At 62.6% G+C, this 52,850-nt stretch carries 46 protein-coding genes, 2 tRNA genes and 1 pseudogene; 33 read left to right on the forward strand and 16 right to left on the reverse strand.

The genetic code is table 11. From position 1 onward, the window contains the following. Positions 1–23 precede the first annotated feature (23 nt). Positions 24–1,487, reverse strand: coding sequence for an AhpA/YtjB family protein (locus APH27_RS19250; RefSeq protein WP_060485657.1), 1,464 nt, complete (start codon positions 1,485–1,487; stop codon positions 24–26). A 135-nt stretch (positions 1,488–1,622) separates the two neighbouring features. On the opposite strand from APH27_RS19250, the gene serB reads away from it, so the two are divergent. Further along, positions 1,623–2,837: a phosphoserine phosphatase SerB gene (gene serB / locus APH27_RS19255; RefSeq protein ID WP_027920732.1), complete on the forward strand. Its 1,215-nt coding sequence runs from the start codon at positions 1,623–1,625 to the stop codon at positions 2,835–2,837. Positions 2,838–2,890: 53 nt separating this feature from the next. On the opposite strand, the gene asd is transcribed toward serB, so the two are convergent. Genes asd through APH27_RS19270 form a run of 3 tightly spaced genes read right to left on the reverse strand, consistent with a single transcriptional unit; the run spans position 2,891 to position 6,158 of the window. Beyond that, positions 2,891–3,754, reverse strand: a complete 864-nt coding sequence (asd, locus tag APH27_RS19260) for an archaetidylserine decarboxylase (protein WP_027920733.1) — start codon at positions 3,752–3,754, stop codon at positions 2,891–2,893. After that, entirely contained in the window at positions 3,751–4,578 is an 828-nt protein-coding gene (locus tag APH27_RS19265; protein ID WP_027920734.1) for a rhodanese-like domain-containing protein, read from the reverse strand. The genes asd and APH27_RS19265 overlap by 4 nt, the downstream gene beginning before the upstream one ends. A gap of 44 nt (positions 4,579–4,622) precedes the next feature. Continuing rightward, positions 4,623–6,158: an HDOD domain-containing protein gene (locus tag APH27_RS19270; protein WP_060485658.1), complete on the reverse strand. Its 1,536-nt coding sequence runs from the start codon at positions 6,156–6,158 to the stop codon at positions 4,623–4,625. A gap of 130 nt (positions 6,159–6,288) precedes the next feature. Between APH27_RS19270 and motA the strand changes: the two genes are divergently transcribed. Both motA and motB read left to right on the forward strand, forming a co-directional pair. Continuing rightward, the gene (gene motA, locus APH27_RS19275; protein ID WP_027920736.1) at positions 6,289–7,140 is read left to right on the forward strand and encodes a flagellar motor stator protein MotA; all 852 of its coding nucleotides are present in this window, start codon (positions 6,289–6,291) and stop codon (positions 7,138–7,140) included. A gap of 3 nt (positions 7,141–7,143) precedes the next feature. Then, positions 7,144–8,178 carry a flagellar motor protein MotB gene (gene motB, locus APH27_RS19280; protein ID WP_060485659.1) on the forward strand — a complete coding sequence of 345 codons (1,035 nt, stop codon included), beginning with the start codon at positions 7,144–7,146 and terminating at the stop codon, positions 8,176–8,178. A 110-nt stretch (positions 8,179–8,288) separates the two neighbouring features. Here the strand turns inward: motB and APH27_RS19285 are convergent, their stop codons facing one another. Beyond that, positions 8,289–8,768 carry a molecular chaperone Tir gene (locus APH27_RS19285; RefSeq protein WP_027920738.1) on the reverse strand — a complete coding sequence of 160 codons (480 nt, stop codon included), beginning with the start codon at positions 8,766–8,768 and terminating at the stop codon, positions 8,289–8,291. A 113-nt stretch (positions 8,769–8,881) separates the two neighbouring features. Next, the gene (gene rsgA, locus APH27_RS19290; RefSeq protein WP_027920739.1) at positions 8,882–9,913 is read right to left on the reverse strand and encodes a small ribosomal subunit biogenesis GTPase RsgA; all 1,032 of its coding nucleotides are present in this window, start codon (positions 9,911–9,913) and stop codon (positions 8,882–8,884) included. A gap of 141 nt (positions 9,914–10,054) precedes the next feature. Here rsgA and orn point away from each other — a divergent pair, with 141 nt between their 5' ends. Further along, the gene (gene orn, locus APH27_RS19295; RefSeq protein ID WP_027920740.1) at positions 10,055–10,597 is read left to right on the forward strand and encodes an oligoribonuclease; all 543 of its coding nucleotides are present in this window, start codon (positions 10,055–10,057) and stop codon (positions 10,595–10,597) included. A gap of 90 nt (positions 10,598–10,687) precedes the next feature. Continuing rightward, complete coding sequence (locus tag APH27_RS19300) at positions 10,688–11,299, forward strand: trimeric intracellular cation channel family protein (RefSeq protein WP_027920741.1); 612 nt, start codon at positions 10,688–10,690, stop codon at positions 11,297–11,299. Positions 11,300–11,437: 138 nt separating this feature from the next. On the opposite strand, the gene queG is transcribed toward APH27_RS19300, so the two are convergent. After that, positions 11,438–12,502, reverse strand: a complete 1,065-nt coding sequence (gene queG / locus APH27_RS19305) for a tRNA epoxyqueuosine(34) reductase QueG (RefSeq protein WP_060485660.1) — start codon at positions 12,500–12,502, stop codon at positions 11,438–11,440. A 64-nt stretch (positions 12,503–12,566) separates the two neighbouring features. Here queG and APH27_RS19310 point away from each other — a divergent pair, with 64 nt between their 5' ends. From APH27_RS19310 to APH27_RS27235, 13 genes and pseudogenes are all read left to right on the forward strand, one after another. Beyond that, entirely contained in the window at positions 12,567–13,427 is an 861-nt protein-coding gene (locus APH27_RS19310; protein ID WP_027920743.1) for an NAD(P)H-hydrate dehydratase, read from the forward strand. Between the two features lie 2 nt (positions 13,428–13,429). Beyond that, on the forward strand, positions 13,430–13,888 hold the full coding sequence (gene tsaE, locus APH27_RS19315; RefSeq protein ID WP_371260275.1) for a tRNA (adenosine(37)-N6)-threonylcarbamoyltransferase complex ATPase subunit type 1 TsaE: 459 nt from the start codon (positions 13,430–13,432) through the stop codon (positions 13,886–13,888). Positions 13,889–13,899: 11 nt separating this feature from the next. Then, on the forward strand, positions 13,900–15,330 hold the full coding sequence (locus tag APH27_RS19320; protein ID WP_027920745.1) for an N-acetylmuramoyl-L-alanine amidase: 1,431 nt from the start codon (positions 13,900–13,902) through the stop codon (positions 15,328–15,330). Next, on the forward strand, positions 15,327–17,225 hold the full coding sequence (mutL, locus tag APH27_RS19325) for a DNA mismatch repair endonuclease MutL (protein WP_060485661.1): 1,899 nt from the start codon (positions 15,327–15,329) through the stop codon (positions 17,223–17,225). The genes APH27_RS19320 and mutL overlap by 4 nt, the downstream gene beginning before the upstream one ends. A gap of 1 nt (position 17,226) precedes the next feature. Beyond that, the gene (gene miaA, locus APH27_RS19330; protein WP_060485662.1) at positions 17,227–18,198 is read left to right on the forward strand and encodes a tRNA (adenosine(37)-N6)-dimethylallyltransferase MiaA; all 972 of its coding nucleotides are present in this window, start codon (positions 17,227–17,229) and stop codon (positions 18,196–18,198) included. A 94-nt stretch (positions 18,199–18,292) separates the two neighbouring features. Next, entirely contained in the window at positions 18,293–18,553 is a 261-nt protein-coding gene (hfq, locus tag APH27_RS19335; RefSeq protein WP_027920748.1) for an RNA chaperone Hfq, read from the forward strand. 12 nt (positions 18,554–18,565) lie between these two features. Continuing rightward, positions 18,566–19,867, forward strand: coding sequence for a ribosome rescue GTPase HflX (hflX, locus tag APH27_RS19340; RefSeq protein ID WP_060485663.1), 1,302 nt, complete (start codon positions 18,566–18,568; stop codon positions 19,865–19,867). 96 nt (positions 19,868–19,963) lie between these two features. Then, a complete protein-coding gene (hflK, locus tag APH27_RS19345; protein WP_027920750.1) occupies positions 19,964–21,142 on the forward strand; it encodes an FtsH protease activity modulator HflK in 1,179 nt (392 codons plus the stop codon). Next, on the forward strand, positions 21,142–22,011 hold the full coding sequence (hflC, locus tag APH27_RS19350; RefSeq protein WP_027920751.1) for a protease modulator HflC: 870 nt from the start codon (positions 21,142–21,144) through the stop codon (positions 22,009–22,011). Before hflK ends, hflC begins: the two co-directional genes overlap by 1 nt. Positions 22,012–22,312: 301 nt before the next feature. After that, the gene (locus APH27_RS19355) at positions 22,313–23,500 is read left to right on the forward strand and encodes an ATP phosphoribosyltransferase regulatory subunit (protein ID WP_027920752.1); all 1,188 of its coding nucleotides are present in this window, start codon (positions 22,313–22,315) and stop codon (positions 23,498–23,500) included. A gap of 56 nt (positions 23,501–23,556) precedes the next feature. After that, positions 23,557–24,849, forward strand: coding sequence for an adenylosuccinate synthase (locus APH27_RS19360; protein ID WP_003249542.1), 1,293 nt, complete (start codon positions 23,557–23,559; stop codon positions 24,847–24,849). 1,003 nt (positions 24,850–25,852) lie between these two features. Further along, a pseudogene (locus APH27_RS27230) lies at positions 25,853–26,065 on the forward strand (methyl-accepting chemotaxis protein); the annotation flags it as partial. A gap of 201 nt (positions 26,066–26,266) precedes the next feature. Beyond that, positions 26,267–26,971 carry a methyl-accepting chemotaxis protein gene (locus APH27_RS27235; RefSeq protein WP_371260276.1) on the forward strand — a complete coding sequence of 235 codons (705 nt, stop codon included), beginning with the start codon at positions 26,267–26,269 and terminating at the stop codon, positions 26,969–26,971. Between the two features lie 146 nt (positions 26,972–27,117). Here APH27_RS27235 and APH27_RS19370 read toward each other — a convergent pair whose 3' ends face one another. The 4 genes from APH27_RS19370 to APH27_RS19385 form a co-directional block, all read right to left on the reverse strand. Further along, complete coding sequence (locus tag APH27_RS19370) at positions 27,118–28,683, reverse strand: iron ABC transporter permease (protein ID WP_060485664.1); 1,566 nt, start codon at positions 28,681–28,683, stop codon at positions 27,118–27,120. After that, positions 28,683–29,696, reverse strand: a complete 1,014-nt coding sequence (locus tag APH27_RS19375) for an extracellular solute-binding protein (RefSeq protein ID WP_027920755.1) — start codon at positions 29,694–29,696, stop codon at positions 28,683–28,685. Before APH27_RS19375 ends, APH27_RS19370 begins: the two co-directional genes overlap by 1 nt. Positions 29,697–29,974: 278 nt before the next feature. Beyond that, a tRNA-Leu gene (locus tag APH27_RS19380) sits at positions 29,975–30,061 on the reverse strand. An 88-nt stretch (positions 30,062–30,149) separates the two neighbouring features. Then, positions 30,150–30,236 (reverse strand) — tRNA-Leu (locus APH27_RS19385). Positions 30,237–30,508: 272 nt separating this feature from the next. On the opposite strand from APH27_RS19385, the gene rnr reads away from it, so the two are divergent. The 7 genes from rnr (at position 30,509) to dnaB (ending at position 37,710) form a co-directional block, all read left to right on the forward strand. Then, positions 30,509–33,103: a ribonuclease R gene (gene rnr, locus APH27_RS19390; RefSeq protein WP_060485665.1), complete on the forward strand. Its 2,595-nt coding sequence runs from the start codon at positions 30,509–30,511 to the stop codon at positions 33,101–33,103. Next, the gene (rlmB, locus tag APH27_RS19395; protein ID WP_027920757.1) at positions 33,100–33,846 is read left to right on the forward strand and encodes a 23S rRNA (guanosine(2251)-2'-O)-methyltransferase RlmB; all 747 of its coding nucleotides are present in this window, start codon (positions 33,100–33,102) and stop codon (positions 33,844–33,846) included. The genes rnr and rlmB overlap by 4 nt, the downstream gene beginning before the upstream one ends. Before the next feature lie 306 nt (positions 33,847–34,152). Continuing rightward, a complete protein-coding gene (rpsF, locus tag APH27_RS19400) occupies positions 34,153–34,578 on the forward strand; it encodes a 30S ribosomal protein S6 (RefSeq protein ID WP_013974420.1) in 426 nt (141 codons plus the stop codon). Positions 34,579–34,606: 28 nt separating this feature from the next. Beyond that, positions 34,607–34,837, forward strand: a complete 231-nt coding sequence (rpsR, locus tag APH27_RS19405; protein ID WP_003249563.1) for a 30S ribosomal protein S18 — start codon at positions 34,607–34,609, stop codon at positions 34,835–34,837. 33 nt (positions 34,838–34,870) lie between these two features. Further along, positions 34,871–35,734: a hypothetical protein gene (locus APH27_RS19410; RefSeq protein ID WP_060485666.1), complete on the forward strand. Its 864-nt coding sequence runs from the start codon at positions 34,871–34,873 to the stop codon at positions 35,732–35,734. A gap of 20 nt (positions 35,735–35,754) precedes the next feature. Further along, positions 35,755–36,201: a 50S ribosomal protein L9 gene (gene rplI / locus APH27_RS19415; protein ID WP_008101037.1), complete on the forward strand. Its 447-nt coding sequence runs from the start codon at positions 35,755–35,757 to the stop codon at positions 36,199–36,201. 111 nt (positions 36,202–36,312) lie between these two features. Beyond that, the gene (gene dnaB / locus APH27_RS19420; protein ID WP_060485667.1) at positions 36,313–37,710 is read left to right on the forward strand and encodes a replicative DNA helicase; all 1,398 of its coding nucleotides are present in this window, start codon (positions 36,313–36,315) and stop codon (positions 37,708–37,710) included. A gap of 60 nt (positions 37,711–37,770) precedes the next feature. Here the strand turns inward: dnaB and APH27_RS19425 are convergent, their stop codons facing one another. Continuing rightward, entirely contained in the window at positions 37,771–38,646 is an 876-nt protein-coding gene (locus tag APH27_RS19425) for an RHS repeat-associated core domain-containing protein (RefSeq protein ID WP_060485668.1), read from the reverse strand. A 219-nt stretch (positions 38,647–38,865) separates the two neighbouring features. On the opposite strand from APH27_RS19425, the gene APH27_RS19430 reads away from it, so the two are divergent. After that, positions 38,866–41,169, forward strand: coding sequence for a YgiQ family radical SAM protein (locus APH27_RS19430; RefSeq protein ID WP_027920760.1), 2,304 nt, complete (start codon positions 38,866–38,868; stop codon positions 41,167–41,169). A 44-nt stretch (positions 41,170–41,213) separates the two neighbouring features. Here APH27_RS19430 and APH27_RS19435 read toward each other — a convergent pair whose 3' ends face one another. Beyond that, positions 41,214–41,801 (reverse strand): TIGR00730 family Rossman fold protein, encoded by a 588-nt coding sequence (locus APH27_RS19435; RefSeq protein WP_060485669.1) that lies wholly within the window; start codon positions 41,799–41,801, stop codon positions 41,214–41,216. A gap of 348 nt (positions 41,802–42,149) precedes the next feature. Between APH27_RS19435 and azu the strand changes: the two genes are divergently transcribed. Continuing rightward, complete coding sequence (azu, locus tag APH27_RS19440) at positions 42,150–42,596, forward strand: azurin (RefSeq protein WP_060485670.1); 447 nt, start codon at positions 42,150–42,152, stop codon at positions 42,594–42,596. Positions 42,597–42,639: 43 nt separating this feature from the next. Here the strand turns inward: azu and nadE are convergent, their stop codons facing one another. Then, on the reverse strand, positions 42,640–43,467 hold the full coding sequence (gene nadE, locus APH27_RS19445) for an ammonia-dependent NAD(+) synthetase (protein ID WP_027920763.1): 828 nt from the start codon (positions 43,465–43,467) through the stop codon (positions 42,640–42,642). Positions 43,468–43,470: 3 nt separating this feature from the next. Beyond that, positions 43,471–44,676, reverse strand: a complete 1,206-nt coding sequence (gene pncB / locus APH27_RS19450) for a nicotinate phosphoribosyltransferase (protein ID WP_060485671.1) — start codon at positions 44,674–44,676, stop codon at positions 43,471–43,473. A 469-nt stretch (positions 44,677–45,145) separates the two neighbouring features. Here pncB and APH27_RS19455 point away from each other — a divergent pair, with 469 nt between their 5' ends. From APH27_RS19455 to APH27_RS19480, 6 genes are all read left to right on the forward strand, one after another. Next, on the forward strand, positions 45,146–46,282 hold the full coding sequence (locus APH27_RS19455) for a branched-chain amino acid ABC transporter substrate-binding protein (protein WP_027920765.1): 1,137 nt from the start codon (positions 45,146–45,148) through the stop codon (positions 46,280–46,282). 154 nt (positions 46,283–46,436) lie between these two features. After that, on the forward strand, positions 46,437–47,351 hold the full coding sequence (locus tag APH27_RS19460; protein WP_027920766.1) for a branched-chain amino acid ABC transporter permease: 915 nt from the start codon (positions 46,437–46,439) through the stop codon (positions 47,349–47,351). Positions 47,352–47,353: 2 nt separating this feature from the next. After that, the gene (gene livM, locus APH27_RS19465) at positions 47,354–48,655 is read left to right on the forward strand and encodes a high-affinity branched-chain amino acid ABC transporter permease LivM (protein ID WP_027920767.1); all 1,302 of its coding nucleotides are present in this window, start codon (positions 47,354–47,356) and stop codon (positions 48,653–48,655) included. Next, entirely contained in the window at positions 48,652–49,527 is an 876-nt protein-coding gene (locus APH27_RS19470; RefSeq protein ID WP_027920768.1) for an ATP-binding cassette domain-containing protein, read from the forward strand. The genes livM and APH27_RS19470 overlap by 4 nt, the downstream gene beginning before the upstream one ends. Beyond that, on the forward strand, positions 49,524–50,240 hold the full coding sequence (locus tag APH27_RS19475) for an ABC transporter ATP-binding protein (RefSeq protein ID WP_027920769.1): 717 nt from the start codon (positions 49,524–49,526) through the stop codon (positions 50,238–50,240). The genes APH27_RS19470 and APH27_RS19475 overlap by 4 nt, the downstream gene beginning before the upstream one ends. Before the next feature lie 596 nt (positions 50,241–50,836). Continuing rightward, positions 50,837–51,604 (forward strand): SDR family oxidoreductase, encoded by a 768-nt coding sequence (locus APH27_RS19480; RefSeq protein WP_027920770.1) that lies wholly within the window; start codon positions 50,837–50,839, stop codon positions 51,602–51,604. 57 nt (positions 51,605–51,661) lie between these two features. Here APH27_RS19480 and APH27_RS19485 read toward each other — a convergent pair whose 3' ends face one another. Next, positions 51,662–52,759, reverse strand: a complete 1,098-nt coding sequence (locus APH27_RS19485) for an AGE family epimerase/isomerase (RefSeq protein ID WP_060485672.1) — start codon at positions 52,757–52,759, stop codon at positions 51,662–51,664. Positions 52,760–52,850: the final 91 nt, after the last annotated feature.

Consider the following 52,850-nt stretch of genomic DNA (forward strand, 5'->3'; position numbering starts at 1 on the left):
AGAGCGGCCCCAAGGATCTCAAATCAAGCCCGGCGCTCGTGCATCCGTGCCAACTGGCGCTCCAGCATCGACGGGTAAGGCTCCATCAACCGCTCCACGCAGCAGGCGCCTTCTGGGCTGGCAATCGGGCGAATGCGAGCACGTTGACGAATCAGCGCGTCATCGCTGATCTGCCGCTCCACCAGCAACAGGTTGCGGCTGTGCTGCGACAGTGCCAGGGCATCCTGGGCCTTCTCGGTCATCAGCAGGTCAACCTGCTCCAACCCTTGCAGATCGTCGGCCAGGGCCAGGCCCAGCTGCAGTTGCAGGGTGATGCCGCTGTCGGCCACTTCGATCTGCAGGGCATGGCCCAGCGCACGCAGCAGCTCGCCGCAGCAGATCGCGTTGGTCAGGTAATCCTCGCCGCAGTCGCGGCTGTGGAACAGCACCAGGGTGCTGCCATCGTTGAGCGTGTGGATGTCGCCTTCATACAGCGATGCAGCCTGCTCCAGGCAGCCACGGTAGCGCTCCAGCAGCTCGGTCAGGCGCGTGCGCGGCAGGCGACGCAGCTGCTCTTGGGAGCCCAGTTGAACGGCTAGCACGGCGGTGTTTTGTGGCTCGTCGGATTCGACCACGGCAGGTTTGGGCGCCGGTTGCTCCTCGTCATCCAGTAGCCCGGCGAAGGCTTCGTCGTCATCCTCGTCTGCCTGGACAATGGCCCTGGCGCGCTGGGCTGGCTTGGCAGGGGCTTCGCCGTGCGGCGCGTCGAACTCGTCTTCGAACGCTTCCTCCTCCGGTTCCGGCTCGGGCGGAGGTGGCGGCGCCAGGCGGGCGTGCAGCTGGCGGGCGATGTCGCCGATTTCGTCCTGACGGTCGATGGCCGGGGTGTAAGGGTGCGGGTCACGCAGCCATACCCGCAGTTGCAGCAACGGCAGGGTGATGTGGCGGCCTTGACGCAGGCTCAGGCTCAGCGCCAGGGCCAGCAGGATGGCGGCGAGGATGCCCATGCTCTGCAGGCTGATCAGCATCGGCTGTTGGAACTGGCTCATGTCCAGGCTGATGCGCAGCTGGCCGGCGGTCACATCCTGGAACGTGATCTTGGTCTGGTACAGACCTTCGGCTTCACCCAGCAGGCTGTTGCGTGGGCGCTGGCCGGCCTCGGCGAGGATGCGGTTGTCCACGCTGTAGATGGCCGCATGGGCCACCAGCGGGTTCTTAACCAGGTTACCCAGCAGCACGTTGAGGCTGAGGATGTCATTTGACACCAGCAGCTCGGTTGCCGAGGTGGCGGTCTGGGTAGTCAGGCTCTGGCCGAGGGCGTCAGCCTGCTCGTGCATGGCCTGCTTGAACTGCAGGCCCATCACGCAGGCGTAGATCACCAGCGCCAGTGCCACCAGGAAAATGTTGGTGGTGGCGATGCGCAGTGCCAAGGGCACGCGACGTTGGCGCAGGGCTCGGAAGATCATGATGAAGAAGTTGTCGGTTTTGACGGGCGTGGGCCGGTTCACAGAGCTCGGCTCTTAATGGCATAAAAGTGTTGGGCAGTATAGCGAGCAGTGTTTTGTCGGCAAAGTAGAGTTGGCGCCCGATGGTCATGGAAAATCGGTAGAATGCGCATTTTTCATCGAAGTCGGAGCCAGGTTGTGCGCGAAATCGTTCTGATCAACATCACCGGTGAGGACCGTCCCGGTCTTACCGCCGCCATTACCGGCGTCCTGCTCCAGGGCGGTGTGAACATCCTCGACATCGGCCTGGCGGTGATGCACGGCACCCTGTCGTTCGGCATTCTGGTCGATATCCCCGACAACGAAGTGGCCACCAGTCTGCTGCAGAGCGTGCAGTCCAAGGCCCACGAACTGAACCTGCAAGCGCGGTACACGCCGATCTCCGAGGCCGACTATCAGCACTGGGCCGATGCCCAGGGCGAAGCGCGGCATATCGCGACCGTGCTCAGCCGCAAGATCACCCCCGAGCAACTGCAACGCGTCAGCGCAGTCATCAGCCAGTACGGCCTGACCATCGAGCGCATCGAGCGCCTGTCGGCACGGGTTGCGTTGGGTGCTCCGAGCGAGAAGGGCAAAGCAGCGCTGGAAATCTCCGTGCGCGGCGTGCCGAGCGACGCCCAGGCATTGCGTGCCGACTTCTTCGCGCTGGCTGAAGAGCTGAACATCGACATCGCGTTCCAGAAGGATGACCTGTTCCGCCGCAACCGCCGCCTGGCGGTATTCGACATGGACTCGACGCTGATCGAGGCTGAAGTCATCGACGAACTGGCCAAGGCGGCCGGTGTGGGCGAACAGGTTGCCGCGATCACCGAGCGCGCCATGCGTGGCGAGCTGGATTTCCGCGCCAGTTTCAAGGAGCGCATGGCGCTGCTCAAGGGCCTGGATGTCGGAGTGCTCGACGAGATTGGTGCTTCCCTGCGCCTGACTGAAGGTGCCGAAAATCTGTTCGCCGAGCTCAAGCGCCTGGGCTACAAGACGGCGATCCTGTCCGGTGGCTTCTCCTACTTCGCCAAGCAGGTGCAGGCGCGCCTGGGCATTGATTACGTATTCGCCAATGAACTGGAAGTGGTCGATGGCAAGGTGACCGGCGTGGCCGTGGAGCCGATTGTCGATGCCCAGCGCAAGGCTGACCTGCTGCAGCAACTGGCCAATGAAGAAGGCCTGCAGCTGGACCAGACCATCGCCGTGGGCGATGGCGCCAACGACCTGCCGATGCTGTCGCTGGCCGGCCTTGGTGTGGCTTTCCGCGCCAAGCCGCTGGTGCGCCAGTCGGCCAAGCAGGCGATTTCCACCCTGGGGCTGGATGGCGTGCTGTACCTGCTGGGCCTGCGCGACCGCGACGCCCGAGGCTGATACGCCGGACAAAAAAAGGCCCTGCACACGCAGGGCCTTTTTTTCGTCCAGGGTCAAGCCTGGGCAGGATTAGCCAGCAATTCACCCATGCGCACAGCCGAAGCTGCGCCCAGGTTTTCGGCCCATTTCACCTGCTCTGGCCCGAACAGCACGATCGCGGTCGAGCCCAATTTGAAGCGGCCCAGCTCGGCGCCTTTCTCCAGGTGAATCGGCGCACGGCTGCTTTCGTCGTAGCGGAATGTCTTCAGCTCGCGCTTTGGCGGCGTGACGAGGCCGGCCCACACGGTCTCGATCGACGCGACGATCATGGCGCCGACCAGCACCACGGCCATTGGCCCGCGCTCGGTATCGAACAGGCACACCACACGTTCGTTGCGCGCGAACAGCTCCGGCACGTTCTCGGCGGTGGTCTGGTTGACCGAGAACAGACGGCCAGGCACATAGACCATCTCGCGCAGGGTACCGGCCAGCGGCATGTGCACGCGGTGGTAATCCTTCGGCGACAGGTAGATGGTGGCGAACTCGCCACCCATGAACGGCGCAGCCAGCGCAGGGTCTCCGCCAAGCAGTTCGAGGGCACTGTAGCTGTGGCCCTTGGCCTGAAAGATACGACCGTGCTCGATCGGGCCCAGCTGGCTGACGGCACCGTCGGCCGGGCAGAGGACCGCGCCCGGGGTTTCGTCCAGCGGGCGGGCGCCTGGTTTCAGGGCGCGGGTGAAGAAAGCGTTGAAGTGCTCGTAGGCGGTGAGGTCTTCGACCAGCGCTTCGCTCATGTTCACCTGGTAACGCTTGGCGAACCAGGCGGTGAAGGCGTTTTTGAACCAGCGTGCACGGCACTCGGCGACACAGCCAGCCAGGCGCGACAGCAAGTGGTGCGGCAGCAGGTGCTGACTGAGGATGAACAGACGGGATTTCATTGCGTTGATTGTCCTTGAACTTCGACAGGCGTGTCCGGGTGGTTGCCCCATTCGCTCCACGAACCGGCATAAGCCTTGATGCGTGGGTAGCCGAGGGCTTTTGCCACCAGGTAGGTGAAACCGGAGCGACGGTGGGTTTGGCAGTGGGTGATCACTTCCTTGTCCGGGGTGATGCCCAGTTGCTGGAGTGCTTCAGCGATGTCTGCGCGGATGCGCAGGTGGTCGTTGAGGTCCATGCCAGCAGTCCACTCGAAATTGATGGCGCCGGGAATGTGCCCAGCCTTGGCGGCCAAGACCTTCTCACCGTTGAATTCCTGCGGGCCGCGGGCGTCCCAGATCACCAGGTCATCGGCGCCCAGGCGGCTTTGCAGGTATTCGCGGGTGGCGGTCGGTTCGCCGTGCAGTTGCAGGTGCACGGGCGTGTTGCCAGGGGCTGGCACGTCGGTGGAGAGCTTGTCCGGCGACCAGGCCTGGATGCCGCCGTTGAGGTAGTGGTAGCGGCTATGGCCGATGACATCGAGCAGCCAGATGAAGCGGCCGGCCCAGCCGCCGCCTTCATCGTCGTACACCACATAGACTGCGTCGTCGCGGTGGCCGAGCTCGCTGAACAGTTTTTCCAGGTCGGCCAGGGGCGGCAGCAGGCCGGGTGCCGGAGGCAGGCCAAGCTGGGTGCGCTTGCCCTCGACGAAGCGGGCGCCGGGGATATGCCCGCTGACATAGCGGTTGGCGCTGCTCAGGTCGACCAGGATCAGCTGGGGTGAATCCAGGCGCGGCAGCAGGTCTGCGGCTTCGATCACCAAAGGCAGGCCGGAAAAGTCGGTCATCCACGTTCTCCAGTGTGGAAAGAGGGGCGATTGTAGCGCATGGCTCAGGCGCCGCGGTTGGCAAACACCGCCAGCGCGCGCTCGATACATTGCGAAGTCTTGCCGAAGGCCTGCACGCTGACATCCGCCAGCGGCTTGCCGCCCTGGTCGGCCACGGCCAGCATCAGCACCTGGTCACTGACTGCCAACGAACGCAGCAGCACGTGTTCGCTGCGGAACAAGGCCCGCAGCGGCGCGGGTAGCAATGCCGAGAACTGGGCGTGATTGTCAGGCGTCAGGCGCAACTGCCCGGCCTTGCTCACGAGCTTTTGCAGCAGTTTGTTCTGTGCGACTGGCAAAGCCATGGCTGCGGCCTCCTTGGGCAGGCCGGCGGTTTGCTGCACGCGCAGATAGTCGCTGGCACGGTCCAGTGTCAGCAGCATTATGCGCTGCATACCGCACGCGAGCATGGCGTCGCGCGCCTGGGTCGCCAGGTGTACCGCGTTGGTGAACGGGCTTGGCTGGGCCAGCAACTCCTGGCACAGCTTGCGCCAGCGACCGAGGTCCTCGCTGGAGGGGGGCGGTGGCGTCAGCATGTCCGGGTGCGGGCGGCGCTGGTGCCAAGGCCAGATCAGCGCTTCGGCCGGGTGGAACAGCGCATGCCTGGCGTGACGCCGGGCGCTGGCGGCAGCCTGTTGGTGCACCTGCTGTTGTACGTCTTCCAGTGAAGTTTGCAGATACAGTGCGGTCAGCTGCTGCCAGCGTAACAAATGCGGGTTGTCCCAACCGACCTGGGCTGCCAGGGCCAGGTTGTTGGCCAGTAGTACGGTGTTGGCCGGCTCGTTGAACCAGCGGCGCAAGCCGGGTGCCTCGTCCAGGCGATGTTGCTGGCTGAGCAGGTCTTCTTCGCGGGCGATGCTCAGCACCATGGCCAGTTGGTCGCGCTCTTCGAGCAGCAGGCGATAGCCTTGGGTCACCCATTTGGGCAAGCGCCAGTGTTCGGCCATGGCCTGGCACAGGGCGAAGATACGCACACCGAACAATTCCTGCTCTACGTCGGCTGCGATCTCGCCTTTGTGGATAACCCGCAGCTCCCAGGCGTCCAACAGCTTGGGGTGGGCCAGGGCCAGCGGCCACAGAGGGGAGAGGAACAACAGGCTGCCCCAGTGGATCTCCTGCCACAGGCGCGCCAGACGGCTGGCGAACAGGCCGCTGGCCTGTTGCGCGGCGTGCTGGCTGATCAACAGAAATTGGCGCAGCACCGGCGGAATGTCGTCTTCCGGCAGGGCCGGCAGGCGCATCAGCAGTTCCTTGCTGCGTGCCAGGCCCAGGCGGTTGAGGGCGACCTCCAGGCTTTCGGCGGGCTCGGCCTGGCTGGCGTTGGCGGAGTGATTGGCCTCGCGCATCACCGACAGCACCAGGGCGGGGCTGTCTTGCATCAGTTCGGCGATGTCGCGCAACGAGCGGCGATTGTCGTTGATGGCGCTCATGACCCGGTCGTAACTCTGCTTCGGTACCGGTACACGGACACCGTCGAGCAGCTTGACCCAGGCTTCTACCGTACGCGGATTCTGAGTGGGCACCTTGGATTCCATTGGCATTTTGACATCAGTCCGAACTGGCTTTTCGCTGTTAGTGGCTATAGTCTGGCGCAGTTCTGCCGATAAGTAGAAGAAGAGTTTTAAAGCTCCCGTCCCTCACCCTGACCACGACAGCAAGTGCTTTGAACCTATGGCTAAAATTATCGGCATCATCGTCGTATTCGCGAGCGTGCTCGGCGGATATGTACTCTCCCACGGCAAGATCGCGGCGCTGATCCAGCCGTTCGAAGTGCTGATCATCGGCGGTGCGGCCTTTGGCGCCTTCATGCAGGCCAACCCTGGTTACATGACCATGCATGTAATCAAGAAGTCGATGAAGATGTTCGGCTCGCGCTTCTCCCATGCTTTCTATCTGGAAGTGCTGGGCCTGGTGTATGAAATCCTCAACAAGAGCCGTCGCGAAGGCATGATGGCGATCGAGAGCGATATCGAAGACGCCGCAGCCAGTCCGATCTTCGCCAAGTACCCGGCAGTACTGGGGGACGAGCGCATGACCGCATTCATTTGCGACTACTTGCGCATCATGTCCACCGGCAACATGGCCCCGCACGAGCTGGAAGGCTTGTTCGACATGGAACTGCTGAGCATGAAGGAAGAGCTCGAACACCCGTCGCACGCGGTCACCGGTATCGCCGACGGCATGCCGGGTTTCGGTATCGTGGCGGCAGTACTGGGTATCGTGGTGACCATGGCATCGCTGGGCGAAGGCGACCAGGCGGCCATCGGCATGCACGTAGGTGCGGCGCTGGTCGGTACCTTCTTCGGTATTCTCGCTGCCTATGGCTTCTTCGGCCCACTGGCCAAGTGCCTTGAGCACGATGCCAAGGAAGAGCTCAACCTCTATGAGTCGATCAAGGCCTCGCTGGTAGCCTCGGCCTCCGGCATGCCGCCGTCGCTGGCCGTGGAATTCGGGCGCAAGGTGCTGTATCCGAAGCATCGCCCGAGCTTCGCCGAGCTGGAACAAGCAGTTCGCGGTCGCTGAGTCATGGAGAACAATCAGCCGATAATCATCAAGCGCGTCAAGCGCTTCGGTGGCGGGCACCATGGCGGCGCCTGGAAGATCGCCTTCGCCGACTTCGCCACGGCGATGATGGCGTTCTTCCTGGTGTTGTGGCTGTTGTCTACCGCCACGCCCGAGCAGAAGATCGCCATTGCCGGCTACTTCAAGGACCCGATCGGTTTTTCCGAGAGTGGCACGCCTTACGTGATCGACCTGGGCGGCTCGCCAGAGATGGCGCCGGACAAGACCATCAACCCGGAAGTAAAGTCCGAGCCTACGCCTGACACCAGCATTCAACTGGACAAGGACCAGGTCGAGACCATGGCCGAACAGGTCGAGCGCGAGCGCCTCGAGTTGCTGTTGCAGGAACTGCAGAACAAGGTTGAGGAAAACCCGCAACTGCAGAAGTTCAAGGACCAGATTCTCTTCGAGATTACCCAGGATGGCCTGCGGATCCAGATCATGGATGCCGAGAACCGGCCAATGTTCGACATCGGCAGCGCGCGCCTTCAGCCGTATTTCGAAGACATCCTGCTGGCCATGGCCGACACCATCAAGGCGGTGCCGAACAAGATCAGCATCAGTGGCCACACCGATGCCAAGCCGTATTCCGGCACTGGCGACTACGGTAACTGGGAGCTTTCGGCCAACCGCGCCAACGCCGCACGTCGTGCATTGGTGGCCGGTGGCTACCCGGATGACCAAGTGGCACGGGTGGTAGGGTATGCCTCGTCGTCGCTGTTCGACCGCAAGAACCCGTTCAACCCGGTCAACCGCCGTATCGACATCATCGTCCTGACCAAGAAGGCGCAGCGCAACATCGAGGGTGAGCAGGGCACGCCCGAGGCGCCAACCCCGCCGGCTGCGCCAGGTGGTGCAGCGCCTGGTGCGGCGGCTCCGGCAGCGCCGGCAGCAGGTGATGCAGCTGCCCAGGCGCCGATGCAGCCGCGGGAACTGCGCCAGAAGCTGAATATCTTCGAGGATGGGACCTTGAAGATGGACGAGCAGAAGGATCAGTAACGGTCGGGGCCGCTTTGCGGCCCTGCGCGGGCAAGCCGCTCCCACACATGAATCGCATGCTTGTGGGGGCGGGTTTGCCCGCGAAGGGCTGCAGAGCAGCCCCAGAAGACTCAAAATCCCCGCCTGATCTTGGCCTTGAGATCGGCATGAAAGAAATCCGCATTATCCCGGTCGACACTCGACCCATGCTCCGCTGGCAGAATCATCGCTCGCTGGAACGTGTACTCATCGTGATAGGCCCGCACGAACAGGTCGATATGCTTCCGTTCGCGCATCATTGGCCACCTGCCAAGGTGCTCGGGTGGCTCGCCACACCTTGTATGGTAGAAACTCACCCGTCGATTGGCTGCCACCGCCGCCTCCAGTAGCCGGGCAGTCCACCCGTCATCGCATGTTTCTGCGGGTAGCAGGCCGATCCAGTGGGTTGCATCGTTTATCTGCTGGCAGGCGCTACCATGCGCGTCTTCGCGAGTGTGCCCGCCGGTGCCAAGCTCCACCAGCTGTGCGGTGATGCCCTCAAGCAGCAAGCGTTCATTGAGGATGAAGGCGTCAAGCCGATCTTCGTGGCAGTAACTGATAAAAACCGGCATCGCGGTTGCCCTCCCTGATAGAAGACATGACCTTCAGGGAAAGCGAGGGGTAGGGCAATAGATGGCGGAAAAACCGGAGGCGTCCTACGCGCTCCGGTAATATTTCCTACAACTCAGTAGCTGTCTTCCGGCAGGCTGGCAATGATCGAGCGGTAGCTGTTCATCCGCTGCGGCTTGATGCGGCCGTCTTCAAGGGCCTTGAGCAGTGCGCAACCGGGTTCGCGGTCATGCTTGCAGTCGCGGAAGCGGCAGGTGCCGAACAGGTCGCGGAACTCGATGAAGCCATCTTCCACGTCGTCTCGGCTGACGTGGCCCAGGCCAAATTCGCGGATGCCCGGTGAGTCGATCAGGTCGCCGCCGTTGGGGAAGTGATACAAGCGCGCCGTGGTGGTGGTGTGCTGGCCCTGGCCAGACCACTCGGACAGGTCTCCAACGCGGGTGCCGGCATCCGGCAGCAGGCTGTTTACCAGCGAAGACTTGCCCACACCCGACTGGCCGACGAACACGCTGATGTGCCCGTCGAGCATCTGCTGCAGGCGTTGCATGCCGTCGCCGTGGTGCGCGGAAACCTCGAGCAGCGGGTAACCCAGCTCGCGGTAGACCTCGAGCAGCGCATGCAGGCCCGGGCCGTTTTCTGCGTCGATCAGGTCGGCCTTGTTCAGCAGCAGCAGCGGGCGGATACCGGCATGCTCGGCAGCCACCAGGTAACGGTCGATCAGGTTCGGGTGTGGCTCCGGCGCCGGGGCGAAGACGATCACGATCAGGTCGACGTTAGCCGCGACCGGCTTGAGCTGGCCATGGTTGTTCGGCCGGCACAGTTCGGTGCTGCGTGGCATCTGGGCGACAATCACGCCAATGCCCTGGTTGCCTGCGCGCCAGACTACACGGTCACCCGTAACCAGCGCCGGCAGGTTGGCCCGCAAGTGGCAGCGGAATACCTGGCCGGCGACTTCACCGTCCTGGGCTTCTACCTCGACCTGCACGCCGAAGTGGGCAATGACCAGGCCCAGTTGCTCCGGCCCCAGGTCGCCGCCCTCCAGCTCTTGCAGCACGTGCTGCTCGCGTTTGGCGGCGCGAGCGGCGCGTTCGTTCTGGATTTTTTCGATACGCCAGTTCTGGCGACGATTGAGCTGGCGTTTGGCCATGGACCTTCCAAGGTGGGGCAAGTTGAAAACGGCAGGCAGTTTAGCACGCCAGGGCACGGACCATTCTGGTTACCTTTGCGCCGCGCATGCGCAGGCTGACGTCGCTAGGCTAATATGACGGCCTATACGAGGAGCCCCTTCATGCAGAACCCACAGAACCTGATCTGGATCGATCTGGAAATGACCGGACTGGACCCGGACCACGACGTCATCATCGAGATGGCCACTATCGTCACCGACAGCGAGCTGAACACCTTGGCCGAAGGCCCGGTGATCGCCATCCACCACAGTGACGAAGTGCTGGCGCGCATGGACGAGTGGAACACCCGCACCCATGGCGCCTCGGGCCTGACCCAGCGCGTGCGCGACAGCAAGGTCAGCATGGCCGAAGCCGAAGCGCAGACCATCGCCTTCCTCGAGCAATGGGTGCCGAAAGGCAAGTCGCCGATCTGCGGTAACAGCATCTGCCAGGATCGTCGTTTTCTCTACCGCCACATGCGCGGCCTGGAAAACTACTTCCACTATCGCAACCTCGATGTCTCCACCGTGAAGGAGCTTGCCGCGCGCTGGGCGCCGGATGTGCGTGACAGCTTCAAGAAGGGCAACACCCACCTGGCGCTCGATGATATCCGTGAGTCGATCGCCGAACTGCGTCACTACCGCGAGCATTTCATCAAGGTATGAGCCGAAGGGCGCAGATAATGTGCTTGCGCCCTCTTTTGGTGCCTGCGGCAGCTGGTTAGACTGCGCGCCTTTCTCGCACGGACCCGCGCCATGTTGTTGATGCTCTACCTGATCGCCATCACCGCCGAGGCCATGACCGGTGCCCTGTCCGCCGGCCGCCGCGGCATGGACTGGTTTGGCGTGGTGCTGATCGCCTGCGTGACCGCCCTGGGTGGCGGTTCGGTGCGCGACGTGCTGCTCGGGCACTACCCGCTGACCTGGGTGAAACATCCGGAATACCTGGTGTTGACCAGCCTCGCTGCGCTGCTGACGATCTTCATCGCGCCGATGATGCGGCGTTTGCGCTCGCTGTTCCTGGTGCTGGATGCGTTGGGCCTGGTGGCCTTTACCCTGATCGGCTGCATGACCGCGCTGGAGATGGGGCAAGGCATGCTGGTGGCATCGATCAGTGGCGTGATCACCGGGGTGTTTGGCGGGATCCTGCGGGATATCTTCTGCAACGACATCCCGCTGGTGTTTCGTCGCGAGCTCTATGCCAGCGTGTCGTTCGCGGCGGCGTGGTTCTACCTGGGCTGCGTGTACTTCAAGCTCCCGGCGGAGCAGGCGATGCTGCTGACCTTGTTCGGTGGCTTCCTGGTGCGCTTGCTGGCGATCCGTTTCCATTGGGAAATGCCCAAGTTCCACTACAACGACCAGCAGTAACCTGAATGCAATCCTTGTGGGAGCGGCTTTAGCCGCGAACACCGGCGCAGCCGGTGCCATGCACCGCGTTGTCTGCTTCGCGGGTAAACCCGCTCCCACAGGGATCGCGACGGTTTTGAAAGCAGAGTAAGGCGGTGCCTAGTGGATGCCGTGCCGGCCCAGCGCCCACTCCACATGTTCGCGTACCAGCTCCGACTCATCTTCCCGGCGAGCCTTCAGCGCCTCGATCACCGGGATCGTAGAAGGCGCATTTCCCAACCCCACCGCCAGGTTGCGCAAAAATCGCTCATACCCCGCACGACGCAGCGGCCCACCCTCGGTCTTGCGCAGGAACGTGCGCTCGTCCCACAGGAACATTTCAGCCAGCTCGGCATTTTCCAGCCCGTGCCGCGGCTGGAAGTCCTGCTCCTTGCTGTGATTGGCAAAGCGGTTCCATGGGCAGACGATCTGGCAGTCATCGCAGCCAAATACTCGATTGCCCATCATGGAACGCAATTCGACCGGAATAGGCCCGCGCAACTCGATGGTCAGGTAGGAGATGCAGCGCCGCGCATCCAGCACGTATGGCCCGACAAAAGCTTTGGTCGGGCAGATGTCCAGGCACGCCTGGCAGCGCCCGCAGTGTTCGCTGGTATGCGCCTCGTCCACCGGCAGCGGCAAGTCGACGAACAGTTCGGCTAGGAAGAAATAGCTGCCGGCCTTGCGGTTGAGCAGCAGGGTATTCTTGCCGATCCAGCCCAGCCCGGCCTGTTCGGCAAGGGCCTTCTCCAGTACCGGGGCGCTGTCGACGAAGGCGCGGTAGCCGAACGGGCCGATCGCTTCCTGGATACGGTCCGCGAGGAACTGCACGCGCTTGCGCACCAGCTTGTGGTAGTCACGCCCCAGGGCATAACGCGACACGTAGGCTTTTTCCGGCTGGGCCAGGCGTTGCGCCATCTGAGTATCGCTGGGCAGGTAGTCCATGCGCAGCGACACCACGCGTACCGTGCCGGGGATCAGTTGGTCAGGGTGGGCGCGCTTGCTGCCGTGGGCGCCGAGGTACTCCATTTCGCCCTGGTAGCCGGCGTCGAGCCAGCGTTGCAGGTGCTGTTCGTGTTCGCCAAGGTCGACACCGGCGATGCCGACATGGGCAAAACCGAGTTCTTGGCCCCAAGTCTTGATGGATTGGGCCAGTTGGGCGAGGTCAGGCGTACAGACGGACATGGATGGGCAGGCAATACGGGCTCAGGTGCGTATAATTCTGCCAGACATTGGAGCCTTTGACCCCATGCCGCAGACCAAACACCCTAGCAATGCCCCGCAATTGCTCAGCAGCGTGACCGTCGCACGCCTGCCGACACGTCATGCGCATGCCCATAAAGGCGACTTCGGCCATGTGCTGGTCGTCGGTGGCGACCTGGGCACCGGTGGCGCCGTACTGCTCAGTGCCGAAGCCGCGCTGCGGTGTGGCGCTGGGCTGGTCAGCGTAGCGACACGCCCGGAGCACGTCGTGGCCGGGCTGGCGCGCATGCCGGAAAGCATGTGCCTGGGCGTTGATTCGGCCAACCAGTTGGTCGGCGTGCTCGAGCGAGCCACGGTGCTGGTGGTGGGCCCAGGCCTGGGCCAGGCGGCCTGGGGCCGCAGCCTGTTGTCGGCGGTGGCCAACGCCGAGCGGCCACAGGTATGGGACGCCGATGCTTTGAACCTGCTGGCCCGTACGCCGCTGGCACTGCCCAGCGGTAGCATTCTCACCCCACACCCGGGGGAGGCAGCGCGGTTGCTGGGCATTTCCACCGAAGCGGTGCAGGCTGACCGCCCCGGGGCGGCGCGTAAGCTGGCCCGCCGGTATGCCAGCGTCTGCGTGCTCAAGGGGGCCGGTACCCTGGTGGCGAACCCCTCCGGGCAGCTGGCGCTGTGTGAGCGGGGCCACCCGGCGATGGCCGGTGCCGGCTTGGGTGACGTGCTGACGGGTGTGCTGGCAGCCCTGTTGGCCCAGGGGCTGGATGCCTGGGGCGCGGCTGGATTGGGGGTGTGGCTGCATGCCTGCGCAGGCGAGCGTCTGGGCGTCAAAGGTAGAGGCCTGGCAGCCAGTGATCTGGCGCCGGTCATTCGTGAGTTGTTGGAGGAGCATTCTGCGTGTCTGGCTTAACCCTGTTTCTGGCCGATGAAGCGGCCACGGTCGATTTCGGCGCCAAACTGGCCGAGGTGACCGGCGGTCGTGGCGTGATTTTTCTGGAAGGCGACCTGGGGGCGGGCAAGACCACGCTCTCACGTGGCTTGATCCGTGGCCTGGGCCATACTGGTGCAGTGAAAAGTCCGACTTTCACCGTGGTAGAACCCTACGAAATCGGTGAAGTACGCGCCTTCCATTTCGACCTTTATCGCCTGGTCGACCCGGAAGAACTGGAGTTCATGGGTATTCGTGACTATTTCGAGGGCGATCCGCTGTGCCTGTTCGAATGGCCACAAAAGGGTGCGGGCGTTTTGCCAAAGCCCGACCTGACCATTACCATAAGCCCCCAAGCGGGCGGCCGCTCGCTTGACCTTACGCCGCAGGGGGCTCGCGGCGAGGCCTGGTGCACTGCACTGGCCGAACACTATAAACAGTAAGTGGGGTAGGTATGCGCATACGCGCACTGGTCGCTGTGGTTGGATTGCTGCTGACAGCGGTGACCGTTGACGCTCTGGCCGTCACTCAAGTCAAGAGCGTGCGCCTGTGGCGTGCGCCGGACAACACGCGGCTGGTCTTCGATCTGTCTGGCCCCGTGCAGCATAGCGTCTTCACCCTGAGCGCACCCGATCGCCTTGTGATCGACATCAATGGTGCGACATTGGCCGCGCCGCTGAGCGTGTCGACCGCGAATACACCGATCAGTAGTGTGCGCTCGGCGCAACGTACCCCAACCGACCTGCGTGTGGTCGTCGACCTGAAAAAGTCGGTCACGCCCAAGAGCTTTACCCTGGCGCCGAATGCCCAGTATGGCAACCGCCTGGTGGTCGACTTGTACGACCAGGAAGCCGACGCCATCGCCGCCACGGCGCCGACCCCGCCGCCAACGCCGGTGCAAACCCCGGCGACCACGCCCGCCGTACCAGTGACCCCGGCCCAGCCTGCGATCAAGCTGCCGCCGGTGCCTAGCGGCAAGCGCGATATCGTGGTCGCCATCGATGCAGGCCATGGCGGTGAAGACCCGGGCGCTTCCGGCTCGCGCGGCCAGCACGAGAAAGACATCGTGCTGCAGATCGCCAAGGAGTTGCAGCGCCAGATCAATACCGAGAAGGGTTATCGTGCCGAACTGACCCGTACCGGTGACTACTTCATCCCGTTGCGCAAGCGCACCGAGATCGCCCGCAAGAAGGGCGCCGACCTGTTCATCTCGATCCACGCCGACGCCGCACCGTCGCGCGCCGCATTCGGCGCCTCGGTGTTCGCCCTGTCCGACCGTGGTGCCACGTCCGAGACTGCGCGCTGGCTGGCCGACACGGAAAACCGTTCCGACCTGATCGGTGGTGCCGGTAACGTCAGCCTCGACGACAAGGACCGCATGCTCGCGGGCGTGCTGCTCGACCTGTCGATGACTGCCACGCTGAGCTCCAGCCTGAACGTCGGGCAGAAGGTGCTTGGCAACATGGGCCGCGTGACGTCGCTGCACAAGCAGCGGGTGGAGCAGGCAGGCTTCATGGTGCTGAAATCGCCGGATATCCCGTCGATCCTCGTTGAAACAGGGTTTATCTCGAACAACAACGAAGCGGCCAAACTGGCCACTGCCAGCCATCAGCAGGCGTTGGCGCGCTCGATCCATACCGGCGTACGCCAGTACTTCCAGCAGAACCCGCCGCCTGGCACCTACGTTGCCTGGCTGCGTGACAGTGGCAAGATCGCCCAGGGCCCGCGTGAGCACACCGTGCGCCCGGGCGAAACCCTGGCGATGCTCGCCGTGCGCTATCAAGTCAGCGTGACCAGCCTGCGCAGCGCCAACAGCCTCAAGACCGATGAGCTGAAGGTCGGTCAGCACCTCGATATCCCTGCTACCACGCTGGCTGCGCAATGAGTGGTGGTTCGCGCATCCAGCTGCTCAGCCCGCGGCTGGCTAACCAGATTGCCGCGGGTGAGGTGGTCGAGCGCCCGGCGTCGGTGGCCAAGGAACTGTTGGAAAACAGCCTGGACTCCGGTGCTCGGCGCATCGATGTGGAAGTCGAGCAGGGTGGTGTGAAGCTGCTGCGGGTGCGTGACGATGGCAGCGGCATTTCCGCCGACGACCTGCCGCTGGCCCTGGCTCGTCACGCCACCAGCAAGATTCGCGAGCTGGAAGACCTTGAAGGCGTACTGAGCCTGGGCTTCCGTGGTGAGGCCCTGGCATCGATCAGCTCGGTGGCGCGCCTGACCCTGACCTCACGTACCGCCAGTGCCGGTGAAGCCTGGCAGGTAGAGACCGAAGGCCGTGACATGACCCCGCGTGTGCAACCCGCGGCGCATCCGGTCGGTACCTCGGTGGAAGTGCGCGACCTGTTCTTCAATACCCCGGCCCGGCGCAAGTTCCTCAAGGCCGAAAAGACCGAATTCGATCACCTGCAGGAAGTCATCCGTCGTCTGGCGCTGGCCCGCTTCGATGTCGGCTTCCACCTGCGCCACAACGGCAAGAGCATCCTCAGCCTGCATGAGGCGCATGACGAAACAGCCCGTGCGCGGCGGGTCGGCGCCATCTGCGGCCCGGGCTTCATGGAGCAGGCGCTGCCGATCGATGTCGAGCGCAATGGCCTGCGCCTGTGGGGCTGGGTCGGTCTGCCGACGTTCTCGCGCAGCCAGGCCGATTTGCAGTACTTCTTCGTCAATGGCCGTGCGGTGCGCGACAAGCTGGTTGCCCATGCCGTGCGCCAGGCCTATCGCGACGTGCTGTTCAATGGCCGGCACCCGACCTTCGTGCTGTTCCTCGAGCTCGAGCCGAACGGTGTCGACGTCAACGTGCACCCGACCAAGCACGAAGTGCGCTTCCGCGAAGGCCGCTCGGTGCACGACTTCCTCTATGGCACGCTGCACCGTGCCTTGGCTGACGTGCGCCCGGAAGACCAGCTGGCAGCGCCTGCCGCCGTGCCTGAGGTGGCGCGCCCGACTGGCCTTGAGGTCGGCGAGTTCGGCCCTCAGGGCGAAATGCGCCTGGCCTCGCCGGTGCTCGAACAGCCGCAGGCCCCGCAGCCTTCCATTTCCAATGGCGGCAGTGGCGCCGGTTACCAGTACCAGTACACACCGCGGCCGTCGCAGCCGTTGCCGGCCGCCGAGTCCCAGGCGGTCTACCGCGAGTTCTACAAGCCGTTGAGCGAGGGCGCGCCAGTCGCATCGGCACTGCCGGAAACCCAAGGCGATATCCCGCCGTTGGGTTATGCCCTGGCCCAGCTCAAGGGCATCTACATCCTCGCCGAGAATGCCGTGGGCCTAGTGCTGGTAGACATGCACGCGGCCCACGAGCGCATCATGTACGAGCGCCTCAAGGTGGCCATGGCCAGCGAAGGCCTCAGCGGCCAGCCGCTGCTGGTGCCGGAAACCCTGGCGCTGAGCCAGCGTGAGGCCGATTGTGCCGAAGAGCACAGCCAGTGGTTCCAGCGCCTGGGCTTCGAACTGCAGCGTCTGGGCCCTGAAACATTGGCGATTCGCCAGATTCCGGCACTGCTCAAGCAGGCCGAGGCCAATCGCCTGGTCCAGGACGTGCTCGCCGACCTGATGGAATACGGCACCAGCGACCGTATCCAGGCGCACCTCAACGAACTGCTCGGCACCATGGCCTGCCACGGCGCCGTGCGCGCCAACCGGCGCCTGGCCATCCCCGAGATGAACGCCCTGCTGCGCGACATGGAAAACACCGAGCGCAGCGGCCAGTGCAACCATGGTCGCCCGACCTGGACCCAGATGGGCCTGGACGATCTGGACAAACTTTTCCTGCGCGGTCGATGACATGAGCGGCAAGCCCCCTGCGATATTCCTCATGGGCCCGACGGCGGCCGGCAAGACCGACCTCGCCATCGAGCTGACCAAGGTCCTGCCTTGCGAGCTGATCAGCGTCGACTCGGCGCTGGTCTACCGCGGCCTGGACATTGGTTCGGCCAAGCCTTCCAAAGAGATTCTGGCGGCCTATCCGCACCGGCTGATCGACATTCGCGACCCGGCCGAGAGCTATTCGGCTGCGCAGTTTCGCGCTGACGCCCTGGAGGCGATGGCCGAAATCACCGCGCGCGGCAAGATTCCGCTGCTGGTCGGCGGCACCATGCTCTATTACAAGGCGCTGATCGAAGGCCTGGCGGACATGCCGGCAGCCGATGCCGCGGTGCGCGCAGAGCTCGAGGCCCAGGCCCAGGCGCTGGGCCTTGCCGAATTGCATCGGCAACTGGCGGAAGTGGACCCTGAGTCGGCAGCGCGCATTCACCCAAATGACCCGCAGCGGCTGATCAGGGCGCTGGAGGTGTATCGGGTGAGTGGCCAGAGCATGACAGCTCATCGCCAGCGTCAATTCGCGGAAAGTAGCGGCGCAGACGCAGGCGCGGGCGGGCATTTGCCCTATACTGTCGCGAGTTTGGCAATTGCGCCTGCGGATCGTCACATTTTGCATAAGCGAATTGCGCTACGATTTTCGCAGATGCTGGAACAGGGCTTCGTCGACGAGGTCCGATCGCTGCGAGCCAGAAGTGACTTGCACGCCGCACTGCCGTCTATACGGGCAGTGGGGTATCGGCAGGTCTGGGACTACCTCGACGGCAAGCTGACTGAGAATGAGATGCGAGAACGCGGTATCATTGCCACTCGACAGCTGGCCAAGCGGCAGTTCACCTGGTTGCGTGGCTGGCCTGATGTGCACTGGCTCGACAGCCTGGCCTGCGACAATCTGTCCCGCACCTTGAAATACCTTGGGGCCGTCTCCATATTGAGCTGAGTCCCTGCTGATAGCCGTCTATTCTTGCGAAGGGGCGGCCTGACTTATCAATTTTTCTGATTTTCTATTATTTATCCTTACAGGAGTGCGGCATATGTCAAAAGGGCATTCGCTACAAGACCCTTACTTGAACCAACTGAGAAAAGAAAAGGTCCCGGTATCGATCTATCTGGTCAACGGGATCAAGCTGCAGGGCTCGATCGAATCCTTCGACCAGTTCGTGGTACTGCTGAAGAACACCGTCAGCCAGATGGTCTACAAGCACGCTATCTCGACCGTGGTTCCTGCCCGTCCGGTTCGCCTGCCAAGCCCGTCCGATTCCGAACACGGCGACAGCGAGCCAGGCAACGCCTGATAGGAGCCTGCATTGTTCTTTGAGCGCCACGGTGGTGGTGAGCGGGCGCTGCTCGTTCACTTGGAAGGTCAGAACCCTGAGGCGCGCGAAGACCCGCAGGAGTTTCAGGAACTGGCCCTGTCGGCCGGAGCCGACATCGTCTCGTTGGCCACGGTAGCCAGGCATCAGCCTACGGCCAAATACCTGATTGGCAGCGGCAAGGTCGAGGAATTGCGCGACCTGGTCAAAGCCGAACAGGTAGACCTGGTGATTTTCAATCACACCCTCACGCCCAGTCAGGAGCGCAACCTCGAGCGAGTTTTCGAGTGTCGCGTGCTTGACCGTACCGGGCTGATCCTCGATATCTTCGCCCAGCGGGCGCGTACCCATGAAGGCAAGCTGCAGGTGGAACTGGCCCAGCTCGACCACATGAGCACGCGGCTGGTGCGCGGCTGGACCCACCTTGAGCGGCAGAAGGGTGGTATCGGCCTGCGTGGCCCGGGTGAGACCCAGTTGGAAACCGACCGCCGTCTGTTGCGGGTACGTATTCGCCAGATCAAGGGGCGCCTGGAAAAGGTACGCAGCCAGCGTGAGCAGGCTCGTCGTGGCCGCAAGCGGGCGGATATCCCTTCGGTGTCGCTGGTCGGCTATACCAACGCCGGCAAGTCCACACTGTTCAATGCGCTGACCGAATCCGAGGTGTACGCAGCTGACCAGCTGTTCGCCACGCTCGACCCGACCTTGCGCCGGCTCGAACTGGCCGACCTGGGGCCGATCGTGCTGGCCGACACCGTGGGCTTCATTCGCCACCTGCCGCACAAGCTGGTCGAGGCATTTCGGGCTACGCTCGAAGAATCGAGCAACTCGGACCTGCTGCTGCATGTGATTGACGCCCATGAGCCAGAGCGCATGGAGCAGATCGAGCAAGTGCTGGCCGTGTTGGGTGAGATCGGTGCCGAAGGCTTGCCGATCCTCGAGGTCTATAACAAACTCGACCTGCTTGAAGATGTCGAGCCGCAGATTCAGCGCGATGCCGATGGCAAGCCGCAGCGAGTCTGGGTATCGGCCCGAGATGGACGTGGCCTGGAGCTGGTCGGCCAGGCGATTGCCGAGTTGCTGGGGGATGATCTGTTTGTCGGTACCCTGTGTCTGGAGCAGCGTTTTGCCCGCTTGCGCGCGCAATTCTTTGCCCTGGGTGCCGTGCAGAGTGAAGAGCATGACGAAGAAGGGCGCAGCCTGCTGAGTGTTCGGCTGCCCAGGGTCGAGTTGAATCGCCTGGTCAGTCGTGAAGGCACGGAGCCGCAAGTGTTTGTCGAGCAACACACTTTGCAATAAATGCTCGGTGAGGTCGCCGGGCAGCAGTGGCAGGCATTCTGTAGCATTGGACGGCGCGCCGTGGGCGCGTCTTTGCTTTATCAGATGGAGAGCGCTATGGCTTGGAACGAGCCGGGTGGCAACTCGAACAATCAGGATCCCTGGGGCGGCCGTCGCGGTGGCGGCGGTGGTGGCGACAAGAAGGGTCCACCGGATCTGGACGAGGCCTTCCGCAAGCTGCAGGACAGCCTGAACGGCATGTTCGGCAGTGGCAAAAAACGTGGCGGCGGTGACCGCAATGTCGGCAAAGGTGGTGGCTTCGGCCTGCTGGGCATCGGCCTGGCGGTGCTCGCCGCAATCTGGCTGTACAGCGCCGTGTACGTGGTCGACGAGCAGGAGCAGGCCGTGGTGCTTCGCTTCGGCAAGTACTATGAGACGGTCGGTCCCGGCCTGAACATCTACTTCCCGCCAATCGATCGCAAGTACATGGAAAACGTCACGCGCGAGCGTGCCTACACCAAGCAGGGGCAGATGCTCACCGAGGACGAGAACATCGTCGAGGTGCCGCTTACCGTCCAGTACAAGATCAGCAACCTGCAGGACTTCGTGCTCAACGTCGACCAGCCTGAGGTCAGCCTGCAGCATGCGACCGACAGCGCCCTGCGCCATGTGGTGGGTTCCACCTCGATGGACCAGGTGCTGACCGAAGGTCGTGAGCAGATGGCCGTGGATATCCGCGAACGCCTGCAGCGCTTCCTCGACAACTACCGTACCGGTATCACCGTCACCCAGGTCAACGTACAGAGCGCGGCAGCCCCGCGTGAAGTGCAGGAAGCCTTCGACGACGTGATCCGTGCCCGCGAAGACGAGCAGCGTGCCCGCAACCAGGCTGAGTCCTACGCCAATGGCGTGGTGCCGGAAGCCCGTGGTCAGGCCCAGCGCATCATCGAGGACGCCAACGGTTACCGCGACGAAGTCATCGCCCGTGCCAAGGGTGAGGCCGACCGCTTCACCAAACTGGTTGGCGAGTACCGCAAGGCGCCTGACGTCACCCGTCAACGCCTGTACCTGGAGACCATGCAAGAGGTCTACAGCAATTCGAGCAAGGTTCTGGTCACGGCTAAAGATGGGCAGAACAACCTGCTCTACCTGCCGCTGGACAAGATGGTCGAAGGCAGCCGCAACGCGGCCGCGCCAAGCACCAGCGTCAGCCCGTCGGTCAACGATGCGGCCTCGCGTGCGGCGCAGGACCTGCAACAGCAACAGCAGCCGCTGCGTACTAGGGAGAGCCGCTGATGAGCAACCGATCGCTGATCGCCCTGATCGCCGCCGTGGTTCTGGCCATCGTGGCCTGGAACAGCTTCTACATCGTGTCCCAGACCGAGCGTGCGGTATTGCTGCGCTTCGGTAAGGTGGTCCAGGCGGATGTCCAGCCGGGCCTGCACGTGAAGATTCCGTACGTGAACCAGGTACGCAAGTTTGACGCACGCCTGATGACCCTCGACGCCCCGACCCAGCGGTTCCTGACCCTGGAGAAGAAGGCGGTGATGGTCGACGCCTACGCCAAGTGGCGCGTCAAGGATGCCGAGCGCTTCTACACCGCCACTTCCGGCATGAAGCAGATCGCCGACGAGCGTCTGTCACGTCGTCTGGAAAGCGGCCTGCGTGACCAGTTCGGTAAACGTACCCTGCACGAGGTGGTTTCCGGTGAACGTGACGCGCTGATGGCTGACATCACCGCATCGCTGAACCGCATGGCCAGCAAGGAGCTGGGTATCGAGGTCATCGACGTGCGCGTCAAGGCCATCGACCTGCCGAAGGAAGTCAACCGCAGTGTGTTCGACCGCATGAGCACCGAGCGTGAGCGTGAAGCCCGCGAGCACCGCGCCAAAGGTAACGAGTTGGCCGAAGGTATTCGCGCCGATGCCGACCGTCAGCGCCGTGTGCTGCTGGCCGAGGCCTACCGCGAAGCGGAAGAGACCCGCGGTGATGGCGACGCCCAGTCGGCTGCCATCTACGCCAAGGCCTACAGCCAGGACGCCGATTTCTATGCGTTCTACCGTAGCCTGCAGGCGTACCGCGAGAGCTTCTCGAGCAAGAGCGACGTGCTGGTCCTGGACGCGAAGAACGAATTCTTCCGCTTCCTGGACAAGAGCAAGCCGTGATGCTCAGGCCCTGACTTCCATGCAGGAGCGCCCCGCCTGGCAGCTAAAATACCAGGCGGGGTGCATCCTGAATGAAAAGGGGTGTATGATGAGGCAGCCGGGAAATTTCCCGGCTTTTTTGCGTCTGCAAGGTTGATTGGCAAAGCGCCAGTTGACGGTTTGGTCAGCTCGCAAGGCAATTCGAGGGTATCGGGTACGGTGGCTGCGCTGGGATCAGTGCTGCCCGCTGCTGTGCGCGATACCGGCTTTACTGACGGCTCGCCTGCAGGCAAGCCGCCCGGACCAGAGGGGAAATGGCGTAATGGCAACGGTAGACCGCTGGCTGCTGCCAGATGGCATCGAGGAAGTACTGCCACCTGAGGCTGCGCGTATCGAGATCGCGCGCCGTCAGGTGTTGGACCTGTTCCAGAGTTGGGGCTATGAGCTGGTCGTCACCCCGCATATCGAGTACCTGGAGTCGCTGCTCACCGGCGCCGGCCAGGACCTGGATCAGCGCACCTTCAAGGTGGTCGACCCGCAGTCGGGCCGCCTGATGGGCTTCCGCGCCGACTTCACCCCGCAGGTGGCGCGCATCGACGCCCACACCCTGCGCCGCGAAGGCCCGAGCCGCCTGTGCTACGCCGGCAGCGTGCTGCACGCTCAGCCGCGTGCCCTGTCCACCTCGCGCAGCCCGATTCAGCTGGGTGCCGAGCTGTACGGCGACGCCAGCCCGACCAGCGATGTCGAAGTCATCAGCCTGATGCTCGCCACGCTGCAACTGGCCGATGTTGCCGATGTGCACATGGACCTCGGCCACGTCGGTATCTACCGCGGCCTGGCCCGTGCCGCCGGCCTGTCCGGCGCGGTCGAACAGCAGCTGTTCGACGCCCTGCAGCGCAAGTCGGTCGATGAAGTGCAGGCACTGACCGCCGACCTGCCCAAGGACTTGGGCAACATGCTGCGCGCCCTGGTCGAACTGTGCGGTGGCCGCGAAGTGCTGGCTGAAGCCCGTGTGCGCCTGGGCCGTGCCCCGGCCAGCGTATTGGCGGCGCTCGACGACCTGCTGGCGATCGCTGATCGCCTGGCGTCGCGCTACCCGGACCTGCCGCTGTATTTCGACCTGGGCGAGCTGCGCGGCTACAACTATCACACCGGCGTGGTGTTCGCCGTGTTCGTCCCGGGCGAGGGTCAATCGATCGCTCAGGGCGGCCGCTATGACGATATCGGCGCCGATTTTGGCCGGGCGCGTCCGGCCACCGGTTTCTCCACGGATTTGAAGACCCTGGTCACACTGGGGCGAGCGGAGGTCGTATTGCCAACTGGCGGCATCTGGATGCCGGACAGTGGCGACGCGGCCCTCTGGCAGCAGGTCTGCCAGTTGCGCAGCGAGGGCCAGCGTGTGGTCCAGGCTCTGCCTGGCCAACCGTTGAGTGCTGCTCTCGAGGCGGATTGTGATCGGCAATTGATTCAGCAAGACGGGCGCTGGCAGGTTCTGCCGCTGGCCCAGTGAGTTTCTGCGTCGGCAACAGGCCGGCAACCAAGTTTGCGTGAATGAGGACCAATGTAATGGGTAAGAATGTCGTCGTCCTGGGCACCCAGTGGGGTGATGAGGGCAAAGGCAAGATCGTCGATCTGCTGACCGAACATGCTGCCGCCGTAGTGCGCTACCAAGGTGGCCACAACGCGGGCCACACCCTGGTGATCAACGGTGAAAAAACCGTTCTGCACCTGATTCCCTCGGGCATCCTGCGTGAAGGCGTACAGTGCCTGATCGGCAACGGCGTGGTCGTTGCCCCGGACGCCCTGATGCGTGAAATCACCAAGCTGGAAGAGAAAGGCGTACCGGTGCGTGAGCGCCTGCGTATCTCCCCGGCTGCACCGCTGATCCTGTCGTACCACGTGGCCCTGGACCAGGCCCGTGAAAAAGCCCGTGGCGAAGCCAAGATCGGCACCACCGGCCGCGGCATCGGCCCAGCCTACGAAGACAAGGTCGCACGCCGCGGCCTGCGCGTTGGCGACCTGTTCCACCGCGAGCGTTTCGCCGCTAAGCTCGGTGAGCTGCTGGACTACCACAACTTCCAGCTGGTGAACTACTACAAAGAGCCGGCCATCGACTTCCAGCAGACCCTGGACGAGTGCATGGCCTACGCTGAACAGCTCAAGCCGATGATGCTCGACGTCACCGCAGAGCTGCACAACCTGCGCCGCGCCGGCAAGGACATCATGTTCGAAGGCGCTCAGGGCTCGCTGCTGGACATCGACCACGGTACTTACCCGTACGTCACCAGCTCCAACACCACCGCTGGCGGTATCTCCACCGGTTCCGGCGTTGGCCCGATGTACCTGGACTACATCCTGGGTATCACCAAGGCCTACACCACTCGCGTTGGTTCCGGTCCGTTCCCGACCGAACTGTTCGACGAGACGGGCGCCACCCTGGCCAAGCGTGGCCACGAGTTCGGTTCGACCACTGGCCGTGCCCGTCGTTGCGGCTGGTTCGATGCCGTCATCCTGCGTCGTGCCATCGACGTCAACAGCATCTCGGGCATCTGCCTGACCAAGCTGGACGTGCTGGACGGCCTGGAAACCATCAACATCTGCGTTGGCTACAAGAACGAGAACGGTGCCGTCATCGACGCACCTTCCGATGCCGACAGCTACATCGGCCTGGAGCCGGTGTACGAAGAGATGCCAGGCTGGAGCGAGTCGACCCTGGGCGTGAAAACCCTGGAAGAGCTGCCGCAAGCTGCGCGTGACTACATCAAGCGCATCGAAGAGCTGGTAGGCGCGCCGATCGATATCATTTCGACCGGCCCGGACCGCAACGAGACCATCGTTCTGCGTCATCCGTTCGCCTGATCTGCCCTCCAGGCTGATCTGACGCCGCGGTCCTGTAAAGGATCGCGGCGTTTTCATTTGTGGTGCAGGGCTGGCGACTTGCTAGACCTTGGCACATTTCCCTGCTGTGTACGGCACAACCCTTGCTGTAAGAAGATTCTGTAGATGCCATCAAAATAGTGGCGCCAGAAAACACGAGGGTTACACCGTGTCTGCCATCCTTTCATTGTTACGAAGCCGCCTCTTGCGGCCTGTGTTTGTTGCCCTTGGTATCGCCCTTTTGGTGCAAGTGCTGGTTGCCGTTGCGCTGACCCGCAGCACCGTGACAGCCCTGGAGGCCGACCTGGGCGAGCGCCTTGGCAAAGACAGCCGCCAGCTCGCTGGCGAGCTGGAGCAGGCCGGGCAGGACGTGCGCGGGGGCCTCGAAAGCCTTTCCAGCAGCACCCGCCAGCGCCTGAGCGCAGGCCTTTCCACGCGGCTTCAGGACGAACAGCAGCAGCTGCGCGCAACCTTGGAGAAAAACCTCAAGGACTCGGCCAACGACATGGCCGAACTGCTGGCCTCGGTCGCCCCGCGGGCGATCTGGGATAATGATGTGCCGATGCTTTCCGACTTCGCCCGCCGCGCCCAGCGCAACCCCAACGTGCTGTTCGTGATCTACGACGACGCCCAGGGCCAGCACCTGACCCGCTACCTGAATCGGCAGAACCCGATCAACCAGGCGCTTATCGAGAAGGGCCAGGGCGAGCGTGCACTGGACAAAGTACTCGAGGCTGCACGCCGCGATCCGTCGGTGTATTTCGTCGAAGCCTCGATCAACCCCAACGGTGCCGAGATCGGCAAAGTCCTGATGGGTGTTTCCACTGCCGGCGTTGACCAGGAACTCAAGGCGCTGGACCAGCGTTTCAATGCCCTGATCGCCAGTGGTGAGCAACTGGTCGGCGATAGCCTGGGCGCTGCCGCGGCCGACAGTGGCAAGGCCCTGCGCGAGCGCCTGGAAACCGCGCAGGCCAGCGCCACTGCAATGCAGGCCAACACCGCGCAGACCGTGCGTGATGCGGCTGCCGAACTACGCTGGCGCATCGGCCTGGGGCTGGTGGTGGTTGGCTTGGGCGTGCTGCTGGTGGTGGCCTTGGTGTTAGGTCGCCGGGTACTGAGCAAGCTGCGCCTGTTGATCGCTGCGCTCAATGATCTGGCTGCCGGCGAAGGCGACCTGACCAAGCGCGTGACCCTCGACAGCCGCGACGAGATCGGCGACATGGCTTCAGCGGTAAACCGCTTCGTCGACAAGCTGCAGCCCATCGTCCGCGAGGCGGGCGAGGTGGCCCAGCGTACCGGTGTCGAGATCGGCGCAATGGCCCAGCGCAACGCCGGGGCCGATGCCGCGGCGGCGATGCAGCGTGACGAAGTGGCCGCCAGCCTGCGCGACCTGTCGAGCATGGCTGACGAAGCCCAGGCTGAAAGCCATGCCATGCAGGCGGCCTTGCAGCAGGTGGTGGACATTCGCCAGGCGACCGATGAGAACAGCCGTTCCTCGACGCAGTTGGCGAGCCTGATCGAAAACCTTGCCGGGCAGGTTGAGACGGGCTCTCAGGTGATCGAGCGCCTGGCCAAGCAGAGCGAGCAAATTGAAGTGGTGCTCACGGTCATCCATGGCATCGCCGAGCAGACCAACCTGCTTGCTCTGAACGCAGCAATTGAAGCTGCGCGCGCGGGCGAGACGGGGCGCGGGTTTGCAGTCGTGGCCGATGAGGTACGGGCGCTGGCGAGCAAGACGCAGAGCTCTACGGGCGATATTCAAGCGCACATAGCCGCCCTCCAGAAAGGTGCCAAGGAGGCGGTTGCGACCATCGGCCAGGCCGGGCTCAAGGCCAGCGAAGGGCTGCTGGTGCTGCGTGACAATGAGCGTCGCCAGCAATCGGTGCAGGCTGCAGTGGAGCAGGTGCATGCGGCCATCGGCCTGGCGACCCGGGCTGCCGAGCAGCAAGCCCACGGCGCACAAGCAGTGCGTGGGCGTGTGGAAAACATCCATGCCCAGGCCGAGCGCTCGGCCGAGGTAGTGATGCAAACCACTGCCAGCAGCAAGGTGCTGGATGATCTGGCAGCGCAGCTGCGCGCCAGCCTGGGGCAGTTCAGGGCTTGAAACCTGCACGGTCCCTTGTAGGAGCGCCCCGGCAAGGCCGCTCCTACAGAGAGTGGTGTTGCTGAGCTGTCGGCGACACATGACAGGGGGCTCATGTCCGCTCAGCTGGTCGCCGCCCAGGCCGCGAGGCAGCCTGAGCTTCACTTTCACGCCTTGTTGAGATACATCCGCGTAGTCAGCAGATAAACCGGCAACCCCGAAACCACAATCAGCAGCGCCGCATAAGGCGCCGCTGCTGCGAACTCGACGTTGGCGGTGTGCGCCCAGACTTCGGTGGCCAAGGTGGTCATGCCAGTCGGGCTGAGCAGCAGGGTAGCTGTCAGCTCCTTCATGGCATCGAGGAACACCAGTGCAAAAGCCGCCGCCATGGCCGGGAAGATGATCGGCAGGGTCACCCGGCAGAACGCCGCGAAGCTGCTGGCGCCCAGGGTGCGGGCCGCCTCTTCGAGGGTCGGCGAAGCCTTGTTCAGCGCGGTGCGTACCGGCGCCTGGGCCAGTGGCAGGAACAACAGCGCATAAGCCAGCAACAGCAGCGCTGTTGTCTGGTACAGCGCCGGCACGTAGTGTAGCGAGAACACCACCAGTGACAGGGCGATCACCAGGCCGGGCAGGGCGTGCAGCAAGTACGGCAGGCGCTCGGCCCACAATGCCAGGCGCCCTTTGTAGCGCACCACCAGGAAGCTGACCGGCAGTGCCAGCAGCACGCAGAAGCCTGCACCGCCCAGCGACACCGACAGCGAGGTGAGCAGCGCCTTGCTTATCGCCGCCACCGGGAACGCTGCCGACGAGCCCGCGCTCAGCCAGTAGCCCAGCATCGCCAGCGGGATGCCGCTGCCGAGAATCGCCAGGCCCAGGCAGAACAGTTGCGCCAACGGCATCCAGCCACGCAGCCGCACTGGCTGCCCACGGCGTGCCACGCCCTGGCCGATGCGCACATGGCGGGCCTTGCCGCGCACGCGCAGTTCCAGCCACAGCATCAGCAGGCATAGTGCCAGGAGCACGGCCGAGAGCATCGCAGCGTTGGCGTTGCTGAACTCCAGCTCGAACTGCTGGTAGATCGCCGTGGTAAAGGTCTGCAAGCCCAGGATCGACAGTGCGCCGAACTCGACCAGCATGTGCAGGGCGATCAGCAGCGCGCCGCCAAGCATCGACGGCCACAGCAGCGGCAGGGTGATCTTGCGGAACACGCCCCAACGGCTGTAACCCAAGGTGCGCGCCGACTCTTCAAGTGAGGTGTCCAGGTTGCGCAGGGTCGCTGCCACCGGCAGGAACACCAGTGGGTATTTGGACAGCGCCATGACCAGGATCGCCCCGCCCAAACCTTCGAAGTCCGAGCTCAGCGACACCCAGGTGAAGCTGCTGACGAACGACGGCACAGCGAACGGCAGGCACAACACCACGCCCCACAGCCGGCGGCCGGGCAGGTTGCTGCGCTCGAGCAGCCAGGCCAGGGCCAGGCCGACCACCATGCACGCCAACGTTACCCCGGCCATCAGCATCAGGGTATTGCGCATCAGGCCCCAGACGAACGGGCGCCAGAGCAGGTGCAGGGCTTCGCGCCAGCCGGCTTCCCAGGCTTTCATGGCGACGTACAGCAGCGGCAGCAAGCTCATCGCCACCAGGAACAGCACGGGCAGCACCACCCAGATCGAGGGGCGCTTGCGGCGCGGCACGAAACGTACCGGCACCGGCTCGGACAGGGCGGCAGTCATCAGAGCAGGCCGACCTCGCGTTCAAGCTCGATTGCTTCCTCGGCATTGCCCAGGTCGGCTGGCGAGATCTTTGGCGGGCGCAGGTCTTCGAACGGCTTCAGGCCGCGGTCGGAGACCATGCCTTTGTGCAGCGGGTACTCGGCAGTGGTCTGGGTGATCACGCGCTGGCCTTCTTCGCTGGCCATCCAGTTGAGCAGCGCCTGGGATTCTTTCGGGTGCTTGCTGGCCTTGACCACGGCGGCGCCAGAGATGGTGACCAGGTTGCCAGCATCGCCATCGGCCAGGTAGTAGAGCTTGGTATCCAGCTTGCCGCGCTCACGCTGCAGCGCATACCAGTAGTAGTTGTTCACCAGTACCGCAGCGACTTCGCCTTTTTCCACGGCCTTGAGGGCGACCATGTTGTTGGTGTAGGTCTTGCCGAAGGCCTTGAGGCCGGTCAGCCATTCTTCGGTGGCTTCACGCCCGTGCATCTTCAGGATGGCCACGGCCTGCTCCTGGAAGGCACCGCTGGTCGGTACATAGCCGACGCGCCCTTCCCACTCCGGGTTGGCGAAGTCCATGACCGTGGTGGGCAGGTCTTTCTCGTCGACCTTCTTCGGGTTGAAGACCACGATACGGGTACGGGCGGTGATGCCCATCCAGGTGCCGTTGGCGCCCACGTACTCCTTGGGCACCATGTTCGCGGTGGCGTCATCGATCTTCGCCAGCAGGCCCAGCTCGCCCAGGTTGTTGAGCGGCGGGGACTCTTCGGTATAGATGATGTCGGCCGGGGAGCGGTCGCCTTCCTCGATGATCTGGCTGGCCAGCTGGTTGCTGCTGCCCTTGCGGATATTGATGTGGATGCCGGTCTTGGCCTCGTAGGCCTTGGCGATGGCTTCGCCGATTTCCTTGTGCTGGCCGTTGTACATGGTCAGCGTGACCGGTTCGTCTGCCAGGGCGGCCGGAGCGCCGATCACCAGGCTCAGGACTGCGGCAGCCAAGGTGCGCATCAGCGGTTGCGGGCGGATCGTCATGCGGGTACTTCCTCGCTTACGGCTACATATTCGGAAACAATGGTAAACGAAATCGTTTCTCAAGTGGCCGGGTGACGAGAAATTCATGGGCGATGCAGGAGCGGCCTTGTGTCGCGAAAGGGGCGGGTAGCGGCCCCGGGTTCAGCGTTCACGCCAAAAACGCTGGCGTCGCTGTGCGACCCTTTCGCGACGCGAGGCCGCTCCCACAGGCGTGATAGGGATGAATGCATAAATCGCAGGCAAGAAAAAACCCACTAGCAAGCTAGTGGGTTTTTGTATGGTGCCCAGGAGAAGACTCGAACTTCCACGACCGTTAAGTCACTGATACCTGAAACCAGCGCGTCTACCAATTCCGCCACCTGGGCAAAGCTTTACATCGTCTGGAGAAGGCGACTATCGTTCGCTTTCACACAGTAGTAACAGATCCTTGGTCATCTGTTACTTGAAAATACTTGGTGCCCAGGAGAAGACTCGAACTTCCACGACCTTGCGGTCACTGATACCTGAAACCAGCGCGTCTACCAATTCCGCCACCTGGGCACACATTCGAGATTAAAAGATGCTTTACAGCGCCGTTCATCTCTACTACAACTTCGGGCTTGTCCGTCGTTGTGGTGCGCACTATACGGACGGTCCGGGGGGCTGTAAACCCCCCGGGCAAAAAAAATTTCAAAAAATTCAACTTGTTGATTCCGAAGGCCTATTGCCCCTCTCTATACACAGCAGCGGGGGCTGTCCAAGGCTGACATTTCCGGTTTCAATACACACATGCCAGAATTCCTATCTATATATCCCAAGGTGAACCCCTTCTGATGGCCGATTGGCAATCCCTCGATCCCGAGGCCGCTCGCGAAGCGGAAAAATACGACAACCCCATTCCCAGCCGTGAGCTGATCCTGCAGCGCCTCGCCGACCGTGGTGAGCCGGCCGCGCGCGAGGAGCTGGCGGCAGAGTTCGGTCTTCACGAAGAAGACCAGATCGAAGCCCTGCGCCGCCGCCTGCGTGCCATGGAGCGTGACGGCCAGCTTATCTATACCCGGCGCGGCACTTATGCCCCGGTAGACAAGCTGGACCTGATCTGTGGCCGTGTTTCCGGTCACCGTGACGGCTTCGGCTTCCTAATCCCGGATGACGGCACCGAAGACTTGTTCCTCAGCCCGGCGCAGATGCGCCTGGTGTTCGACGGCGACCGCGGCCTGGCCCGTGTCTCGGGCGTCGACCGCCGTGGCCGCCGTGAGGGCGTGTTGGTCGAAGTCATCTCCCGCGCCCATGAAAGCGTGGTCGGCCGCTACTTCGAAGAAGGCGGCATTGGCTACGTGACGCCGGACAACCCGAAGATCCAGCAGGAAGTGCTGGTCACTGCCGGGCGTAACGGTGGCGCCAAGATCGGCCAATTCGTCGAAATCAAGATCACCCACTGGCCCACGCCGCGCTTCCAGCCGCAGGGCGATGTGGTCGAGGTGATTGGCAACTACATGGCGCCTGGCATGGAAATCGACGTTGCCCTGCGCAGCTACGACATTCCACACGTCTGGCCCAACGATGTGGTCAAGGAAGCGCGCAAGTTCCGCTCCGAAGTCGAAGAGAAGGACAAAGAGAAGCGCATCGACCTGCGCCACCTGCCGTTCGTCACCATCGACGGCGAGGACGCCCGCGACTTCGATGACGCCGTCTACTGCGAACCGCTGGGCAAATTGCGCATGTTCTCGGGTGGCTGGCGCCTGTACGTGGCAATTGCCGACGTATCCAGCTACGTACGCCTGGGCTCGGCCCTGGACAACGAAGCCCAGCAGCGCGGCAACTCGGTTTACTTCCCCGAGCGCGTGGTGCCGATGCTTCCCGAGGAGTTGTCCAATGGCCTGTGCTCGCTGAACCCGCACGTCGATCGCCTGGCCATGGTCTGCGAAATGACCATGAACAAAGCCGGCCAGATGGTCGACTATCAGTTCTACGAAGGCGTTATCCACTCCCACGCCCGTCTGACCTACAACAAGGTCAGCAGCATGCTCGAACATGCCCGCACCCGTGAGGGCAAGGCGCTGCGCGAGGAGTACAAGGAGGTCCTGCCGGACCTGAAGAACCTGTACAACCTGTACAAGGTGCTGGTGGATGCCCGCCATACGCGGGGCGCCATCGACTTCGAGACCCAGGAAACCCGCATCATCTTCGGTGAGGACCGCAAGATCGCGGAAATCCGCCCGACCGTGCGCAACGATGCCCACAAGCTGATCGAAGAGTGCATGCTGGCGGCCAACGTCGCCACTGCGGCGTTCCTGCAGAAGCACGAAGTGCCGTCGTTGTACCGCGTGCACGATGGTCCGCCGCCAGAGCGTCTGGAAAAACTGCGCGCCTTCCTCGGCGAGCTGGGCCTGTCGCTGCACAAAGGCAAGGATCCTTCGCCGAAAGATTACCAGGCGCTGCTGGCGAGCATCTCCGGCCGCCCGGACTTCCACCTGATCCAGACCGTGATGCTGCGTTCGTTGAGCCAGGCGGTGTACAGCACCGACAACAATGGCCACTTCGGTCTGAACTACGAAGCGTACACTCACTTCACCTCGCCGATCCGTCGTTACCCGGACTTGCTGGTGCACCGCGCCATCCGCAGTGTCATCCGCTCCAAGGTCGATACCCCGCACGTCAAGCGTGCTGGCGCCATGAGCATTCCAAAGGCGCGTATCTACCCGTACGACGTGAATGCCCTTGAGCAGCTCGGCGAGCAGTGTTCGATGACCGAGCGCCGTGCCGATGAAGCCACGCGTGATGTGGTCAACTGGCTCAAGTGCGAGTTCATGAAGGACCGCGTCGGCGAGACCTTCCCGGGTGTGATCACCGCAGTCACCGGTTTCGGCCTGTTCGTCGAGCTGACCGACATTTACGTCGAAGGCCTGGTGCACGTCAGTGCGCTGCCGGGTGACTACTACCACTTCGACCCGGTGCACCACCGCCTGTCGGGTGAGCGTACCGGGCGCAGCTTCCGCCTGGGCGACACCATCGAAGTGAAGGTCATGCGCGTCGACCTCGACGAACGCAAGATCGACTTCGAAGTCGCCGAAGCGACCCTCAGCGGCCCGATTGGTCGCAAGCAGCGTGGCGCAAGCGCAGCCCCGGCTCCAGCCGCTGGCAAGGCCGACAAGGCCGAGCCGCAGCCGGCCATGGAAGCGAAAGCCACGCCTAAGCCGCGCAGCCGCAAGGGCGAGGCTTCCGAGGCGTACTTCCCCAAAGATGCCGTGCAACGCAACGCTGAAGTGCGCAAAAGCCGTGAGATGAAAAAGGCGTTGATGACTGACGCCCGCAGCAGCGCAGGCAGCAAGGCAGAGAAGGGTGGCAAGCCTTCGGGCAAGCCGACCAAGCATCGTAAAGGCCCGCCGAAGTCCGGTGCGCCACGCAAGAGCAAGAGCAAGTCATGAGTCAGCTGGAAAAGATCTACGGCGTGCACGCCGTGCAGGCATTGCTGCAGCACCATCCGAAGCGGGTCAAGCAGATCTGGCTGTCGGAAGGGCGCAGTGAGCCGCGCATCCAGGCGCTGCTGGAACTGGCCGCAGAAAACCGCGTGCCGGTTGGCCAGGCCGAGCGCCGGGAGCTGGATGCCTGGGTCGAGGGCGTGCACCAAGGCGTGGTTGCCGAGGTCAGCCCGAGCCAGGTGTGGGGCGAGTTGATGCTTGAAGAACTGCTCGAGCGCAGCGAAACGCCGCCGCTGATTCTGGTGCTGGATGGCGTCACCGACCCGCACAACCTTGGCGCCTGCTTGCGTACTGCCGATGCGGCCGGCGCCACAGCGGTGATCGTGCCCAAGGACAAGTCGGCCACCCTGACGCCGGTGGTGCGCAAGGTGGCCTGCGGTGCGGCTGAGGTGATTCCGCTGGTGGCCGTGACCAACCTGGCACGTACGCTGGAGAAGCTGCAGCAGCGTGGCCTGTGGGTGGTGGGTACCGCTGGCGAGGCCGAGCAGGAGATTTACCAGCAGGACCTGACCGGCCCACTGGTGATGATCATGGGCGCAGAAGGCAAGGGCATGCGCCGGCTGACCCGCGAGCATTGCGATTTCCTGGTGAAGTTGCCGATGAGCGGTAGCGTGAGCAGCCTGAACGTGTCGGTCGCGACGGGCGTCTGCCTGTTCGAGGCCGTGCGCCAGCGTCAGGCCAAGCGCTGATTTTCAGCCTGTAGCGGCGTCTTCGCGGGCAAGCCCGCCCCCACAGGGACCGCACAATGCTAGAGCCCTGTGCAGTACCAGTGGGAGTGGGCTTGCCCGCGAAAGCGCCGGTAGCCTGTGAATATGTTTCAGGCTGTTCAAATAATCACCAATCACCTTGCTTGTGCGTCCCGCCTTCTCTACAATTGCGCCCCTTGCCGAGCTGGCAGGCGCGCATGTGCCTCCCCTCCGTGCAAGACATACAGTGTCATTCACTCCTTGTCTGACCAGATTCCCTGGCAGACTACTAACCCGTAAGGAGCATTCATGCGTCATTACGAAATCATCTTCCTGGTTCACCCGGACCAGAGCGAGCAAGTCGGCGGCATGGTTGAGCGTTACACCAAGCTGATCGAAGAAGATGGCGGCAAGATCCACCGCCTGGAAGATTGGGGCCGTCGTCAACTGGCCTACGCAATCAACAATGTTCACAAGGCTCACTACGTGATGCTGAACGTTGAGTGCACCGGCAAGGCCCTGGCCGAGCTGGAAGACAACTTCCGCTACAACGATGCCGTTATCCGTAACCTCGTCATCCGTCGCGACGAAGCCGTAACCGGCCAGTCCGAGATGCTGAAGGCTGAAGAAAACCGCAGCGAGCGCCGTGAGCGTCGTGAGCGTCCTGAGCATGCTGAATCCGCCGATGGCGACGACAGCAATGACAGCGACTCCAGCGATAACGCTGACGAGTAATCCACGGACCTTTAGAGGAGCCTATTAAATGGCACGTTTCTTCCGTCGTCGTAAATTCTGCCGCTTCACTGCTGAAGACGTGAAAGAGATCGACTTCAAAGATCTCAACACCCTGAAAGCTTACGTATCCGAAACCGGCAAGATCGTTCCAAGCCGTATCACCGGTACCAAAGCTCGTTATCAGCGTCAGCTGGCTACCGCTATCAAGCGCGCCCGCTTCCTGGCCCTGCTGCCCTACACCGACAGCCACGGCCGCTGAGACCGGGTCGTCGACAAGCAGTAAGGGATTAGCATGCGAGCGTTAGCAAGTTTCATCATGCGCGGTCGTGTGCAGGCCACCCTGGTGGTGGTCATCAGCGCGGTACTGCCGCTGCTGTTCTGGTTGAGTGCCGCTGCCGGCAGCCTTGTGCTGCTGCGGCGTGGGTTCAAGGATGCTTCAACGGTCATCGCCGGCGGCCTGCTGGCCGGGCTGGCCGTGTGGTTCATGGGCGATCCGATCACCTTCCTGGTGATTGCCGGTGCCCTGGGCCTGGCTGCGCTTTTGCGCGCCGAGCATCCCTGGAGCCGTGTGCTGGTCGCCAGTGCCGTGTTCGCCGTGGTTTTCAGCCTCGTGCTCGACATGGCGCTGGCGCAGACCTTCGATGTGCTGGCCAAGGCGTTTGCCGAAGCCATGCCGAAAATCGAAGGGGAGCCGGTGCTCTCCGGTGAGCTGATCCGCCCTGTGCTGGTCGCTTCCACAGCAGTGACGGTGCAATTGTTCAGCGTGTTGGCCCTGGTGCTGGCGCGTTATTGGCAGGCAGCGTTGTACAACCCTGGAGGCTTCGGCCGCGAGTTTCGCGAGCTGAAGTTGCCAAAACAGACCATGGCGGTCTTGGTGGCAGTGATGGTGGTGGCTCCGTTTATCGGGTCGCAGTTCATCATCCTGGCATCGGCGTCGAGCCTGGTTCTGGTGCTGGCCGGCATCGCCTTGATGCACGGGCTGGTGGCACAGGGGCGACTGGCCGGGTTCTGGCTGGTGGGCATGTACGTGACGTTGCCGCTGATCATGCAGCTGATCTACCCGTTGCTGATGGTCCTGGCCATTGTCGACAGCCTGATTGATTTTCGCGGTCGCAAGTCCCCTCCGGGGAAAGACTCCGCGAACGGTGAAGGTTAAAAGTTAAGAGGTTTTACCAAATGGAACTGATCCTGCTGGAAAAAGTCGCTAACCTGGGCAACCTGGGCGACAAAGTTAAAGTTAAGGCTGGTTACGGCCGTAACTTCCTGCTGCCATTCGGCAAGGCCACCGTTGCCAACGCCGCCAACCTGGCTGCGTTCGAAGAGCGTCGCGCCGAGCTGGAAAAAGCAGCTGCTGACCGTAAAGCTTCGGCTGAAAGCCGTGCTGCCCAACTGGCCGAGCTGGAAGTGACCATCACTGCCACCGCTGGCGACGAAGGCAAGCTGTTCGGTTCGATCGGCACCCACGACATCGCTGACGCCCTCACCGCCTCCGGCGTTGAAGTGGCCAAAGCTGAAGTTCGTCTGCCGAACGGCACCATCCGTCAAGTTGGCGAATACGACGTAGCCGTGCACCTGCACAGCGACGTTGAAGCCACCGTACGTGTGGTCGTCGTAGCTGCCTAAGCTGCGCTGACCGGTGGTCCCTCGCGGGATAGCCGGTTAACATCGGGCACGGTCCTGTTCATTCAGGCCGTGCCCTTTGTCTTTTTCATCCTCCAGAATTCTTTCGTGGCCATGAACGAGATCACCAACTCCGAACAGCTCGACCTGCAAACCGCAGCCCTGAAGGTGCCGCCGCATTCCATCGAGGCCGAACAGGCCGTGCTCGGTGGCCTGATGCTGGACAACAACGCCTGGGAGCGGGTGCTCGACCAGGTGTCGGATGGCGATTTCTACCGGCATGACCACCGCCTGATCTTCCGTGCCGTGCACAAGTTGGCCGACGCCAACCAGCCATTCGACGTGGTGACCCTGCACGAGCAACTGGACAAGGAAGGCCTGTCATCTCAGGTTGGCGGCCTGGCATACCTGGCCGAACTGGCCAAGAACACCCCGTCGGTGGCCAACATCAAGGCCTACGCCGCGATCATTCGCGAGCGGGCGACGTTGCGCCAACTGATCAGCATCAGTACCGACATCGCCGACAACGCCTTCAACCCGCAGGGGCGCAATGCCGAGGAAATCCTCGACGATGCCGAACGGCAGATCTTCCAGATCGCCGAAGCGCGGCCTAAAACGGGTGGCCCGGTGGGTGTCAACGAACTCTTGACCATGGCCATCGACCGCATCGATACGCTGTTCAACTCCGACAGCGACATCACCGGCGTGTCCACCGGCTTCACCGACCTGGATGAGAAGACCAGCGGCTTGCAGCCGGCCGACCTGATCATCGTCGCCGGCCGTCCGTCGATGGGTAAGACCACCTTCGCCATGAACCTGGTGGAAAACGCCGTACTGCGTACCGACAAGGCAGTGCTGGTGTTCTCCCTCGAGATGCCAGGTGAATCGCTGATCATGCGTATGCTCTCGTCGCTGGGCCGCATAGACCAGACCAAGGTGCGTTCCGGTCAGCTCGATGATGATGACTGGCCGCGCCTGACCTCGGCGGTGAACCTGCTTAACGATCGCAAGCTGTTCATCGACGATACCGCCGGCATCAGCCCCTCGGAAATGCGTGCGCGTACCCGCCGCCTGGCCCGTGAGCACGGTGACATCGCCATGATCATGGTCGACTACCTGCAGCTTATGCAGATCCCGGGTTCGTCCGGTGACAACCGGACCAACGAGATTTCCGAGATCTCCCGTTCCCTCAAGGCCCTGGCCAAGGAGTTCAACTGCCCAGTGATCGCGCTGTCGCAGCTGAACCGCTCCCTGGAACAGCGCCCGAACAAACGCCCGGTGAACTCCGACTTGCGTGAGTCCGGTGCAATCGAGCAGGACGCCGACGTCATCATGTTTGTGTACCGCGACGAGGTGTATCACCCCGAGACCGAGCACAAGGGCGTGGCGGAAATCATCATCGGCAAGCAGCGTAACGGCCCCATCGGCTTCGTGCGCCTGGCGTTCATCGGCAAGTACACCCGCTTTGAGAACCTTGCGCCGGGGATGTACAACTTCGACGACGACGAATGACACCGGCCGCCATTACAGCCGTTTTCACCGTTCCGAGACGGATTAACAAGATCGACCTGTTTACCAATGCCTCCCACCGGGGCCTGTTTTCCGGAGTTTATGGGGGTTTCTGATCCTTCCCTGCCGGGTTTTGACGGAAATGTTGTCGTCGAAGATGCTGGCTCTGATCATATGTGCGATGAAGTCATTGCCGATGATCTGTTCTGAGAGCGTGATGGCTCCTTCATATCCTGAAGATTGAGCTTTGGTCAGGCTGGCCATTTCACCTGCGAAGGAGTTTCCGCGCTCGAAATTTGGTACGCTCGATTGGCACGCAAGAATGTGCGTTTGCCTGTTGCGCATATCTATGCCGCCACCTACCAGGCTGTTGTAGAGATCAGAGGCTGTATAAGCCCTATAGGCGTCGCCCTGTCCGTTCTGAATGAACCGCTCCTCGCCCCGGATGAACCCCGGTTTGCCGTGAGCATCGATATACAGCGTGGGTAGTTTTCCGTCTGCACGTTGTGGGCCTTCGAACGCCAAGATTCCGTCTGATTTCCAGACGATGGGGCCACTATAGGTTTTTTTTCGCTGAAGCCTCTCTAGGCTTCTCTCAAGTGATCCGAACACCTTGTCAAGCATGGTGATGAAGGAGTGCCCTGTTGGATCATGGCCATTGACCGGATCATTGCTGCCCAGCGTATAGGTGTGAAAGCCGCCTTCGGAAAAGGGGCTCATGCTGTCCGGGCTATTGAAGCGCATGATGACCGGGTTGTAAGCCCGGTATCCGTTACCCAGGAGGTATTGGCCGCTGCTTTCATCTCTAAGCTCACCTTTGAAACCTGTACTTGTTCGTGACTGCGTCGAGTGGCCGTAAGGTGTGAAGGCCAGATGGTCGGGCTGTCCCTGGTCCAGGATGAGCAATGGTGAATTGAAGAAGTCAGTTGCGATGATCATGAGATATCCCTGTGACTGCGTGCAGAGCGGGAGATGTCCTGTTCTGCGCCGATTCTATGTACAACTCTCCTTTATGGTTACTGGCAAAAATGGTAGGTGTGGCGATTGCCGCGCTTGTCTGGTTGGTTGACAAAGCCGATGATCAAGGTCGGATTTGGTCAAAATTTGTGCTATATTCCGCGCCCGCGATTTCCCTGCACACCAGAACCGGTCACTGACATGCAAGCAGCCAAACCACTCTACGACTATCCCAAGTACTGGGCCGAATGCTTCGGGCCAGCACCATTCCTGCCGATGAGCAGGGAGGAGATGGATCAGCTCGGCTGGGATTCCTGCGACATCATCATCGTGACCGGTGATGCCTACGTCGACCACGCGTCGTTCGGCATGGCCATCATCGGCCGCCTGCTGGAAGCCCAGGGCTTCCGCGTGGGCATCATTGCCCAGCCGAACTGGCAGTCCAAAGACGACTTCATGAAACTGGGCGAGCCGAACCTGTTCTTCGGCGTCGCGGCCGGCAACATGGACTCGATGATCAACCGCTACACCGCGGACAAGAAGATCCGTTCCGACGACGCTTACACCCCGGGTGGCCTGGCGGGCAAGCGCCCGGACCGCGCCAGCCTGGTGTACAGCCAGCGCTGCAAGGAAGCCTACAAGCACGTACCTATCGTGCTTGGCGGCATCGAGGCTTCGCTGCGTCGTATCGCCCACTATGACTACTGGCAGGACAAGGTCCGTCATTCGATCCTGATCGATGCCAGCGCCGATATCCTGCTGTACGGCAACGCCGAACGGGCCATCGTCGAAGTGGCCCAGCGCCTGTCGCAGGGAGAAAGCATCGAGCAGATCACCGACGTGCGCGGTACCGCGTTCGTGCGCCGTGACACGCCGCAGGGCTGGTATGAGATCGACTCTACCCGCATCGACCGCCCGGGCCGCGTCGACAAGATCATCAACCCGTACGTGAACACTCAGGACACCCAGGCTTGCGCCATCGAGCAGGCCAAGGGCGACCAGGAAGACCCGAACGAAGCCAAGGTGGTGCAGATCCTCGACAGCCCGAGCGTGACCCGGGAAAAGTCGGTGATCCGCCTGCCATCGTTCGAAAAGGTGCGTAACGACCCGGTGCTCTATGCCCACGCCAACCGCGTGCTGCACCTGGAGACCAACCCGGGCAACGCCCGCGCCCTGGTGCAGAAGCACGGCGAAGTGGATGTGTGGTTCAACCCGCCACCCATTCCCATGACCACCGAAGAAATGGACTACGTGTTCGGCATGCCCTACGCCCGTGTGCCGCACCCGGCCTATGGCAAGGAGCGCATTCCGGCCTACGAGATGATCCGCTTCTCGGTCAATATCATGCGCGGCTGCTTCGGTGGCTGCACCTTCTGCTCGATCACCGAGCACGAAGGCCGCATCATCCAGAACCGCTCCCACGAGTCGATCCTGAATGAGATCGAGGAGATGCGTGACAAGGTGCCGGGCTTCACCGGCGTGGTCTCCGACCTTGGCGGGCCAACCGCCAACATGTACCGCATTGCCTGCAAGAGCCACGACATCGAGAAGCACTGCCGCAAGCCGTCGTGCGTGTTCCCGGGTATCTGCGAGAACCTTAACACCGACCACAGCTCGTTGATCGAGCTGTACCGCAAGGCACGCGCCTTGCCGGGGGTTAAGAAGATCCTGATCGCTTCGGGCCTGCGCTACGACCTGGCGGTGGAATCGCCGGAGTACGTCAAGGAGTTGGTCACCCATCACGTTGGCGGCTACCTGAAGATTGCCCCGGAGCACACCGAGCGTGGCCCGTTGGACAAGATGATGAAGCCGGGCATCGGCACCTACGACCGCTTCAAGCGCATGTTCGAGAAGTTCTCGAAAGAGGCGGGCAAAGAGCAGTACCTGATCCCGTACTTCATCGCTGCGCACCCGGGCACCACCGATGAAGACATGATGAACCTGGCCCTTTGGCTCAAGGGCAACGGCTTCCGTGCCGACCAGGTGCAGGCGTTCTACCCGTCGCCGATGGCCTCGGCCACGGCCATGTACCACTCGGGCAAGAACCCGCTGCGTAAGGTCACGTACAAGAGCGAAGGGGTGGAGATCGTCAAGAGCGAAGAGCAGCGCCGCCTGCACAAGGCGTTCCTGCGCTATCACGATCCGAAAGGCTGGCCGATGCTGCGTGAAGCCCTGCAGCGCATGGGCCGTGCCGACCTGATCGGGCCAGGCAAGCACCAGTTGATCCCGCTGCACCAGCCGCAGACCGACAGCTATCAGAGCGCGCGCCGCAAGAACTCGACCCCGGCTGGCAGCCACAAGGTGGGCAAGGACCAGAAGATCCTGACCCAGCACACCGGCCTGCCGCCGCGTGGCAGTGATGGCAGCAAGCCGTGGGACAAGCGCGAGAAGGCCAAGGCGGAGGCGTTTGCCCGCAACCAGCAGGCGGCCAAGGAGCGCAAGGAAGCGGCCAAGGGGGCGGGCGGCAAGGGCAAGAAGCCGCGCCAGCCCGTAATCCCGCGCTGATTGATCCAATTTGGGACCGCAAAGCGGTCCCAAGATTTCAGCCTTCAATCAGGCTGCTTGTCGACCCACTTCGGCACCACCGGGGACTCGAAGCGCTCCATCCCGTCCAGCAGTTCATCCGCCTGCTGCGCCAGCAGCAACATGGCCCGATGCTGCGGCCGCACGAAGCCTTCTTCGACGATATGGTCGAGGAACCCGCCGAGCTTCTCGTAAAACCCATTCACATCGAGCAGCCCCAGCGGCTTGGCGTGATAGCCCAGTTGCCCCCAGGTCCATACCTCGAACAGCTCCTCCAGCGTACCTAGCCCGCCCGGCAGGGCGATGAATGCGTCGCTCAGTTCAGCCATGCGCGCCTTACGCGCATGCATGCCGTCTACCACTTCCAAACGGCTCAGGCCTTTGTGGCCGATTTCAGCATTCATCAGGCTTTCGGGAATGATCCCGATCACTTCGCCGCCGGCAGCCATGGCCGCATCGGCGACAGTGCCCATCAGGCCGACTGCGCCACCGCCGTAGACCAGGGTCAGGCCGCGGCGGGCAATGGCTTGGCCAAGCGCAACGGCCGCTTCACGGTAGGCGGGGTTGGCGCCGATGCTGGCACCACAGAACACACAAACGGAACGTACAGACATCGTGCTTCTCCAGTCATATCGCTGACAGGGTAAAGCGAATTGTCTATCGTCTCCAATGCCGGTTTCATTCCGGGCGGGAGAACTCGCAGCTGGCGCCCGTGGCCCCTTGGGCGTAGGCGGCGAGCAGGCTATTCATGAAACTTGAAAGGGACATTGCGATAGCTCCTAAATGAGAGGTTGTCCCATCGTCTATTAAAAGGGCATGATGTGCCCTTAGATTGGTTGTATACAATCCATTGAACAATTCTACTGACTGGCCACTTGACACCCCCTTGACCCATATCAGCTGGGGGCTGAACGGTTTCAGGCAGTCTCGCAATTGATAAAACCCTGCCAAGGAGATTCATGATGTTTGCGAAAGCTGTAGCGGTATCCCTGCTGACCCTCGCCAGCGCCTCCGTCTTCGCCGCCGAGTGCTCGGTGACTGTCGACTCCACCGACCAGATGTCCTTCAACACCAAGGACATCGTCGTCGACAAGAGCTGCAAGGAATTCACCGTCAACCTGACTCACTCCGGCAGCCTGCCGAAGAACGTCATGGGCCACAACGTGGTCATCAGCAAGGAAGCTGACATGCAGCCGATCGCTACCGACGGTCTGGCCGCAGGGATCGAGAAGAACTACCTGAAGGACGGTGATGAGCGTGTGATCGCGCACACCAAAATCATTGGTGCTGGCGAGACAGACAAACTGACGTTCGATGTGTCCAAGCTGGCGGCTGATCAGAAGTACGGCTTCTTCTGCTCGTTCCCTGGCCACATCTCGATGATGAAAGGCACTGTCACACTCAAGTAAGCATGCAGTGAAGACCGGGGCCGCATAGCGGCCCCGGTTGTTTTCACGGAGCGAACGGCAGTTCGCGCTTGTGCTGGGTCTTGCGGTAGGTGGCGACGATGATGTCGAACGCTTCCTGATCCACCGGCAGCCCATGCAGGAAGGCATCGATCTGCTGGTAGGTCACGCCATGGGAGGCCTCGTCCGGCTTGCCCGGCGCCAGGTCTTCAAGGTCTGCAGTCGGCACCTTCTCTACCAGCGATTCTGGCGCACCAAAGCTGCGCGCAATCGCCCGCACCTGGTTTTTCACCAGCCCGCTCAGCGGCGCCAGGTCGCAGGCACCATCGCCAAACTTGGTAAAGAAGCCCATCACCGCCTCGGCAGCGTGGTCGGTCCCGATCACCAGGCCCGCACGGGCACCGGCGATGGTGTATTGAGCAACCATGCGCGTGCGCGCCTTGACGTTGCCGACGACGAAGTCCACCAGAGTCGGCGAGCCATTCTTCAGCTCCACCACTTCAGCCGCCAATGCCCGCACTGCCGGGGCGATATCCACCGTGTGCACTTCATCGGCCTTGATCACTTCCAGGCAGGCCTGCGCGTCGTGCTCGTCATGCTGCACCTGGTAGGGCAGGCGCACGGCGATGAAGGTATAGGCCTTGTCGCCAGTTTCGGCGCGCAGTTCGCTGACGGCGCGCTGGGCGAGCAGGGCGGCGGTCAGCGAGTCGACGCCGCCGCTGATGCCCAGCACCAGGGTCTTGAGCCGGGCATTGGCCAGGCAGTCCTTGATGAACGCCACGCGCCGGGCGACTTCGGCCTGGAGCGCAGCGGCGTCGGCGAACGGCGGCTGTACCTTCAGCGCCTGGGCAATCTCTTGCTGAACCGCTTGCATGGGTTACTCCTTGCTGGGGACTTTGAATACGTGACGCAGGTAGGCAACGAAGTTCTCGTCGCGGCATTGGGTCTTGGCGGCTTCATCCGAGATCTTTGCCACCGGTGAGCCGTTGCAGTCGGTCATTTTAAGCACGATGTTCATCGGCGCCACACCCGGGATGTCGCAGGTGAGGTTGGTGCCGATGCCGAAACTGACGTTGATGCGCCCGCGCAGGGCACGGAATATTTCCAGCGAACGGGTCAGGTTCAGGCCATCTGAGAACACCAAGGTCTTGGTCATCGGGTCGATACCGAGCTTCTGGTAGTGGGCAATGGCCTTTTCCGCCCAGGCCACCGGCTCGCCAGAGTCATGGCGCAGGCCGTCGAACAGCTTGGCGAAGTACAAGTCGAAATCGTTGAGGAAGGCATCCATGGTGATGCAGTCAGTCAGGGCGATGCCGAGCAGGCCGCGGTACTCGCGGACCCAGCAGTCCAATGCGGCGATCTGGCTGTCGATCAGGCGCGGGCCGAGTTGTTGATGGGCCATGATCCATTCGTGGGCCATGGTGCCCAGCGGCTTGATATCCAGCTTCCATGCCAGGTCGACGTTGCTGGTGCCGACGAAGCGGCCCGGGAAGTCGTCGCGCAGTACCCGCACCACTTCTTCCTGCACGCGGCTGGAAAAGCGCCGGCGGGTGCCGAAATCGGCCACCTGCAGGTCGGCCAGTTCGTCATCGCTGGCGTGGGCGCGCAGCCAGTCGAACTTGCGATACAGCTGGTCGCGGGCCTCGGCCAGGCGCATGCGTGGGTGCAGGTGGCGGTTGCGCACTTCGCTGATGATCGCCAGCAGCGGCACTTCGAAGAGGATCACGTGCAGCCATGGCCCTTTCAGGCGCAGGAACAGCTGGTCGTTCTCGATGCCGATGCGCACATAGCGCAGGTTGAAGCGGAACAGGCGCAGAAAGCGAAGGAAGTCGGGCTTGAGGAAGCTGATCCGTTCGAGGAAGGCCGGTTGGCCATCATCCAGGGTCAGGTCGCCAAGCAGGTCGAGCTGGTGGCGGATTTCGCCAAGAAAGGGGCGCAGGTCCTCGCCGTTGCGGCAGCGAAATTCCCATTCGACGTCGGCGTCTGGGTAGTTGTGTAGCACGCCCTGCATCATGGTGAGCTTGTAGAAGTCGGTGTCGAGCAGGTTGTGCACGATGCGCTCGGCGAATGCGCTCTCGCTCATCAAAGGGGCTCCGGAAACGGCGAATGGTGAACATTGTGCCAGTCTTTTTGCCGTTGTTGTGTCTGGGCCGGCCTCTTCACGGCCGAGCCTGCAGCCTCAGAAGCCGCGTAATGGCCAAATCAGGTGTTTTTCCGTGCACCAGCTAGCCTTGAAACAGTGCCGCCTGTAGCAGTCGCGCACCAGCGGTGTGCACTTCGGTGACGTCCACTGTTACAGGGTGGTTGCACGTAAACACTTGCCAGGGTTGCAATGATGGCACTCGACGGTTGCTCCTTGTCTGTACGTGTGGTGGCGCCTGCCGCGTGGCAGACGGTTGCACGCTCAATAAAGAAAAGGCCGTCGGTCGCCTCGTGGCGACCTTCACAGTGTGTTTTCCCGGAAGACAAAACCGATGGCACGGCCCTTGCTCTGAGCACAGGGCTGAGAAGTTGTAGTGCCAACCAAAAAAAAACTCTAGGAGCACCACCTCATGTCGCAGACGTTTTACAAGAAAGGTTTCCTGGCTCTGGCCGTAGCTACGGCACTGGGTGTTTCTTCGTATGTTCAGGCCGACGTCAAGATCGGCGTCGCGGGCCCCATGACCGGGGCTAACGCAGCGTTTGGCGAGCAGTACATGAAAGGTGCGCAGGCAGCGGCCGACAAGATCAACGCCGCCGGCGGCGTGAATGGCGAGAAGATCGTCCTGGTGAAAGGCGACGATGCCTGCGAGCCGAAGCAGGCCGTGGCCGTGGCCAACCGCCTGGTCGACCAGGACAAGGTGATCGGCGTGGTCGGCCACTTCTGCTCCTCCAACACCATTCCGGCCTCCGAGGTGTATGACGAGGCTGGCGTGATCGCCATTACCCCAGGCTCCACCAACCCGCAGGTTACCGAGCGTGGCCTGAACGCCATGTTCCGCATGTGCGGCCGCGACGACCAGCAAGGTATCGTCGCCGGCAACTACATTGTCGACGTGCTCAAGGGCAAGAAGGTCGCGGTGCTGCACGACAAGGACACCTACGGCCAAGGCCTGGCCGATGCCACCAAGGCACAGCTGGAGAAGCGTGGCGTCAAGCCGGTGCTGTACGAAGGCCTGACCCGTGGCGAGAAAGACTTCAGCGCCGTGGTCACCAAGATCCGTGCCGCTGGCGCTGACGTGGTCTACTTCGGGGGCCTGCACCCGGAAGCCGGCCCGCTGGTGCGCCAGCTGCGCGAGCAGGGCCTGAAGGACGTCAAGTTCATGTCCGATGACGGCATCGTCACCGACGAACTGGTATCCACCGCCGGCGGCGCGCAGTACGTCGATGGCGTGTACATGACCTTCGGCGCCGACCCGCGCCTGCTGCCAGACAGCAAGGCCGTGGTGGAAGAGTTCCGCAAGGCCGGTACCGAGCCGGAAGGCTACACCCTGTATGCCTATGCCTCGGTCCAGGCCCTGGCCGCCGGTTTCAACGGCGCCAAGTCGAACAAGGGCGAAGATGCTGCCAAGTGGCTCAAGGCCAACCCGGTGCAGACCGTCATGGGTGAGAAGAAGTGGGACAGCAAGGGTGACCTGACCGTCTCTGACTATGTGGTCTACCAGTGGGATGCCCAAGGCAAGTACCACCAGCTGGAAAAACAAAAATAATAACGGCACCTGGCCCGGACGCCCGTCCGGGCCATTGCCCCTGCGGTACCTGTCCTTATTCGGAGACGTGCACGGTTCTGCGCTGCTAGGGCCGCTTCATGCGTGGCTTGTCGTGGTCAGCGCTCGTGCAGTCTCGCCCAGGTGAGATTGCGTTATGGATGGTATTTTCCTGCAGCAACTGGTCAACGGCCTGACCCTCGGGTCGGTCTATGGCCTGATCGCCATCGGCTACACAATGGTCTATGGCATCATCGGCATGATCAACTTCGCGCACGGCGAGGTGTACATGATCTCCGCATACCTCGCGGCGATCAGCCTGGCATTGCTGGCTTACTTCGGTATCGAGTCGTTCCCCCTGCTGATGCTGGGCACGCTGTTGTTCACCATCGTCGTCACGGGTGTGTATGGCTTCACCATCGAGCGCATCGCCTATAAACCCCTGCGTAACTCTACCCGCCTGGCACCGCTGATCAGTGCCATCGGCATCTCGCTGATCTTGCAGAACTACGCACAGATCAGCCAGGGCGCCCGCCAGCAAGGCGTGCCAACCCTGCTCGAAGGCGCCATGCGCATCGAAGTCGGCACCGGCTTCGTGCAACTGACCTACACCAAGATCTTCATCCTGATCGCGGCATTCGTCGGCATGGGCCTGCTCACCTATGTGATCAAGTACACCAAGCTCGGCCGCATGTGCCGCGCCACCCAGCAAGACCGCAAGATGGCTTCGATCCTCGGCATCAACACCGACCGGGTGATCTCCTACGTGTTTGTCATCGGTGCGGTGATGGCCGCGCTGGCCGGCGTGCTGATCACCCTGAACTACGGCACCTTCGACTTCTACGCAGGCTTCATCATCGGTATCAAGGCGTTCACCGCCGCGGTACTGGGCGGCATCGGCTCGCTGCCAGGCGCCATGCTCGGCGGGATCATCCTGGGTATTTCCGAGTCGCTGTTCTCTGGCCTGATCAACTCCGACTACAAGGACGTGTTCAGCTTCTCGCTGCTGGTGATGATCCTTATCTTCCGCCCACAAGGCCTGCTGGGTCGCCCGCTCGTGGCTAAGGTGTGAACATGTCGATTGCCAAAATTGCCTCTGCCTCTGAAACCAAAGGTTTCGATATCAAGCGCAGCCTGCTCGAGACCCTCGTCGCTGGCCTGCTGGCGCTCATCGTGTTTGGCCCGATCGTCGGCGTGGTGCTCGACGGCTACACTTTCAACGCCGAGCCGCGCCGGGTGGCCTGGCTGGTCGGCGGGGTGATGCTCGGGCGCTTCCTGCTCAGCCTGTACGTGCAGACCGGCCCCGGGCGGCGCATGCTCGAAGGCTTCGACAGCGGCGGGTCGGGGGTACACGTCAATGCCCCGAACTACAAGTCGCGGCTGCGCTACATCATCCCGGCGCTGATCGTGATCGCGATCGTGTTCCCGGTGTTCGCCAACAAGTACCTGCTGACCGTGGTCATCCTCGGCCTGATCTACGTGCTGCTGGGCTTGGGCCTGAACATCGTGGTCGGCCTGGCCGGCCTGCTCGACCTGGGTTACGTGGCGTTCTATGCCATCGGCGCCTATGGCTTGGCGCTGGGCTACCAGTACCTCGGCCTGGGCTTCTGGACCGTGCTGCCCCTGGCGGCCATTGCCGCGGCGCTGGCGGGGTGCATACTCGGCTTCCCGGTGTTGCGGATGCACGGTGACTACCTGGCGATCGTGACCCTGGGCTTCGGCGAAATCATCCGCCTGGTGCTGAACAACTGGCTTTCCTTCACCGGCGGCCCGAACGGCATGCCGGCGCCGTCGCCGACCTTCTTTGGCCTGGAGTTCGGCCGCAGGGCCAAGGACGGCGGGGTGCCGATCCACGAGTTCCTCGGCATCGACTACAACGCCAACCTCAAGTTCGTGTTCATCTACGCCGTGCTGTTCATGGTCGTGCTGGCGGTGCTGTACATCAAGCACCGGCTGACCCGCATGCCCGTGGGCCGGGCCTGGGAAGCACTGCGCGAAGACGAGATCGCCTGCCGCTCGATGGGCCTGAACCACGTGCTGGTCAAACTCTCGGCCTTCACCCTGGGTGCTTCCACCGCGGGCCTGGCAGGGGTGTTCTTCGCCACCTACCAGGGCTTCGTCAACCCGTCGTCGTTCACCTTCTTCGAGTCCGCACTCATCCTCGCCATCGTCGTGCTCGGCGGCATGGGCTCGACCGTCGGCGTCGTGATCGCGGCGTTCGTGCTGACCGTGGCGCCGGAGCTGCTGCGCAGCTTCTCGGAGTACCGCGTGCTGCTGTTCGGCGTGTTGATGGTGCTGATGATGATCTGGCGACCGCGTGGGCTGATCCGCATCAGCCGTACCGGTGTGACCCCGCGTAAAGGAGTGGCGCCATGAGCGACGAAATCATTCTCTCGGTCGACAACCTGATGATGCAGTTCGGCGGCATCAAGGCGCTCAGCGACGTCAGCCTGAAGGTCAAGCGCAACCAGATCTTCGCCCTGATCGGCCCCAACGGTGCCGGCAAGACCACCGTGTTCAACTGCCTGACTGGCTTCTACAAGGCCAGCGGCGGGCGCATCGAGCTGAACGTGCGCGGCAGCCACACCAACGTTATCCAGCTGCTCGGCGAGCGCTTCCAGGCGACGGATTTCGTATCGCCGGCGCGCTTTGCCAACCGGCTGTACTACAAGATGTTCGGCGGCACCCACCTGGTCAACCGCGCAGGCCTGGCGCGAACCTTCCAGAACATTCGCCTGTTCAAGGAAATGTCGGTGGTCGAAAACCTGCTGGTGGCCCAGCACATGTGGGTCAACCGCAACCTGCTGGCCGGGGTGCTCAACACCAAGGCCTACCGCAAGGCCGAGAGCGATGCCCTGGACCACGCGTTCTACTGGCTTGAGGTAGTCGACCTGGTCGACTGCGCCAACCGCCTGGCCGGTGAGCTGTCGTACGGTCAGCAGCGCCGCCTGGAAATCGCCCGGGCCATGTGCACACGGCCGAAGATCATCTGCCTGGACGAACCGGCGGCCGGCCTCAATCCGCAGGAAACCGAAGCGCTGAGCGGCATGATCCGCGTGCTGCGCGACGAGCACGACATCACCGTGGTGCTGATCGAACACGACATGGGCATGGTCATGAGCATTTCCGACCACATTGTCGTGCTCGACCACGGCAACGTGATTGCCGAAGGCGCGCCGCAGGAAATCCGCCACAACCCGACGGTGATCGCCGCCTACCTGGGTGCCGACGAAGAGGAACTGGTATGAGTGCACCCATTCTCGAACTGAAGGACCTGGACGTGTTCTACGGGCCGATCCAGGCGCTGAAAAAGGTTTCGATGCACATCAACGAGGGTGAGACGGTGAGCCTGATCGGTGCCAACGGCGCCGGCAAGTCGACCCTGCTGATGTCGATCTTCGGCCAGCCGCGGGCGGCGTCGGGGCATATCGTCTACCGTGGCACCGACATCACCCGCAAATCCTCGCACTACATCGCCTCCAACGGCATCGCCCAGTCGCCGGAAGGGCGCCGGGTGTTCCCCGACATGACCGTCGAGGAGAACCTGATGATGGGGACCATCCCCATCGGCGACCAATACGCCGCTGAAGACATGCAGCGCATGTTCGAACTGTTCCCGCGTCTGAAGGAGCGCCGTAACCAGCGGGCCATGACCATGTCCGGTGGCGAGCAGCAGATGCTGGCCATTGCCCGTGCCTTGATGAGCCGGCCAAAGCTGTTGCTGCTGGACGAACCATCGCTGGGGCTGGCGCCGATCGTGGTCAAGCAGATCTTCGCGACCTTGCGTGAACTGGCCAAGACCGGGATGACCATCTTCCTGGTGGAGCAGAATGCCAACCATGCGCTGAAGCTGTCGGACCGGGCGTATGTGATGGTCAACGGGCAGATCCGCATGAGTGGGACCGGGCAGGAGTTGTTGGTCAACGAAGAAGTCAGGAACGCGTACTTGGGCGGGCACTGAATCGTATCGGGGGCTGCAAAGCAGCCCCAGTTCACGATGTGGACAACTTGTCGCATATCTTTCTCCAGCCAAGCTACGATCCCCTCGCAAGCCCTTGTTTCCACAGGCTGAATCTTTTCCACCATTAATGTGGAACCGCCTGTGGAAAACATGGTGGCACCTCGCTAGATCCCTCTATTTACGAGGCCTGCAAGGCTCTGGTCATAATTTGATCAGTAGCCCTTTGTGGATGATTTCACAGGCATTTTCAGCACAGGGCGCACTTCGCAGAAGAGTCATCGATGCCTGTGGATAAGTCTGTGGGAAAGCCTTGGACAGACCGCTGCAGCCAGCATGCTTGAAAGCGTTGCGCCATCACCGCAAAGATATCCACCGACCGCAACGCGCTGAAAGGGTTCCGCGCAGTGGACAAGTTGCCCCCAATCTGTGGGGAAAGCCTTGTGGATAACATGCGCATAGCTGGCGCAGAGCCCTCTGCTACAAGGGTTTGGCGCATATGAACAAAAAATGAACAGCGACCTGAACGGCTTGCTGCCGGCGCCCGGCGCGGGCATGCTGCAAACCTGCCGATGACAACCTACCGCGAGGAACAGAGCATGACGTCCACCGTATTCATCACTGGCGCGACTTCCGGTTTTGGCGAGGCCACTGCCCGCCGCTTCGCCGAAGCTGGCTGGAAACTGGTGCTCACCGGTCGTCGCAAGGACCGCCTGGATGCCCTGTGCGCCGAACTGTCGGCCAAGACCGAAGTGCACGGCCTGGTGCTCGACGTGCGTGACCGCAAGGCCATGGAGCAGGCCATCTCCAACCTGCCGGCAGGCTTCGAAAAAATTCGTGGCCTGGTCAACAATGCTGGCCTGGCGCTGGGGGTGGATGCGGCGCAGAACTGCAGCCTGGACGACTGGGAAACCATGGTCGACACCAACATCAAGGGGCTGATGTACACCACTCGCTTGCTGCTGCCGCGCCTGATCGCCCACGGCCGTGGCGCCTCGATCCTCAACGTCGGTTCGGTGGCGGGCAATTATCCGTACCCGGGCAGCAACGTGTATGGTGGGACCAAGGCGTTTGTCGGCCAGTTCTCGCTGAGCCTGCGCTGCGACCTGCGCGGCACTGGGGTGCGGGTGAGCAACATCGAGCCGGGGCTGTGCGAGAGCGAGTTCTCGCTGGTGCGCTTCGGCGGTGACCAAGCCAAGTACGATGCCACCTACGCTGGCGCCGAGCCGATCCAGCCGCAGGACATCGCCGAGACCATCTTCTGGATCCTCAACCAGCCGGCCCACATCAACATCAACAGCCTTGAGCTGATGCCGGTGAGCCAGGACTGGGCAGGGTTCTCGATCGACCGTTCGGCCAAGGGCTGAGCATTGTAGGGGCGGCCTTGCCGGCGCCCCGGCGAGGCCGCTCCTACAGGGAATGCCTCAAGCCAGGCGCTGCAAGCCTTCCAGGCAGGTTGCCAAGTGATAGGGGGTCGTCGAAGGCATATCGTGCCGGCTCACCGCCCCTTCACCATCCCGGCACTCATACCAGCCACCTGCATGCAGGAACTGCTGTTCCATCGCCTTCAACTGCACCAGCAGCTTCGCCTCATTGCCAGGGCGCAGCACCAGCGCACGCAGATATTCTGCCTGTGCCCAGATCCGCTGAGTCGCATCGAGCACGTTGCCTTCCACATCGAGCGTGGCCAACACTGCCGCATTGTTCACCCCGCATAGCTCGGCATAGCCGAAGGCCTGGTCAATGGATGCATGCAGCGGTATCCCCCGCAGCAACGGCGAGGTCTCCAGCAGGTAGAACCATTCGAACTGGTGCCCTGGTTCAAACCAGTTATCCACAGCGCCCCGTGGCTTTTCCAGCATCAGCCCATGCTGCGGTTCGATGAAGTGCGCCTGCAACGATTCGCAAAGCTTGAGCAGCGATTGCTGCACGTGCTCGTCCTCGCGTACTGCCAGCACCTGCAGGAAGGCCTCGGCCAGGTGCATTTGCGGGTTCTGCAGCGGGCCACTGCCGAGGTCGGCCCAGTCTTCGCCGAGGCTGGCTTCATACAAGCCATCATCCCGGGCGAACTGTTCGTCCACCACTTCCAGTGCGGCATTGAGGGTGGCTTCCACCAGGCCTTCGCCGACCTTGCCCCAGTAGTGCGCGCAGGCAAAGACGATGAAGGCGTGGGTGTAGAGGTCCTTGCGCCGGTCCAGCGGCTTGCCTTGGGCGTCGATACTGTAGAACCAGCCGCCATGCTCGGCATCGTGGAAGTGCTTCTGCAACGAGCGGAACAGCGCCGCCGCCCGCTCGGCCGCGCCCGGTTGCTCGATGCGGCTGCTGAACAGGTAAAGCTGACGGGCACAGGCCATGGCCCGGTAGCGCTGCACCGGCAACGGACGGTGCTGGGCGTCCAGCGCCTCGTAGGGCAGGGCCATGTCGGCGTTCCAGCCCGGACCTTGCCACAGCGGCACGATGCGTTCGGCGAAGTGCTGGTTGAAGCGGGCCAGTTCGGGCAGGGTGGGGCGGGGGTTGGGCATGTTGGCGCTCGTCGCTTTCGGGCAGGGCGCCATGGTAGCAGAACTAGGGTTGTGGGTTGCCTGTGCCGGCCCCTTCGCGGGTAAACCCGCT

This window comes from Pseudomonas sp. NBRC 111123, assembly GCF_001320205.1.
Classification (GTDB): domain Bacteria; phylum Pseudomonadota; class Gammaproteobacteria; order Pseudomonadales; family Pseudomonadaceae; genus Aquipseudomonas; species Aquipseudomonas putida_J.

What these genes read in the sequence shown, in the direction of transcription:
- asd (WP_027920733.1), bottom strand. Translation starts at nt 3,754, where the DNA reads ATGAAATCCCGTCTGTTCATCCTCAGTCAGCACCTGCTGCCGCACCAC.
- APH27_RS19265 (WP_027920734.1), bottom strand. Translation starts at nt 4,578, where the DNA reads ATGACCGACTTTTCCGGCCTGCCTTTGGTGATCGAAGCCGCAGACCTG.
- APH27_RS19270 (WP_060485658.1), bottom strand. Translation starts at nt 6,158, where the DNA reads ATGCCAATGGAATCCAAGGTGCCCACTCAGAATCCGCGTACGGTAGAA.
- motA (WP_027920736.1), top strand. Translation starts at nt 6,289, where the DNA reads ATGGCTAAAATTATCGGCATCATCGTCGTATTCGCGAGCGTGCTCGGC.
- motB (WP_060485659.1), top strand. Translation starts at nt 7,144, where the DNA reads ATGGAGAACAATCAGCCGATAATCATCAAGCGCGTCAAGCGCTTCGGT.
- APH27_RS19285 (WP_027920738.1), bottom strand. Translation starts at nt 8,768, where the DNA reads ATGCCGGTTTTTATCAGTTACTGCCACGAAGATCGGCTTGACGCCTTC.
- rsgA (WP_027920739.1), bottom strand. Translation starts at nt 9,913, where the DNA reads ATGGCCAAACGCCAGCTCAATCGTCGCCAGAACTGGCGTATCGAAAAA.
- orn (WP_027920740.1), top strand. Translation starts at nt 10,055, where the DNA reads ATGCAGAACCCACAGAACCTGATCTGGATCGATCTGGAAATGACCGGA.
- APH27_RS19300 (WP_027920741.1), top strand. Translation starts at nt 10,688, where the DNA reads ATGTTGTTGATGCTCTACCTGATCGCCATCACCGCCGAGGCCATGACC.
- queG (WP_060485660.1), bottom strand. Translation starts at nt 12,502, where the DNA reads ATGTCCGTCTGTACGCCTGACCTCGCCCAACTGGCCCAATCCATCAAG.
- APH27_RS19310 (WP_027920743.1), top strand. Translation starts at nt 12,567, where the DNA reads ATGCCGCAGACCAAACACCCTAGCAATGCCCCGCAATTGCTCAGCAGC.
- APH27_RS19320 (WP_027920745.1), top strand. Translation starts at nt 13,900, where the DNA reads ATGCGCATACGCGCACTGGTCGCTGTGGTTGGATTGCTGCTGACAGCG.
- mutL (WP_060485661.1), top strand. Translation starts at nt 15,327, where the DNA reads ATGAGTGGTGGTTCGCGCATCCAGCTGCTCAGCCCGCGGCTGGCTAAC.
- miaA (WP_060485662.1), top strand. Translation starts at nt 17,227, where the DNA reads ATGAGCGGCAAGCCCCCTGCGATATTCCTCATGGGCCCGACGGCGGCC.
- hfq (WP_027920748.1), top strand. Translation starts at nt 18,293, where the DNA reads ATGTCAAAAGGGCATTCGCTACAAGACCCTTACTTGAACCAACTGAGA.
- hflK (WP_027920750.1), top strand. Translation starts at nt 19,964, where the DNA reads ATGGCTTGGAACGAGCCGGGTGGCAACTCGAACAATCAGGATCCCTGG.
- hflC (WP_027920751.1), top strand. Translation starts at nt 21,142, where the DNA reads ATGAGCAACCGATCGCTGATCGCCCTGATCGCCGCCGTGGTTCTGGCC.
- APH27_RS19355 (WP_027920752.1), top strand. Translation starts at nt 22,313, where the DNA reads ATGGCAACGGTAGACCGCTGGCTGCTGCCAGATGGCATCGAGGAAGTA.
- APH27_RS19360 (WP_003249542.1), top strand. Translation starts at nt 23,557, where the DNA reads ATGGGTAAGAATGTCGTCGTCCTGGGCACCCAGTGGGGTGATGAGGGC.
- APH27_RS27235 (WP_371260276.1), top strand. Translation starts at nt 26,267, where the DNA reads ATGGCTGACGAAGCCCAGGCTGAAAGCCATGCCATGCAGGCGGCCTTG.
- APH27_RS19370 (WP_060485664.1), bottom strand. Translation starts at nt 28,683, where the DNA reads ATGACTGCCGCCCTGTCCGAGCCGGTGCCGGTACGTTTCGTGCCGCGC.
- APH27_RS19375 (WP_027920755.1), bottom strand. Translation starts at nt 29,696, where the DNA reads ATGACGATCCGCCCGCAACCGCTGATGCGCACCTTGGCTGCCGCAGTC.
- rnr (WP_060485665.1), top strand. Translation starts at nt 30,509, where the DNA reads ATGGCCGATTGGCAATCCCTCGATCCCGAGGCCGCTCGCGAAGCGGAA.
- rlmB (WP_027920757.1), top strand. Translation starts at nt 33,100, where the DNA reads ATGAGTCAGCTGGAAAAGATCTACGGCGTGCACGCCGTGCAGGCATTG.
- rpsF (WP_013974420.1), top strand. Translation starts at nt 34,153, where the DNA reads ATGCGTCATTACGAAATCATCTTCCTGGTTCACCCGGACCAGAGCGAG.
- rpsR (WP_003249563.1), top strand. Translation starts at nt 34,607, where the DNA reads ATGGCACGTTTCTTCCGTCGTCGTAAATTCTGCCGCTTCACTGCTGAA.
- APH27_RS19410 (WP_060485666.1), top strand. Translation starts at nt 34,871, where the DNA reads ATGCGAGCGTTAGCAAGTTTCATCATGCGCGGTCGTGTGCAGGCCACC.
- rplI (WP_008101037.1), top strand. Translation starts at nt 35,755, where the DNA reads ATGGAACTGATCCTGCTGGAAAAAGTCGCTAACCTGGGCAACCTGGGC.
- dnaB (WP_060485667.1), top strand. Translation starts at nt 36,313, where the DNA reads ATGAACGAGATCACCAACTCCGAACAGCTCGACCTGCAAACCGCAGCC.
- APH27_RS19425 (WP_060485668.1), bottom strand. Translation starts at nt 38,646, where the DNA reads ATGATCATCGCAACTGACTTCTTCAATTCACCATTGCTCATCCTGGAC.
- APH27_RS19430 (WP_027920760.1), top strand. Translation starts at nt 38,866, where the DNA reads ATGCAAGCAGCCAAACCACTCTACGACTATCCCAAGTACTGGGCCGAA.
- APH27_RS19435 (WP_060485669.1), bottom strand. Translation starts at nt 41,801, where the DNA reads ATGTCTGTACGTTCCGTTTGTGTGTTCTGTGGTGCCAGCATCGGCGCC.
- azu (WP_060485670.1), top strand. Translation starts at nt 42,150, where the DNA reads ATGTTTGCGAAAGCTGTAGCGGTATCCCTGCTGACCCTCGCCAGCGCC.
- nadE (WP_027920763.1), bottom strand. Translation starts at nt 43,467, where the DNA reads ATGCAAGCGGTTCAGCAAGAGATTGCCCAGGCGCTGAAGGTACAGCCG.
- pncB (WP_060485671.1), bottom strand. Translation starts at nt 44,676, where the DNA reads ATGAGCGAGAGCGCATTCGCCGAGCGCATCGTGCACAACCTGCTCGAC.
- APH27_RS19455 (WP_027920765.1), top strand. Translation starts at nt 45,146, where the DNA reads ATGTCGCAGACGTTTTACAAGAAAGGTTTCCTGGCTCTGGCCGTAGCT.
- APH27_RS19460 (WP_027920766.1), top strand. Translation starts at nt 46,437, where the DNA reads ATGGATGGTATTTTCCTGCAGCAACTGGTCAACGGCCTGACCCTCGGG.
- livM (WP_027920767.1), top strand. Translation starts at nt 47,354, where the DNA reads ATGTCGATTGCCAAAATTGCCTCTGCCTCTGAAACCAAAGGTTTCGAT.
- APH27_RS19470 (WP_027920768.1), top strand. Translation starts at nt 48,652, where the DNA reads ATGAGCGACGAAATCATTCTCTCGGTCGACAACCTGATGATGCAGTTC.
- APH27_RS19475 (WP_027920769.1), top strand. Translation starts at nt 49,524, where the DNA reads ATGAGTGCACCCATTCTCGAACTGAAGGACCTGGACGTGTTCTACGGG.
- APH27_RS19480 (WP_027920770.1), top strand. Translation starts at nt 50,837, where the DNA reads ATGACGTCCACCGTATTCATCACTGGCGCGACTTCCGGTTTTGGCGAG.
- APH27_RS19485 (WP_060485672.1), bottom strand. Translation starts at nt 52,759, where the DNA reads ATGCCCAACCCCCGCCCCACCCTGCCCGAACTGGCCCGCTTCAACCAG.